General features: G+C 28.6%; 66 protein-coding genes (2 of these 66 cut by a window edge). 48 read left to right on the forward strand and 18 right to left on the reverse strand.

Going from position 1 to position 57,376, the window contains the following annotated elements:
• The 5 genes from L8U98_RS02225 to purU form a co-directional block, all read left to right on the forward strand.
• Positions 1-526: the end of an MFS transporter gene (locus tag L8U98_RS02225; RefSeq protein ID WP_263724879.1), read on the forward strand. 611 nt of this gene lie to the left of the window's left edge; the window shows 526 of its 1,137 coding nt (coding positions 612-1,137); its start codon lies beyond the left edge, outside the window; it ends in the stop codon at positions 524-526.
• Positions 527-587: 61 nt separating this feature from the next.
• Entirely contained in the window at positions 588-836 is a 249-nt protein-coding gene (locus L8U98_RS02230; RefSeq protein WP_087691144.1) for a hypothetical protein, read from the forward strand.
• A complete protein-coding gene (ciaD, locus tag L8U98_RS02235) occupies positions 833-1,273 on the forward strand; it encodes an effector protein CiaD (protein ID WP_263724800.1) in 441 nt (146 codons plus the stop codon). The genes L8U98_RS02230 and ciaD overlap by 4 nt, the downstream gene beginning before the upstream one ends.
• A complete protein-coding gene (locus tag L8U98_RS02240; RefSeq protein ID WP_263724801.1) occupies positions 1,242-2,351 on the forward strand; it encodes a CCA tRNA nucleotidyltransferase in 1,110 nt (369 codons plus the stop codon). The genes ciaD and L8U98_RS02240 overlap by 32 nt, the downstream gene beginning before the upstream one ends.
• Positions 2,348-3,175, forward strand: coding sequence for a formyltetrahydrofolate deformylase (purU, locus tag L8U98_RS02245; RefSeq protein WP_263724802.1), 828 nt, complete (start codon positions 2,348-2,350; stop codon positions 3,173-3,175). Before L8U98_RS02240 ends, purU begins: the two co-directional genes overlap by 4 nt.
• Before the next feature lie 28 nt (positions 3,176-3,203).
• Here purU and glnA read toward each other — a convergent pair whose 3' ends face one another.
• A complete protein-coding gene (glnA, locus tag L8U98_RS02250) occupies positions 3,204-4,634 on the reverse strand; it encodes a type I glutamate--ammonia ligase (protein WP_263708113.1) in 1,431 nt (476 codons plus the stop codon).
• Positions 4,635-4,835: 201 nt separating this feature from the next.
• Between glnA and L8U98_RS02255 the strand changes: the two genes are divergently transcribed.
• The 18 genes from L8U98_RS02255 to L8U98_RS02340 all read left to right on the forward strand — a co-directional run bounded on the left by L8U98_RS02255 (position 4,836) and on the right by L8U98_RS02340 (position 17,624).
• Positions 4,836-5,543: a protein phosphatase CheZ gene (locus tag L8U98_RS02255; protein ID WP_240379224.1), complete on the forward strand. Its 708-nt coding sequence runs from the start codon at positions 4,836-4,838 to the stop codon at positions 5,541-5,543.
• The gene (locus L8U98_RS02260; RefSeq protein WP_257396754.1) at positions 5,540-6,796 is read left to right on the forward strand and encodes a peptidase U32 family protein; all 1,257 of its coding nucleotides are present in this window, start codon (positions 5,540-5,542) and stop codon (positions 6,794-6,796) included. Before L8U98_RS02255 ends, L8U98_RS02260 begins: the two co-directional genes overlap by 4 nt.
• Positions 6,793-7,287 (forward strand): 5-(carboxyamino)imidazole ribonucleotide mutase, encoded by a 495-nt coding sequence (gene purE / locus L8U98_RS02265; protein WP_263663130.1) that lies wholly within the window; start codon positions 6,793-6,795, stop codon positions 7,285-7,287. Before L8U98_RS02260 ends, purE begins: the two co-directional genes overlap by 4 nt.
• 9 nt (positions 7,288-7,296) lie before the next feature.
• Positions 7,297-7,803, forward strand: coding sequence for a DUF3972 domain-containing protein (locus L8U98_RS02270; protein WP_039668539.1), 507 nt, complete (start codon positions 7,297-7,299; stop codon positions 7,801-7,803).
• A complete protein-coding gene (gene glyQ, locus L8U98_RS02275; RefSeq protein WP_039668538.1) occupies positions 7,800-8,660 on the forward strand; it encodes a glycine--tRNA ligase subunit alpha in 861 nt (286 codons plus the stop codon). Before L8U98_RS02270 ends, glyQ begins: the two co-directional genes overlap by 4 nt.
• A complete protein-coding gene (locus L8U98_RS02280; protein ID WP_263724803.1) occupies positions 8,650-9,375 on the forward strand; it encodes a Nif3-like dinuclear metal center hexameric protein in 726 nt (241 codons plus the stop codon). Before glyQ ends, L8U98_RS02280 begins: the two co-directional genes overlap by 11 nt.
• Before the next feature lie 11 nt (positions 9,376-9,386).
• A complete protein-coding gene (locus L8U98_RS02285) occupies positions 9,387-10,106 on the forward strand; it encodes a zinc ribbon domain-containing protein (RefSeq protein ID WP_149062431.1) in 720 nt (239 codons plus the stop codon).
• Positions 10,103-11,287 carry a lipid IV(A) 3-deoxy-D-manno-octulosonic acid transferase gene (gene waaA / locus L8U98_RS02290; protein ID WP_263724804.1) on the forward strand — a complete coding sequence of 395 codons (1,185 nt, stop codon included), beginning with the start codon at positions 10,103-10,105 and terminating at the stop codon, positions 11,285-11,287. Before L8U98_RS02285 ends, waaA begins: the two co-directional genes overlap by 4 nt.
• The gene (locus L8U98_RS02295) at positions 11,268-12,020 is read left to right on the forward strand and encodes a pseudouridine synthase family protein (RefSeq protein WP_263724805.1); all 753 of its coding nucleotides are present in this window, start codon (positions 11,268-11,270) and stop codon (positions 12,018-12,020) included. The genes waaA and L8U98_RS02295 overlap by 20 nt, the downstream gene beginning before the upstream one ends.
• A gap of 64 nt (positions 12,021-12,084) precedes the next feature.
• Positions 12,085-13,422 (forward strand): signal recognition particle protein, encoded by a 1,338-nt coding sequence (gene ffh, locus L8U98_RS02300; RefSeq protein ID WP_263724806.1) that lies wholly within the window; start codon positions 12,085-12,087, stop codon positions 13,420-13,422.
• Between the two features lie 71 nt (positions 13,423-13,493).
• Complete coding sequence (gene rpsP / locus L8U98_RS02305; protein ID WP_012661702.1) at positions 13,494-13,721, forward strand: 30S ribosomal protein S16; 228 nt, start codon at positions 13,494-13,496, stop codon at positions 13,719-13,721.
• Between the two features lie 2 nt (positions 13,722-13,723).
• A complete protein-coding gene (locus tag L8U98_RS02310) occupies positions 13,724-13,969 on the forward strand; it encodes a KH domain-containing protein (RefSeq protein ID WP_012661701.1) in 246 nt (81 codons plus the stop codon).
• Positions 13,959-14,483, forward strand: a complete 525-nt coding sequence (gene rimM / locus L8U98_RS02315) for a ribosome maturation factor RimM (protein WP_263724807.1) — start codon at positions 13,959-13,961, stop codon at positions 14,481-14,483. The genes L8U98_RS02310 and rimM overlap by 11 nt, the downstream gene beginning before the upstream one ends.
• Positions 14,480-15,184 (forward strand): tRNA (guanosine(37)-N1)-methyltransferase TrmD, encoded by a 705-nt coding sequence (trmD, locus tag L8U98_RS02320; RefSeq protein WP_263724808.1) that lies wholly within the window; start codon positions 14,480-14,482, stop codon positions 15,182-15,184. The genes rimM and trmD overlap by 4 nt, the downstream gene beginning before the upstream one ends.
• Positions 15,185-15,195: 11 nt before the next feature.
• Positions 15,196-15,552 carry a 50S ribosomal protein L19 gene (rplS, locus tag L8U98_RS02325; protein WP_012661698.1) on the forward strand — a complete coding sequence of 119 codons (357 nt, stop codon included), beginning with the start codon at positions 15,196-15,198 and terminating at the stop codon, positions 15,550-15,552.
• A 2-nt stretch (positions 15,553-15,554) separates the two neighbouring features.
• A complete protein-coding gene (locus L8U98_RS02330) occupies positions 15,555-15,908 on the forward strand; it encodes a cupin domain-containing protein (protein ID WP_263706337.1) in 354 nt (117 codons plus the stop codon).
• Positions 15,909-15,960: 52 nt separating this feature from the next.
• Complete coding sequence (locus L8U98_RS02335; RefSeq protein WP_263724809.1) at positions 15,961-17,301, forward strand: class II 3-deoxy-7-phosphoheptulonate synthase; 1,341 nt, start codon at positions 15,961-15,963, stop codon at positions 17,299-17,301.
• On the forward strand, positions 17,295-17,624 hold the full coding sequence (locus L8U98_RS02340; protein ID WP_263668432.1) for a Spx/MgsR family RNA polymerase-binding regulatory protein: 330 nt from the start codon (positions 17,295-17,297) through the stop codon (positions 17,622-17,624). The genes L8U98_RS02335 and L8U98_RS02340 overlap by 7 nt, the downstream gene beginning before the upstream one ends.
• Here the strand turns inward: L8U98_RS02340 and L8U98_RS02345 are convergent, their stop codons facing one another.
• From L8U98_RS02345 to fliP, 7 genes are read right to left on the reverse strand one after another with little or no spacing between them, the layout of a single operon-like run.
• Positions 17,625-20,639: an efflux RND transporter permease subunit gene (locus L8U98_RS02345; RefSeq protein ID WP_263724810.1), complete on the reverse strand. Its 3,015-nt coding sequence runs from the start codon at positions 20,637-20,639 to the stop codon at positions 17,625-17,627.
• Between the two features lie 2 nt (positions 20,640-20,641).
• On the reverse strand, positions 20,642-21,382 hold the full coding sequence (locus L8U98_RS02350) for an efflux RND transporter periplasmic adaptor subunit (RefSeq protein ID WP_263668434.1): 741 nt from the start codon (positions 21,380-21,382) through the stop codon (positions 20,642-20,644).
• On the reverse strand, positions 21,379-22,635 hold the full coding sequence (locus L8U98_RS02355; RefSeq protein ID WP_263724811.1) for a TolC family protein: 1,257 nt from the start codon (positions 22,633-22,635) through the stop codon (positions 21,379-21,381). Before L8U98_RS02355 ends, L8U98_RS02350 begins: the two co-directional genes overlap by 4 nt.
• 44 nt (positions 22,636-22,679) lie before the next feature.
• Positions 22,680-23,243 (reverse strand): anthranilate synthase component II, encoded by a 564-nt coding sequence (locus L8U98_RS02360; RefSeq protein ID WP_263724812.1) that lies wholly within the window; start codon positions 23,241-23,243, stop codon positions 22,680-22,682.
• Complete coding sequence (locus L8U98_RS02365; protein ID WP_263724813.1) at positions 23,240-24,988, reverse strand: bifunctional chorismate-binding protein/class IV aminotransferase; 1,749 nt, start codon at positions 24,986-24,988, stop codon at positions 23,240-23,242. Before L8U98_RS02365 ends, L8U98_RS02360 begins: the two co-directional genes overlap by 4 nt.
• 8 nt (positions 24,989-24,996) lie before the next feature.
• Positions 24,997-25,908, reverse strand: coding sequence for an AEC family transporter (locus L8U98_RS02370; RefSeq protein WP_263724814.1), 912 nt, complete (start codon positions 25,906-25,908; stop codon positions 24,997-24,999).
• 9 nt (positions 25,909-25,917) lie between these two features.
• The gene (fliP, locus tag L8U98_RS02375; RefSeq protein ID WP_012661688.1) at positions 25,918-26,652 is read right to left on the reverse strand and encodes a flagellar type III secretion system pore protein FliP; all 735 of its coding nucleotides are present in this window, start codon (positions 26,650-26,652) and stop codon (positions 25,918-25,920) included.
• A 136-nt stretch (positions 26,653-26,788) separates the two neighbouring features.
• Between fliP and glmU the strand changes: the two genes are divergently transcribed.
• From glmU to truA, 7 genes are read left to right on the forward strand one after another with little or no spacing between them, the layout of a single operon-like run.
• On the forward strand, positions 26,789-28,081 hold the full coding sequence (gene glmU, locus L8U98_RS02380) for a bifunctional UDP-N-acetylglucosamine diphosphorylase/glucosamine-1-phosphate N-acetyltransferase GlmU (protein WP_263724815.1): 1,293 nt from the start codon (positions 26,789-26,791) through the stop codon (positions 28,079-28,081).
• Positions 28,078-29,241: a bifunctional phosphopantothenoylcysteine decarboxylase/phosphopantothenate--cysteine ligase CoaBC gene (gene coaBC / locus L8U98_RS02385; RefSeq protein WP_263724816.1), complete on the forward strand. Its 1,164-nt coding sequence runs from the start codon at positions 28,078-28,080 to the stop codon at positions 29,239-29,241. The genes glmU and coaBC overlap by 4 nt, the downstream gene beginning before the upstream one ends.
• Positions 29,238-29,858, forward strand: a complete 621-nt coding sequence (locus tag L8U98_RS02390) for a hypothetical protein (RefSeq protein ID WP_263724817.1) — start codon at positions 29,238-29,240, stop codon at positions 29,856-29,858. The genes coaBC and L8U98_RS02390 overlap by 4 nt, the downstream gene beginning before the upstream one ends.
• A gap of 1 nt (position 29,859) precedes the next feature.
• Positions 29,860-30,528, forward strand: a complete 669-nt coding sequence (uppS, locus tag L8U98_RS02395) for a polyprenyl diphosphate synthase (RefSeq protein WP_214125459.1) — start codon at positions 29,860-29,862, stop codon at positions 30,526-30,528.
• The gene (locus L8U98_RS02400) at positions 30,525-31,274 is read left to right on the forward strand and encodes a prepilin peptidase (RefSeq protein WP_263724818.1); all 750 of its coding nucleotides are present in this window, start codon (positions 30,525-30,527) and stop codon (positions 31,272-31,274) included. Before uppS ends, L8U98_RS02400 begins: the two co-directional genes overlap by 4 nt.
• Entirely contained in the window at positions 31,271-32,296 is a 1,026-nt protein-coding gene (locus L8U98_RS02405; RefSeq protein ID WP_214100351.1) for an LptF/LptG family permease, read from the forward strand. The genes L8U98_RS02400 and L8U98_RS02405 overlap by 4 nt, the downstream gene beginning before the upstream one ends.
• The gene (gene truA / locus L8U98_RS02410; protein ID WP_263724819.1) at positions 32,296-33,030 is read left to right on the forward strand and encodes a tRNA pseudouridine(38-40) synthase TruA; all 735 of its coding nucleotides are present in this window, start codon (positions 32,296-32,298) and stop codon (positions 33,028-33,030) included. The genes L8U98_RS02405 and truA overlap by 1 nt, the downstream gene beginning before the upstream one ends.
• Here truA and L8U98_RS02415 read toward each other — a convergent pair.
• Both L8U98_RS02415 and L8U98_RS02420 read right to left on the reverse strand, forming a co-directional pair.
• Positions 32,984-33,862, reverse strand: a complete 879-nt coding sequence (locus L8U98_RS02415) for an EamA family transporter (protein ID WP_263724820.1) — start codon at positions 33,860-33,862, stop codon at positions 32,984-32,986. The two genes, truA and L8U98_RS02415, sit on opposite strands and share 47 nt — an antisense overlap.
• Position 33,863: 1 nt before the next feature.
• Positions 33,864-34,316, reverse strand: coding sequence for a methylated-DNA--[protein]-cysteine S-methyltransferase (locus tag L8U98_RS02420; protein ID WP_263682129.1), 453 nt, complete (start codon positions 34,314-34,316; stop codon positions 33,864-33,866).
• 109 nt (positions 34,317-34,425) lie between these two features.
• Between L8U98_RS02420 and L8U98_RS02425 the strand changes: the two genes are divergently transcribed.
• From L8U98_RS02425 to L8U98_RS08260, 11 genes are all read left to right on the forward strand, one after another.
• Positions 34,426-35,673, forward strand: coding sequence for an ankyrin repeat domain-containing protein (locus tag L8U98_RS02425; RefSeq protein WP_263724821.1), 1,248 nt, complete (start codon positions 34,426-34,428; stop codon positions 35,671-35,673).
• Positions 35,670-36,416 (forward strand): short-chain dehydrogenase/reductase, subgroup 5, encoded by a 747-nt coding sequence (locus L8U98_RS02430; RefSeq protein ID WP_039618550.1) that lies wholly within the window; start codon positions 35,670-35,672, stop codon positions 36,414-36,416. The genes L8U98_RS02425 and L8U98_RS02430 overlap by 4 nt, the downstream gene beginning before the upstream one ends.
• A 16-nt stretch (positions 36,417-36,432) precedes the next feature.
• Positions 36,433-38,145 carry a Na+/H+ antiporter NhaC family protein gene (locus tag L8U98_RS02435; protein WP_263724822.1) on the forward strand — a complete coding sequence of 571 codons (1,713 nt, stop codon included), beginning with the start codon at positions 36,433-36,435 and terminating at the stop codon, positions 38,143-38,145.
• Entirely contained in the window at positions 38,146-39,186 is a 1,041-nt protein-coding gene (gene trmA / locus L8U98_RS02440; RefSeq protein WP_263678715.1) for a tRNA (uridine(54)-C5)-methyltransferase TrmA, read from the forward strand. It abuts the gene before it with no gap.
• A 135-nt stretch (positions 39,187-39,321) separates the two neighbouring features.
• Positions 39,322-39,663 (forward strand): MarR family winged helix-turn-helix transcriptional regulator, encoded by a 342-nt coding sequence (locus tag L8U98_RS02445; RefSeq protein WP_263695414.1) that lies wholly within the window; start codon positions 39,322-39,324, stop codon positions 39,661-39,663.
• 10 nt (positions 39,664-39,673) lie between these two features.
• A complete protein-coding gene (locus L8U98_RS02450; protein WP_263724823.1) occupies positions 39,674-40,846 on the forward strand; it encodes an MFS transporter in 1,173 nt (390 codons plus the stop codon).
• Positions 40,847-40,915: 69 nt separating this feature from the next.
• Entirely contained in the window at positions 40,916-41,275 is a 360-nt protein-coding gene (locus L8U98_RS02455) for a CoA-binding protein (RefSeq protein ID WP_263682313.1), read from the forward strand.
• A 2-nt stretch (positions 41,276-41,277) separates the two neighbouring features.
• Entirely contained in the window at positions 41,278-42,489 is a 1,212-nt protein-coding gene (gene ilvA, locus L8U98_RS02460; RefSeq protein ID WP_263663163.1) for a threonine ammonia-lyase, read from the forward strand.
• A gap of 47 nt (positions 42,490-42,536) precedes the next feature.
• On the forward strand, positions 42,537-43,028 hold the full coding sequence (locus L8U98_RS02465; protein ID WP_263678712.1) for a PAS domain-containing protein: 492 nt from the start codon (positions 42,537-42,539) through the stop codon (positions 43,026-43,028).
• An 80-nt stretch (positions 43,029-43,108) separates the two neighbouring features.
• Positions 43,109-43,600: a PAS domain-containing protein gene (locus L8U98_RS02470; RefSeq protein ID WP_263678711.1), complete on the forward strand. Its 492-nt coding sequence runs from the start codon at positions 43,109-43,111 to the stop codon at positions 43,598-43,600.
• 652 nt (positions 43,601-44,252) lie between these two features.
• The gene (locus L8U98_RS08260) at positions 44,253-44,984 is read left to right on the forward strand and encodes a methyl-accepting chemotaxis protein (protein ID WP_263678818.1); all 732 of its coding nucleotides are present in this window, start codon (positions 44,253-44,255) and stop codon (positions 44,982-44,984) included.
• Positions 44,985-44,998: 14 nt separating this feature from the next.
• On the opposite strand, the gene lon is transcribed toward L8U98_RS08260, so the two are convergent.
• A complete protein-coding gene (gene lon, locus L8U98_RS02480; protein WP_263724824.1) occupies positions 44,999-47,377 on the reverse strand; it encodes an endopeptidase La in 2,379 nt (792 codons plus the stop codon).
• Positions 47,377-48,033 (reverse strand): outer membrane protein assembly factor BamD, encoded by a 657-nt coding sequence (bamD, locus tag L8U98_RS02485; protein WP_263663167.1) that lies wholly within the window; start codon positions 48,031-48,033, stop codon positions 47,377-47,379. The genes lon and bamD overlap by 1 nt, the downstream gene beginning before the upstream one ends.
• A 176-nt stretch (positions 48,034-48,209) precedes the next feature.
• Here bamD and fliW point away from each other — a divergent pair, with 176 nt between their 5' ends.
• Genes fliW through L8U98_RS02510 form a run of 5 tightly spaced genes read left to right on the forward strand, consistent with a single transcriptional unit; the run spans position 48,210 to position 50,757 of the window.
• Positions 48,210-48,605 carry a flagellar assembly protein FliW gene (gene fliW / locus L8U98_RS02490; protein ID WP_263663168.1) on the forward strand — a complete coding sequence of 132 codons (396 nt, stop codon included), beginning with the start codon at positions 48,210-48,212 and terminating at the stop codon, positions 48,603-48,605.
• Positions 48,605-49,333 (forward strand): pyrroline-5-carboxylate reductase, encoded by a 729-nt coding sequence (locus L8U98_RS02495; RefSeq protein ID WP_263678707.1) that lies wholly within the window; start codon positions 48,605-48,607, stop codon positions 49,331-49,333. The genes fliW and L8U98_RS02495 overlap by 1 nt, the downstream gene beginning before the upstream one ends.
• Complete coding sequence (locus L8U98_RS02500) at positions 49,330-49,626, forward strand: hypothetical protein (protein ID WP_039618527.1); 297 nt, start codon at positions 49,330-49,332, stop codon at positions 49,624-49,626. Before L8U98_RS02495 ends, L8U98_RS02500 begins: the two co-directional genes overlap by 4 nt.
• Complete coding sequence (locus L8U98_RS02505) at positions 49,610-50,338, forward strand: type II secretion system protein (protein WP_263724825.1); 729 nt, start codon at positions 49,610-49,612, stop codon at positions 50,336-50,338. The genes L8U98_RS02500 and L8U98_RS02505 overlap by 17 nt, the downstream gene beginning before the upstream one ends.
• The gene (locus L8U98_RS02510; protein WP_263724826.1) at positions 50,335-50,757 is read left to right on the forward strand and encodes a hypothetical protein; all 423 of its coding nucleotides are present in this window, start codon (positions 50,335-50,337) and stop codon (positions 50,755-50,757) included. The genes L8U98_RS02505 and L8U98_RS02510 overlap by 4 nt, the downstream gene beginning before the upstream one ends.
• On the opposite strand, the gene L8U98_RS02515 is transcribed toward L8U98_RS02510, so the two are convergent.
• The 6 genes from L8U98_RS02515 to L8U98_RS02540 all read right to left on the reverse strand — a co-directional run bounded on the left by L8U98_RS02515 (position 50,739) and on the right by L8U98_RS02540 (position 55,598).
• Entirely contained in the window at positions 50,739-51,380 is a 642-nt protein-coding gene (locus L8U98_RS02515; protein WP_257396648.1) for a MarC family protein, read from the reverse strand. The two genes, L8U98_RS02510 and L8U98_RS02515, sit on opposite strands and share 19 nt — an antisense overlap.
• Positions 51,381-51,431: 51 nt before the next feature.
• Entirely contained in the window at positions 51,432-51,692 is a 261-nt protein-coding gene (rpsR, locus tag L8U98_RS02520) for a 30S ribosomal protein S18 (RefSeq protein WP_039618521.1), read from the reverse strand.
• Positions 51,693-51,702: 10 nt separating this feature from the next.
• Positions 51,703-52,230 carry a single-stranded DNA-binding protein gene (locus tag L8U98_RS02525; RefSeq protein ID WP_263724827.1) on the reverse strand — a complete coding sequence of 176 codons (528 nt, stop codon included), beginning with the start codon at positions 52,228-52,230 and terminating at the stop codon, positions 51,703-51,705.
• 3 nt (positions 52,231-52,233) lie between these two features.
• Positions 52,234-52,608, reverse strand: coding sequence for a 30S ribosomal protein S6 (rpsF, locus tag L8U98_RS02530; protein ID WP_012661658.1), 375 nt, complete (start codon positions 52,606-52,608; stop codon positions 52,234-52,236).
• A 91-nt stretch (positions 52,609-52,699) separates the two neighbouring features.
• Positions 52,700-53,665: a DNA polymerase III subunit delta gene (gene holA / locus L8U98_RS02535; RefSeq protein ID WP_263724828.1), complete on the reverse strand. Its 966-nt coding sequence runs from the start codon at positions 53,663-53,665 to the stop codon at positions 52,700-52,702.
• Positions 53,658-55,598 (reverse strand): VacB/RNase II family 3'-5' exoribonuclease, encoded by a 1,941-nt coding sequence (locus L8U98_RS02540; RefSeq protein ID WP_263724829.1) that lies wholly within the window; start codon positions 55,596-55,598, stop codon positions 53,658-53,660. The genes holA and L8U98_RS02540 overlap by 8 nt, the downstream gene beginning before the upstream one ends.
• 107 nt (positions 55,599-55,705) lie before the next feature.
• On the opposite strand from L8U98_RS02540, the gene ilvC reads away from it, so the two are divergent.
• Both ilvC and L8U98_RS02550 read left to right on the forward strand, forming a co-directional pair.
• Entirely contained in the window at positions 55,706-56,728 is a 1,023-nt protein-coding gene (ilvC, locus tag L8U98_RS02545) for a ketol-acid reductoisomerase (RefSeq protein WP_263678698.1), read from the forward strand.
• Between the two features lie 10 nt (positions 56,729-56,738).
• Positions 56,739-57,376: the 5' portion of a divergent polysaccharide deacetylase family protein gene (locus tag L8U98_RS02550; protein ID WP_318529459.1), read on the forward strand. The gene runs 421 nt beyond the window's last position; the window shows 638 of its 1,059 coding nt (coding positions 1-638); its start codon is at positions 56,739-56,741; its stop codon lies off the right edge, out of view.

A 57,376-nucleotide genomic window follows, 5' to 3' on the forward strand; every position in this document is an offset into this window, starting at 1 on the left:
AAGTTTTTTATCTTATAGTCTTTTTGCTTGGCTTAGTGTGATGATAAGTGAAAAAGGTTTTGGAGTTGATTTTGGTTCTAATGTTTTATTGCTTTCTCAAATCATAGGTATGCCTGTGGCGTTTTTATTGCCTATTGTTTTAGGAAAACTAAGAGCTCATGCTAAGGGTTTTGTTATTATAACATTGGGTTTTTTATATGTTTTAAGTTTTATTTTGGTGTTTTTTTGTGATGTAAAATTAGTATTGTTGTTAGCAGCTATTTTCTTAGGTTTTGCATCTAGTGGGGTTTTTACAATTTCATTATTGTTTATTGCTATAAAAAGTTCAACTTCTTTTATAGCAGCTAAACTTTCTGCCATGTCACAAGGCATAGGGTATTTAATAGCAGCTCAAGCACCTTGGATTATAGGTATGCTCCATGATAGTTTTGGAAATTTTACTTTAGGCTTTATCATGCTTATTACGGTAGCTATAATACTTAATATTTTTGTATTTTTAGCATATAAAGCTCCTGTGATTAAGTAAAAATTAAAATAAATTAAAGTCTTTTTTGTTAGAATTTTGACATTTTATTTTTTGTGAGTTGATAATGCGATATACAGTAACAGAAGCCTCTATTTATGAAGCACAAGGTTTAAAAGATGAAGCTTTGGAGATTTATAAAAATATATTAAAGCAAGATCCGCAAAATAAAAATGCTATTGATGCTATAAGGCGTTTAAGTGGTTTGCGCTCTAATCATGAAGATTTAAATTATGACATGCTTGATTTTTTTGTTAATATGAAAAGCGAAGAAGAAATTAATGAATTTAAAAGGTGGTTAATAAAACTATGAATATAGAAGATTTAGCAAAAATGGCCATAAGTGAAGTTAATTCAGAGTTAGATAATAAAAAAAGTAAAAATGATGAATTTGCTCCTATGGTAGAGGAAATTACTCAAGAAAAAAGTGTTAATACTCAAGAGAAAAAAATCAAAGAAGAAATTAGTAAGGTTGCACAAGAATTGATCCAAGAATTAGATGATTTAGAAGTAAAAGTTAAAGAAGATGATAAGCAAGCTATGACTATTAAGGTTGAAGCTTTAGAGGAAAAAGAAGAAAGTATTATAAATAATGAAGAATTTTTCTTAAAAAATATCAGAGAGCGTATTTTGGTTTTATTTGAAGGATTAAAAAATACTAAAGATGAGCATATAGAAAAAAGACTAGATATAACAATTACTTTTTTAGAGTTTTTACTTGCAAAGATTGAAGATAGACTTAAAAAATGATCATGATTTTTTAAGAATTAAAAATATACTTAAACCTTACACACAAAGAGCTTATTTGGTAGGTGGTTGTGTAAGGAATTCTTTTTTAGATTTATCTAGTGATGATTATGATATAGAAATTTATGATATTGAGCCTAAGCTTTTTGATGAGCTTATGCAAAAACTTGGTGCAAATGGAGTAGGAAAAAGTTTTTTTGTATATAAATACAAAAAATTTGATTTAGCTCTAGCGCGTTATGAAAATAAAATTTCTACAGGCCATAGAGGTTTTGAGGTTAAAGTTTGTAATGATGAACAAGAAGGAGCTAAAAGAAGGGATTTTACCATTAATGCATTGATGGTAAATATTTTTGATTTTAAGTTTTTAGATTTTTTTAATGGTTTGCAAGATTTACAAGCAAAGATTATAAGACATATTGATGATATAAGTTTTGTTGAAGATAGCTTAAGAGTGCTTCGTGGAATTTCTTTTGCATGCAGGTTTGATTTAACAATTGCAAAAGAAAGTTTAAAATTAATGCAAACTATGGATATAAGTGATTTATCTAAAGAGCGTATTAATAGTGAACTTTATAAAATTTTTAAAACTTCAAGACTAAATAAAGCTTATGAGTATTTCAAAATTTTAAAGTTAGAAGAAAAAATATTTTTTTATCAAAGCTGTAATGAAGAATTTGAAAAACTTTTAGAGCATAGTCAAAAATTAATTTATGATGAGGCTTTGTATTTATATTTGTATTTGAATTTTTTTCATATAAATAAAGAGGAATTTTTCAATAAAACAAAATTAAAAAAAGAACTATTAAAAAAATGTGAACAAGAATTTATTTTAGGTAAAATTGATGATTTTAATTTAGCTAAAATTGCTTTAAAAATACCACTTTGCAAATGGCTTGGACTTTGGGATAATGAGCGTATGGCACAAGCAAAGAAATTAAATTTATATTATCATGCTTTTAAAAGTAAAATTAGTGCAAATGATTTACTAAAGGAAGGATTTAGTGGGAAAGAGCTTGGAATTGAGCTTGAAAAAAGAAGATTACAAGAATTAAAAAACTATATAAAGGAGCAAAAATGAATGAATATATTTTAAAAATTTCAAGTAGTGATAAAAAAGGATTGATTTATAGAATTTCAGATGTTATTTTTAAATATAGAATCAACATTATAAAAAATGATGAATTTGTTGGAGAAAATCGTTTTTTCTTTAGAGCGCATTTAGAAGGTGAGCTTGATATAAAAGCTTTTAAAGGAACGCTTGAAGCCATGCTTCCTGATAATGCACAAATTGAAATTACACCAAAGAGAAAAAAAGATATTATTGTTTTAGCTACCAAAGAAACTCATTGTTTGGGTGAATTACTTATTCGCCAATTTAGTGGGGAATTTAACGCAAATATTAAAGCAGTTATTGCAAATTATGAGATATTAAAACCTTTAGTGGATAAATTTAACATACCTTTTCATACTATTTTAGCGCAGGATTTAAGTAGGCAAGAGCATGAAGAAAAACTACTAGAGTGTTTAAAACAATATGAGTTTGATTATATTGTTTTAGCAAAATATATGAGAATATTGTCTCCATCTTTTGTGGAGCATTTTGAAGGAAAGATTATTAATATCCACCATTCTTTTTTACCTGCATTTATAGGAGCTAATCCTTATAAGCAAGCTTATGAAAGAGGAGTGAAGATTATAGGCGCAACAGCACATTTTGTAAATAATAACTTAGATGAGGGACCAATTATCACTCAAGATGTTATACCAGTTACTCATGAATATTCTTGGCAGGCTATGCAACAAGCAGGACGTAATGTGGAAAAAAATGTTTTTTCTAAGGCTTTGGATTTGGTCTTTGATGATAGGATTTTTATACACGAAAATAAAACGATAGTGTTTTAAATTTTTGATGCCAAAAAGGCATCAAAAATTAGCAAGAATAACAAGTTTTAAACTCATATGCAGTTGGTCTAGCTTCTACAGGCCATACTTGGGTTTCAAATTTCATATGTTGATAATCATCAATAAACACATCACTCATAACAGGTTTTAAGAAAGCATTTTTTCTAATGAGTGCTTCTAAAGATCCTCTTAAAGTGTGAGGTAATTGCTCTATACCTTTTTCTCTAATCTCATCTAGGGTTAGTGCAAATAAATTTTCATCCATAGGGCCAACCGGTATGGTTTTGTTTTTAATACCATCAAGTCCTGCCATAAGTAAGCTTGTAAAAGCTAGGTAAGGATTAGAAGTGCTATCAGGAAATCTAATTTCTACTCTTGCGCTTTTTTCGTTAATACCATAAGGAACGCGACAACTTGCAGAGCGATTTTGACAAGAATAAGTTAAAATGCAAGGTGCTTCAAAACCTGGAACTATTCTTTTATAGGAATTTGAGCTAGGATTGGTAAATGCGGCAACACTTCTTGCATTAGCTAAAATTCCACCGATGTAATTAATCGCACATTCGCTTAATTTTCCATAGCCTTCTTTATCATAGAATAAATTTACTCCATCTTTCCAAAGACTCATATGTACATGCATACCACTTCCATTATCTCCATAGAGTGGTTTTGGCATAAAAGTTGCTGTTTTTCCATTTAAATGTGCTACCATTTTTACTACATATTTGTAAATTTGTATATTATCAGCAGCTTCAACTAAATTTCCAAATTCTACACCAATCTCAGCTTGTCCTTGTGCTACTTCATGGTGATGTACGAAAGTTTTTAAACCGACTCTTTCTAAAACTTGCATCATTTCAGCTCTAATATCTACACTAGAATCAATAGGGCTTACAGGAAAATACCCACCTTTATTTCTTGGGCGATGTCCGCTATTGTAACTATCTGTGAAATCTTTATTATCATTCCATTCACCTTCTTCAGTATCTACTTCATATTTTGCACAATGAGAAGAATCAACTATTTTTACATTATCAAAAATAAAAAATTCATTTTCAGGACCAAAATAAGCTGTATCGGCGATATTGCTTGTACTTAAGTGTTGCATTGCTTTTTTGGCAATACTTCTTGGACATTTTTCATACATTTGATCTTTATAAATATCATATACATCACAAATTACTATGATAGTAGGATCTGCTGTAAATGGATCTAAAAATGCACTTTCTACATCAGGTTTTAAAATCATATCTGATTTTTCTATAGGTTGCCAACCGTGTAAAGAGCTTGCATCAAAAGGAATTCCATTTTCAAAAGTTTTATCATCAATTGCTTTTATATTGTAAGTAATATGGTGCCAAGTACCTATCATATCAGTAAATCTAAAATCAACAAATAAAACCTCATGTTCTTGACAATAACTAAAAAACTCACCAATGTTATTTACAAACTTACCCATTTTCTCTCCTTTTTAATAGGTATTAATTTATTTTTTAAGATTGTAGTATATTTTTATTAAATTAAGTTTAAATTAATATTTTTTTTATGGTCAAATACAAAAAAATATTAATTTATATAATTAATTAACAAAATTAATATTGGTTTATATTTTTTTATAATATAATTTCACATTAGTTTTTTATATTAAAAAGGTGTAAAAATGACCCAAGAAGAATTAGATGCTTTAATGAATAGCACTGAAGATTTAGATCTTGATTCTGTAGAAGAAACAGAAACAAAGCCTGAAACAGAGTATGAAGATGAGGAAAAAAATAAACAAATTGTTGATGCAATGATTAATGGTGATTATAAAGCAAGAGCAGATATGGCATGGCCACCACCACCACCTAGCAAAGAACATAAAGTTGTGCATCAGCTTGATGATGTTACAAGAGATAGTGAAATCAAAGCTACTGAAATGATGGAAAAGTTAGAAATTATTAATGATTTCTTTGCAAATTCAGAAAATGAGCTTTGTGTAATTAGTGATGCTCTGAATAAAAATATAGAAATTTTTGAAAAGCTAAATGCAAAATTTCCTAATGTTGTAAGCTTTAAAGAAGCCATAGAAACTAACAATAATGCTAAAAATATTATAGATGAAATCACGGGTTGTTTACAAACTGGACAAGATGAGGTTATGATGGCAATGGATGCTATGCAATACCAAGATATTCACCGTCAAAAAATCGAACGTGTTATTAATGTTATGAGAGCTTTAAGTAGATATATGAGTAGTTTATTTGAAGGTAAAATTGATGATGAAAAACGCGTAGGATCGGCTGTGCATATTGAAGGTGATACAACTACAGATGTTGTAAGCAATGATGATATTGAGGCATTAATCGCAAGTTTAGGCAAAAAATGATTATTCCTGAAATAGTAGCTCCTGCGGGAAATTTTACAAAATTAAAAATAGCGTTAGCTTATGGAGCTGATGCTGTTTATGCGGGAGTGAGTAATTTTTCATTAAGAGCAAGAACTGCTAGAGATTTCAATTATGAAACTTTTAAAGAGGCTATTGATTATACTCATACAAGAGGAAAAAAAATTTATGTAACCATTAATGGTTTTCATTTTAGTTCACAAATTGAGGGTTTAAAAAGGCATATTTTAAAATTAAAAGAAATGAAACCTGATGCTTTTATAGTAGCTTCTGTAGGTGCTATGCGTTTAGTTAAAGAACTTGCACCTGAAATCAATCTTCATGTATCCACTCAAGCTAATATTTTAAACTATTTAGACGCTCAAGTCTATAAAGACATGGGAGCTAAGCGTGTTGTTATAGCAAGGGAGCTTGGTTTAAAAGATGCAAAAGATTTGAAAAACAATTGTGATATCGAGCTTGAAAGTTTTGTGCATGGCTCTATGTGCTTTGCATATTCTGGTAGATGTTTAATAAGCTCAGTACAAAGTGGACGCATGAGCAATCGTGGTTCTTGCGCAAATGATTGTAGATTTAATTATGAGCTTTATGCGAAAAATCCAGAGACAAATACACTTTTTAGATTAGAAGAAGATGAAAATGGCACACATGTATTTAATTCTAAAGATTTAAATTTAAGCTCATATATTCAAAAGATCATGCAAGAAAATTGTATTCATGCTTTTAAAATAGAAGGAAGAACAAAAAGTGAGTATTATGTAGCTTTAACTACAAGAACATATAAAATGGCAGTGCAAGATGTATTGGAAGACACTTTTGATGCTGCTAAATATGAAAAAGAAATCCATACTTTAAAACACAGAGGTTTTACGGATGGATATTTAGTCTCAAGAGCCTATGAAAAAACCGATTCTATTAATCACAATACAAGCATAGAAGAAGGAACTCATCAAGTGCATGCTATTAGTGAAGATGGTGAGTTTTTTAAATGTAAAGGCAAGATAGAATTAAACAAAGAATATGAAATTTTAGCTCCGGTTAATTCTAATATAGAATTAGGAGAAAATAAACTAGGTTTAATCTATGAAAATGATGGTAAGAAATTTATAGTTTTTAAGCAATTATTGGCCAAAAATAATAAAGAATTTAGTGAAATTCATAGTGGTAATGAAAATGAAATTACTTTACCGTTTAAGCTTCCAGAATTTAGCTTTTTAAGAAGGAGTGTTGAATGAAATTTGTTTCTATATTGATGGGAAGTAAGAGTGATTATGATGTAGTGAAAGAAGCTTTGGGAATTTTGGAAAAATTTGATGTTAAATATGAAATTTTAATCACTTCAGCACACAGAAGTCCTCAAAGAACCCAAGAATACATCAAAAATGCCGAAGAAAAAGGTGCAAAAGTATTTATTGCAGCAGCAGGTATGGCGGCGCATTTAGCAGGAGCTGTTGCAGCACATACAACAAAACCTGTTTTAGGCATACCTATGCCAGGAAGTAATTTAGCAAGTATGGACTCTTTATTTTCTACTGTGCAAATGCCAAGTGGAATTCCTGTAGCAACTTTGGCTATAGGCAAAGCAGGGGCTATTAATGCAGCTTATTTAGCTGTACAAATTTTAGCTATAGAGGATGAATCCTTAGCGCAAAAATTATTAGAAGATAGAAAAAAACAACAAGAAAAATTAATTCAAGATTCTAGTACAATTGAAGTTTTTCTTTAAGGAGTATTTATGCAAACTTACTTGAAGTTAAAAGAATTTTGTCAATTAGTGCATTTATCTGAAGATGTTGTAAAAGGAATGATGGCAAATGGTGCTTTAAATTTCAAAGAAGAAGAGGGTGAAATTTATATTGAGGCTAATCAAGGAACATTTAGTGTGGTTCCAACAAGCTCAAAGCAACCTGCTATGGTAAATTCTATGACTTTAGCAGGAGAAAGTTTTGTAGAAAAAACCATAGGAACTATTTTAAACTTACACGAAAAAGTTCTTGATGCTAAAGATGAGACCTTAGAAGCTTTAAAGGGTGAGAATAAATTTTTAAAAGATGCTCTTTATTCTATGCAAGAACTTTATGATGAAGATAGAAAAACCATAGAAAATCTTAACGAGCAACTCAAATATGCGCGCAATGAAGTGGAATTTCTAAAAAGAAAATACAAAATGATGTGGAATAAAACAGTAGAGTTATATGCAAATTCACCTGAAAAGCCAGAAGAAATAAAGGAAGAAAAATGACTTTTTCTCAAATGATATTAAACTTACAAGAATTTTGGCAAAAACAAGGTTGTGCCATTATGCAACCTTATGATTTTCCAGCAGGTGCAGGGACTTTTCATCCTGCAACTTTTTTAAGAAGTTTGGGTAAAAAACCTTGGGCAGCTGCTTATGTAGCACCAAGTAGAAGACCAACTGATGGAAGATATGGTGAAAATCCTAATAGACTAGGTGCTTATTATCAATTTCAAGTTTTGATTAAACCAAGCCCTGATAACATCCAAGAATTATATTTAAAAAGTTTAGAAAATTTAGGTTTTGATTTAAAATCACATGATATTCGTTTTGTTGAGGATAACTGGGAGAGTCCAAGTTTAGGTGCTTGGGGTCTGGGTTGGGAAGTTTGGCTTGATGGCATGGAAGTAACACAATTTACTTATTTTCAACAAGTTGGCGGTATAAGCGTAGATTTAGTAAGTGCTGAAATTACCTATGGCTTAGAAAGACTCGCAATGTATTTGCAAGATGTAGATAATGTATATGACATAGTTTGGAATGAATTTAACGGTGAAAAAATTACTTATAAAGATGTTCATAAGCAAGGTGAGTTTGAATTTAGTAAATATAATTTTGAAGTAAGTGATGTTAAAACTTTAAATGTGCAATTTGAAAATGCCTATAATGAGTGTAAGAATGCATTAGAAGCAAAGCTTGCTTTACCCGCATATGATTATTGTATGTTAGCAGCGCACACTTTTAATTTGCTTGATGCAAGAGGAGCTATTTCAGTAACTCAAAGACAAGACTTTATGCTTAAAATTAGAGAATTATCTAAAAATTGTGCTTTGGTGTATAAAGAAAGTTTAGATGAAAATTAAAGAAATTTATGATTATTTGGATACTATTAGCCCATTTAGTACGCAAAGTTCATGGGATAATAGCGGCCTATTACTTGGAACTTTAGATCAAGAAATAAATCAAATTTATCTTGCTCTTGATGTGGATATGCATTTAATTGAAAACGCACGCGAAAATTCACTTTTTATAGTTCATCATCCTTTGATTTTTAAAGGTTTAAAAAACTTAAGCGGGGTGTTTTATCCGCAAAATATTCTTACTAAAATGATACAAAAAAACATAGCTTTAATTGCTATGCATACGAATTTTGACTTAAGTCATTTAAATGCTTATTTTGCTCGTGAAATTTTAGGTTTTAAGATTAAAGAACAAAATGAGTTTTTAATTTATTGTGATGTTGATTTTAAATTTAGCGATTTAATTAATCATGTAAAAAAAAGTTTGAAGCTTGATTACATAAGAGTTGTAAATGCAGGTAATGAGAAAATTAAAACTTTAGCAATATGCACAGGTAGTGGAGGAGATTTAATTTCTAGTATTAAGGCAGATTGCTTTTTAAGTGGAGATTTTAAATATCATCAAGCTTTGGAAAGTTATCATAATAAACTTAGTTTGATTGATATAGGACACTATGAAAGCGAATCTTGTTTTGGTAAAATTTTAGCAAAAGATTTGCAAAAATTTCATTTAGAAGTTATAATATCAGTTTCAAAAAATCCATTTCAATATTTTTAAGGAAAATTTCAATGAGTAAATATTTAGAACAACTTATAGCTTTATCGCAAATTGATAAAGAACTTGATGGTTTTGCAAATAAAGTAGAAGATGCTACAAAAGATTTAAAAGAAAAACGCAATTTACTTGATAAAACAGAAGAAGAAATTGCAGGTTTTGAGAAAGATATTAAAGATATAGAAAATCAAAAAATTCAAAACAACAATCATATTGCAGAATTTGGTGTAAAAATAAAAGAAATAGCCAAAAAAAGTGCAGCAGTAAAAACTGAAAAAGAAGCAAATGCTTTAAAAATTGAAGAGGATATAGCCAAAGAACAACTTGATGCAGCAAATGAAGAAATTGAAAGATTGGATAAAATTTTAGAAAATAAAGAAAAGTTTATACAAGAATTGCAAGCTAAAAGAAGCGAACTTGAAAATGAAGTGGATCAAATTGATGCTCAAACTAAAACTGTTTTAGTGGATATTGAAAAAGAAAGATTACAAATTTATGATAAAAAGGTAAAATTAGTAGGTGAAATAAATCAAAAAGTTTTAACTTTTTATGAAAAAATTAGAAAATGGGCGGGAAATACTGCAGTAGTTCCTGTAAAAAAACATGCTTGTTATGGCTGTTTTATGAGAATTTATGATAAAACTTATTTGGCTGTTTTAAAAGGTGATGAAATCATAACTTGCCCACATTGTGGAAGAATTTTATACAAAGAAAAAGAAGAAAATCAAAATTGATTTTTTTTTATTATATTTTTGCTGTGATTATATATATAATTGCAGCTCCTTTTTTATTGATTTTAAGTTTTTGTAAGGAAAAGTATAAAATATCATTAAAATCAAGATTCTTTCTTTACAAAAATTTAAGGCAAAAACAAGGTGACGTGTATTTTCATGCATGTTCTTTTGGTGAAATTAAAAGCCTTATTCCTTTAATAAAACTTTTTCCAGCTTGTAAAATTTCAACCATAACTCAAACTGGTTTTGGTGAAGCTTTAAAATATTCTAAAAAAGTAAATTTTTTCCCTTTTGAGATTTTTGTACCTTTTTGGATGAGACCTTGTAAAGTTTTGGTTATTTTTGAAGCAGAGCTTTGGCTTATGCTTGTGTTTATGGCTAAATTTTATAATGCAAAAGTTGTTTTATTAAATGCTAGAATTAGCGATAGATCTTTAAAAAATTACAAGCGTTTTAGCTTTTTTTATCGTTTGATTTTTAAATATATTGATGTTGTGTTTGCACAAAGTCAAAAAGACAAAGAAAGATTAGAATGCTTGGGCGCTAAAAATGTTATAGCATATAAAAATATCAAAGCTAATATAAAACAAGAACAAGTGAAAAACTATTCCAAGCCCAAAGCTAGGATTATTATATTTGCTAGTACACATGAAAATGAAGAACGATTATTACTTAATGAAATTAATTTAGAAGAAAACGATAAATTGATTATCGCCCCAAGGCATCCAGAGCGTTTTGGTGAAGTTGAGAAAATTTTAAAAGATTTTTGTCAAAAAAACCACTATAATATGCAAAAATTTTCAGACTTTACTTTAAGCGAAAATAATTTTGCAAATTTTTTTAATGCCAAATGTTTATTGCTAGATACTTTAGGTGAGCTAGAAAGTTTTTATAAGATTAGTGATGTGGTTTTTTTATGCGGCTCTTTTGTAGATAATATAGGTGGGCATAATCCTATAGAGGCAGCTAGATGGAATAATGTTATTATCTCAGGGAAATATTATTTTAATCAAGAAAGTTTATATCAAGAAGTTGATGATTTGTATATTTGTGAGAGTGCAAAAGATATAAATGTTTTTTTAAAGCAAAAATTACCACAAGCACAACTTAAAGAACAAAGTGATTTAAATGAAATTATATTAAGCATAAAAGAAGGTTTAGATGCAAGAAAAAGCTTATAAATTGCTTGCAATGCAAGAAAAAATTTCTAATAACACAGCAAAGGATTTGATTGACAAAGGCTGTGTTTTTGCTATGGGTAAAAAGGTTGTTATAGCTAGGGCTTTAATGAGTTCTAAAACAAGATTTGTTGTGCAAAAAATAAAAAAAGCAAAAATACTTTTTGAAGATGATAAAATCATAGCTTTAAATAAGCCTTATGGTGAGATTAGTGAGAATTTAGAAGGTATTTATAATGCTAAATTAATCAATAGACTTGATAAGGAAACAAGTGGAGTTTTACTTTTAAGTAAAGATGAGGAATTTAGACTAAAATGTATTCAAGAATATAAAAAGCAAAATGTTTATAAAAGTTATTTGGCTATTGTTGATGGAGTGATTGCTGAAGAACTTGAAATTTGTGAAAAAATAACTACTATAAAAAATAAATCCGGAGCTTTTAGTAAAATCGATAAATTTGGCTTAGAAGCTCATACTCAGGTTATACCTTTAATGGTAAATGCTAAAAAAACCTTAATAAAAGCAGTCATTAAAACAGGTAGAACACATCAAATCAGAGTACATTTAAATCATATAAAACATGGTATTATAGGTGATGAAAAATATGCAAAAATTAGCTCTTCTAGAATGTATTTGCATTCATATGAAACGCATATTTTTGATTATCAATTTAAAGCCTTACTTGATGAGAGCTTCAATGCTTATGGTTTTGAAATAAAAAATTTAAATTTTTAAAGGCGTTTAAAGCTAAAAGGGTTTATAATTTAGCTTTTTAAAATTTTAATAAAGGGAAAATAAAGTGTTTGAAATAGTTAGTGAGTCATTTAAATCCGCAGTTAATAAACTTCGTTTTGTTGATGATGAAAAAGCTTTAAAAAATGCTCTTGACACTTTAAAAAAAGCCCTTTTAAAAGCAGATGTACATCATAAAGTTACTAAAGAATTACTTACTTTAGTAGAAAATGATGTAAAAACTAATGGCATAGGTCAAAAACAATTTTTAGACTCAATTAAGAAAAATTTAGAAGAAATTCTTAGTGTTAAAGGTAAAAATCAAGGTTTTGTATTTGCTAGTAAGCCGCCTACGGTTGTTTTGATGTGCGGTTTACAAGGTGGTGGTAAAACTACTACTACGGTAAAAATTGCTAATTATTTAAAATTAAGAAATAAAAAAGTACTAATTGCTGCATGTGATTTGCAAAGATTAGCTGCAGTAGAACAGCTAAGACAACTTACTCAAGCTAATGAGCTTGATTTATTTTTCATAGAAAATGAAAGTAATCCTTTAAATGTAGCTAAACAAGCTTTGGAAAAAGCAAGAAATTCTATGTATGATGTTTTGCTTGTAGATACTGCCGGCCGTTTAGCAATCGATACAGCTTTGATGAGTGAGCTTAAAGATGTAAAAGCTATTTTAAATCCTGATGAAGTATTTTATGTAGCTGATGCTATGAGTGGTCAAGATGGAGTTAAAACAGCAAGTAGCTTTAATGAGGCTTTAGAAATTACAGGGGTTATTTTAAGTAAATTTGATGCAGATACTAAAGGTGGTGTTGCGCTAGGCATAGCAAAACAAATTGGTGTGCCTTTAAGATTTATTGGTGTTGGTGAGAAAGTAGCTGATTTAGAAGTATTTATCCCTGATAGAATTGTTAATCGTATCATGGGCGAGGGTGATTTAGCGACTTTGGCTGAAAAAACCGCAGCTATTATAGATGAAAAAGAAGCAAAAAAACTTAATAAGAAAATTAAAAAAGGTGAATTTAATTTTAATGACTTTTTAAATCAAATGGAAAGCGTTAAAAAACTTGGTAGTATGAAATCAATCATTGGCATGATACCTGGTTTATCATCTATGGCAGCAAATATTAAAGATATTGATTTGGATAATTCCAAAGAAATTATTCATATTAAGGCAATGATTTCATCAATGACACCAAAAGAAAGAGAAAATCCTGATTTGTTAAATAACGCAAGAAAGCGTCGTATTGCAGAGGGTGCTGGTTTATCTCAAATGGAAGTAAATCGCTTTTTAAAACAATTTAGTAATGCAGCTAAGTTGGCAAAGAAATTTTCAAACAAAAAAGGAATGGAAAACTTTATGAATATGTTGCAGCAAGCTAAAAGACCGCAATAATTAAAGCTTTTTTATGGATATATGAGTTAAAATATCTATAACAAAATTTTAATTTTTTTAGGAGTATTAAAATGACAGTAATCAGACTTACAAAAATGGGGCGTAAAAAAAGACCATTTTATCGTATAGTTGTAACTGATAGTAGAAAAAGACGCGATGGTAGCTGGATAGAAAGCATTGGATATTACAATCCTATGGTTGAACCTGAAGTGGTAAAATTTGATGCTGAGCGTTTAGCTTATTGGAAAAGCGTAGGTGCTAAATTAAGCGATAGAGTAGCAGCTATTACAAGCAAATAAAAATGGTTGAAAATTTTTTAAGAGAATACGCAAAATTAATTGTTGATTTTCCTGAAAAAGTTGATATACAAAGACAAAATTTAGAAAATAATTTTGCTGAAATTATCATTTATGTCGATCCATCTGATACTGGTAAGTTGATCGGAAAAAATGGAAAATTAATCAACGCAATAAAAACAGTCATTATGGCTTATAAAGTTAAAGATGCAACTTCATATCGTATAACGGTAAAAGCCATTGAAGAATGATTTAGTCCAAGTTGCTAAACTTGGGAAAAGTGTTGGTTTAAAAGGTTATGTAAGATTACATAATCTTAGTGATTTTTATGAGCAGTTTAAAATAGGTGCTAAATTTTTTGATATTAATCAAAAAATTTACACCATAAAGGCTTTTGATAAAACTAGATCTTTAGTTTTATTTGAAGGTTTTGAGAGTGTTGAGACTGCTAAAACCTTAACTAATATTACTCTTTTTCAAACTATTGAAGCCACAAAAGAAACTTGTAAATTAAAAAAAGATGAATATTTTTATTTTGATATAATTGGATGTGATATTATTGAAAATGAGCAAAAATTAGGTGCAGTTGAAGACATTTTAGAAAATGGAGCGGGATTTTTATTTTGTATAAAATGTGATGAAAAACTACAGACAAAGGTTAAAAACTTTTATATTCCTTATGTTGATAAATATATTCAAAAAGTTGATGTAGAAAATAAAAAAATATTCACACGATCTGCTTTAGATATTTTAGAAAATTCATGAAATATACTTTTGTAAGTTTATTCCCAGAGCTTATTGAACCTTATTTTCAAACTTCTATTTTAGCAAGGGCAAAAGAAAAGGGAATATTAGAATTTGCTTTTGTTAATCCTAGAAATTTTACCGCAAATAAGCACTTTAAAGTAGATGATTATAAAATAGGAGGAGGTGCAGGGCTTTTATTACAAGCTCAGCCTTTGTATGATTGCTTAAGACATATTAAAAAGCAAGATAAAAATGTTCATTTTGTTTTTCTTTTGCCTTGCGCTAAGACTTTTAAACAAACTGATGCTAAAAGATTAAGTAAGAAAGATCATATTTGCTTTGTAAGTAGTAGATATGAGGGTTTGGATGAGCGCATTGTGGAAGAATTTGCTAATGAGGTATTTTCTATAGGTGATTTTATACTTACAGGTGGAGAGTTAGCGTCTTTGGTGATGTGTGATGCTATTAGCAGAAATATTCAAGATGTTCTTGGAAATAGCGAAAGCTTAAGTGAAGAAAGTTTTGAAAATGACTTATTGGAAGCCCCATCGTTTTCCAAACCTTTTATTTTTGAAAAGGAAAATAAAAAATTTTATGTGCCTTCAGAGTTTTTAAAGGGAAATCACGCTAAAATCACAGCTTTAAAAACTACTTTGGCGTCTTGCAAAACGAAATATTTTCGTCCTGATTTGTATCAAAAGCATGAACGCAAATTTTAAGGAATATCGTTATGAAAAATAAATACATTGAGCAATTTGAGCAAAAACAAATTGAAGGTAAAAATGTTCCAGAATTTCGTGCTGGAGATACTTTAAGACTTGCTATTCGCATTAAAGAAGGCGATAAAACAAGAATTCAAAATTTTGAAGGTATTTGTATAGCACGTAGAGGAAATGGTGTAGATGAAACTTTCATCGTACGTAAAATCGGTGCTAACAATGTAGGCGTTGAAAGAATTTTCCCTATTTATAGTGAAAGTTTAGAAAGTATTACAGTATTAAGAAGAGGTCGTGTGCGCCGTGCTAGATTATTCTACCTAAGAGATAGAAGAGGTAAGGCTGCTCGTATTAAAGAACTTAAAAAATAAAAGTGAAATTTAGAACTCAAATATATGAAGTAATTTCCTGGGAACAAGAAATTCAAAACGGCATAAATATATCTAAGAAAATAGAAAATGCTTATGCTAAAGAAATCTGCATAACTATGTCAAAAGATAGCTTTATGAAAGATCATAAAGCGCCTTTTGATATTACCATACAAGTATTAAAAGGCTCCATTGATTTTGGAGTTTTAAACCAAAAAATTCTACTTAAAACACTGGATAGTGTAAGTTTAAAAGCTCATGAAATCCATAATCTTTTAGCGTTAGAAGATTCTATAGTGCGCTTAACTTTATATAAGCAAGATAGTCTTGAGCGTGTTGAAAGTGTTTTAAAATCTTAATTTAAGCCTCATTTTGTATAATTTTAGCTTACTAAAATGAGGAAGTTAAGCTATGAAATGGACTAAAGATTCTTGGAAAAATTATAAAATTCAGCAACAACCACAATATCCTGATGAAAATGAATTACAAGATGTTGTTAAAAAATTAGCAAAATTACCACCGCTTGTTTTTGCAGGTGAGGTGGATAAATTAAAAAAATCCCTTGCTAATGTTGTAAATTCACAAGCATTTTTACTTCAAGGAGGAGATTGTGCTGAGAGTTTTGTAAATTTTGGCGCAGATAATATAAGAGATATGTTCAAAGTTATGCTTCAAATGGCTATAGTGCTTACTTTTGCAGGATCTTGTCCCATCGTTAAAGTAGGGCGCGTTGCAGGACAATTTGCAAAGCCAAGAAGTAGTGATTTTGAAAAAATTGAAGGAGTAAAGCTTCCAAGTTATCGCGGGGATATTATTAATGGTTTTGAATTTAATGAAAAATCAAGAATAGCCGATCCTAAAAGAATGCTAGAAGCGTATTATCAAAGTGCTACGACTTTAAATTTGTTAAGAGCTTTTTCAAGAGGTGGTTTAGCGGATTTAAGAGTAGTGCATAAGTGGAATTTGGGTTTTTTAAAAAAAGCAGAGCTTGGGAGAAAATATGATGAACTTAGCGAAAAAATCACTCAAGCTTTAGCTTTTATGCAAGCTTGTGGTATCACCGATACTCCAAATCTTTCTCAAACAGCCTTTTATACTTCTCATGAAGCATTGCTTTTACCTTATGAAGAGGCTTTAACTAGGGTAGATAGTTTAAGCGGGGAAATTTATGATTGTTCAGCACATATGCTTTGGATAGGTGAGCGTACTAGAAAAGCAGATGAAGCACATGTGCATTTTTTAAGTGGAGTGAAAAATCCACTTGGTGTTAAACTTAGTGCTAATTATGATTTAGATGAGATTAAAAAGCTAGTAAGTATTTTAAATCCGCATAATGAAGCAGGAAGATTAAATTTCATTATTCGTATGGGATGTGATAAGATAGAAAATGCCTTGCCAAAATTATTTAAAGAGTTAAAACAAGAAGGATTTAATATACTTTATAGCATAGATCCTATGCATGCAAACACAGTTAAGTCAGGTAATTTTAAAACAAGAGAATTTGATAAAATCATTCAAGAAGTGCGTGCGTTTTTTGAAATAGCTATGAGTGAGGGAGTATATCCTGGTGGGGTACATTTGGAAATGACAGGGCAAAATGTAACAGAATGTGTAGGAGGTTCTTTAAATATCACTCAAGAAGAACTTTCTAAACGTTATGAAACACAATGTGATCCAAGATTAAATGCTGACCAAGCTTTAGAATTAGCATTTATCATAGCAGACTTAGTTAAAAAGGCAAGAAAATGTTAAAATTTTATGGTATTAAAAATTGCAATAGTGTTAAAAAAGCTATGGATTATTTAAATTCTAAGCAAATTGAATTTGAATTTTTAGATATTAAAAAGCTAGATGAGGAAACTTTAGATTTTTGGCTTAGCAAAAGGAGTGTTTTAGAGCTTGTAAATACAGCGGGTATGAGTGCTAGAAAATTAGGCTTAAATAAAGAAAAACTTCAAAATTTAAACCAAGATGAAATTAAAGCAATGATTTTAGAAAGTCCAACACTCATAAAACGCCCATTGATTGTAAAAGATGATGAAGTTTTTATAGCTAAAGAATATGAGAGTTTTTAATTAAATTTTCTCTCTTTGGTAGATTTTTTTAATTTTCACATCTAAATTATGAGCAAATTTAAATAAAGCTGGCACTACTAAAAGTGTAAGTAAGGTTGAGCTAATAAGACCAAATATAATAGCAATGGCCATAGGAGAATTTCCTTCAAAACCAGAACCCCTTGAAAGTGCTAGTGGAAGCATGGAAAAAATCATCGCAAAAGTTGTCATTAAAATGGCTCTTAAACGACTTTTTCCTGCATAAATTAGTGCTTTTTCTACTTCCATACCTTCATCGCATTTTTTATTAGCTACATCTACTAATAATATAGCATTTTTTCCTACCATTCCAAAAAGCAAAATAATAGCCACAAGCACAAATAAAGAAAAGTGATTTCCTGTGATAAAAATTCCAAAACAAGCTCCACCAAAAGCCAAAGGCATGCTTATCATGATGATTAAAGGAAGTATTAAACTTGAATACAAAGAAGCAAGAATTAAATAAATCAAAATCATCCCCAAAGATATAGAAAACAAAAATCCACTAATGGTATCATCTAAAAAGTCCAAAAAACCAGAATAAGCAAAAGATAGGTTATTTTTTCCTAAAATATAAGCTAAATTGGACTCAAAAATTTTTCTTACTTCACCCAAAGAAATGTTTTCTATGCTTGAAGTGAGTTTTATACTAGTAGTTTTATTGTGTCTGTTAATTAAAGAAAGATCTTTTTTATAAGAAAAGCTAGCAATACTAGCAAGTTTTATACTTTCATTGTTATGATTTTTAAGTTCTATTAGCTCTAAACTAGTTGGATTTTGCTTAAAAGCTTCATCAAAGCTAAGGATAATTTCATCTTTAAAATTTTTATAATCCATATTTCCAACGCTTAAATTTCCAAAGGAATAAGCCAAGACATAAGCAAGTTCTTGAGGGTTAATACCAAGTTTGGCAGCTTTTTCTCTATTGATATTAATAGCAATTTCTTCTTTTAAATCCCCTTCATTATCATCTATAGCAACAAAGCCTTCGTGTTTTGAAAACACTTCTTTCATTCTATTAATAGCTTCTTTTATTAGCTTTAAATCATCACCTAAAATTTGAATTTGAACTGGATCTTCAATGCCTGCTCCTTCTATTTTAGGGAGTTCTAAAACTTTTATCTTTAAGTCTTCATAGGAGTTTAATTTTTCTTGAAAAAGGCTAATAAGCTTAGGTTGTCTGAATTTTCTTTCATTTAAAGGTTTTAATTTTACATAAATTTTTGCTTTTTTAATTTCTTTTGCGTCATTATATCCTATAAGTAAATATGCATAAGCAACACTTGGATCTTGCTTTATATTTTCATATACTTTTAAACTTTTTTCTTTCATAGCTTCTAAAGATAAGTCGTTTTTGCTTTCTAATAAAATTTGTATTTCACTATCTTCTTCTATAGGTAGAAAATCCAAGCCTATTTTAGGAGCTAAAGAAAAACATAAAATAATTACAACAAGCGTTGATAGGATAAATTTAATTTTATTAGCTAAAACTTTATAAAGTAGCTTTTCATAAAATAAGTCAAGTTTTATAAATAAAAATTCACTTTTTTTATAAAATGTACTTTCGCTAGTATTTAAAAATCTAGCACTTAAGGTAGGTATTAAAAATACACTTACAAGATAGCTTATAATCACACCAGAAGCAACGCTAGTAGCTAATACATTAAAAAATAAACCAGGAACTGAATTCATATAAGCAATAGGTATAAACACACACAATAAAACCGCACTAATGCTTAAAACGCTAAAGCCTATTTCTTTGATTCCTTCAAATGAAGCTTGTAAAGGAGGGAGTGTTTTTGCTTTTTTGGCTATACTTTCAATAATAACTATAGCATCATCTATAAAAATTCCTATACTTAAAGTAAGAGCTATGATGGTTAAGCGATTAATATCATAACCTAAAAGATTAATGAGAAAAAAACTAGAAATAATTGAAGTTGGTAAAACAATAAAAGCTAAAATAGTCGCACTGATATTTCTTAAAAATACATACACTATTAAAAGTGTCAAAATCACGCCAAAAACCATATCAAAAATAACTTGATTGATATGTTTTAAGATATTTTGGCTTTTATCATAAACTATTTTAATTTCTATCTCATTGCCTACTATTGTTTGTAATGTTTTTAAAGAATTTTTGATATTTTCTATAACTTTTAAGGAGTTATAACCAGAAATTTTATTAAGCTCAAGTAATACCCCATCTTTTGTATCAAGCATTGCAAACTGCTTTTGATCTTCTAAGCCATAGCTAATATTTGCTATGTCTTTTAAAAATATTCCACTAAAAATGCGTATATTTTCTAACTCTTTTAAATTTTGTGCTTCAAAATATCCTTTGATGGTGAAATTATCTTTTGAATTTTCAAACTCACCTAGATATTGTTTAAAATTATGACTTTGGATGATTTTAGCTACATCAAGTGCATTAATGTGGTATTTTTGCAAGGCATTAGGCAGGAGTTTGATTTGAACTTGTGGTTTTAAAAAGGCTATATCATTGATCGTTCCAACTCCTGAAATTTTTTGTAAAAATGGTTTTATATCATTGTCAATCTTACGCATAAGTTTTAAATGATCTTTGGAACTTAAAAATAATGATACAACAGATCCTGTATCAGGGGATATTTTTTCTAAGGTTGGCTTTACTGGAAGATTAATAGTATTAAGTTTATCTCTAATATCATTTGCAGCTACTTCTAAGTTTTTGCCTAATTCAAATTCAACAACAGAAATAGAAAAATTATTATAACTTGTAGAATTGATATTTTTTATCCCCTGTACATCTGAAATTGCATTTTCTATTTCTTTGGTTATTTTAGATTCTATGAATTTTAAATCCCCATTAGCGGTTGTGGTGATTTTAATCAAAGGAATATCTACTTTTGGATAAAGATTAATGGGCATACTAAAAATAGAAAAAGTACCAAAAATCACTAAAGCGATAAAAAACATCAAAACAGCAATAGGATTATTAATAGCAAAACGATACAAGATTAATCCTTGGTGATGATTTTTCCTTCTCCAAAAGAACCTGGAGTAAAGTTTAAGGCCTCAACTTCTGCATAAATTTTTCGTGTTTTTATGTCTATACTTGGATAAATAAGTGTGATTTTGCCTTGGTATTCTTTTTCATTTGAGTCTATTTTATAAATAAAAATATCATCAATTTTTACCTTATCTTTAAATTTCTCATCAAAACTTAAAAGCAATTTTACTTTTGGATAAGAAAAAAAATCAAATAAAACATGAGAAATTCCCCTAGCTCCATCGCCTATGTCGATATATTTGTTAGAAATAATCCCATCATAAGGTGCTTTTAGAGTTTTTTTATCAATTAAGTCTTTGTAATGTTGTATATTTAAAAAGGCTTTTTGTTGCAAGCTTTGTGCTTTTTGAAACTCAAATAAAACATTTTCATAACTTTGCTTATCTATAACTTCTTGTACCTTTTTAAATTTTTCTAAAGAACTTTTAGCATGTTCTAGCGCAAGAGTGGCAAGTTTGTATTCATTTTGTGCTAATTTTAAGGCTATTTGCTCGCTAGAATCTTCAAGTTTAAGTAAAACTTGATCTTTTTTTACCTTATCATTAACATTCACATAAATTGCCTTAATTATACCAGCACTTTGCAAGGATAATTTTGATTGATTTTGTGCAAGCACATCAAAACTAGCATAAATTTCTTCAGCTTTTAAAGTGAGTAGAGAAAATAAAATTAAAAATACTAATTTCATTCTAAAACCTTTGTTTTTATATCAATTCCAGCTGTAAAATAATACCTTGCTTTCGTGATTTCATATTCATTTTTAGCTAGTTCAAGCTGACTTTGACTTTTGTATTTTAATTCTAATGCATTTAGGTATTCTACATATGAGCAAAGTCCTGCAATGTATTTTTTCTCAATGGCCTCAAAAGCTAAATTAGCTGCTTTGAAGCTCGCATTTAATGCTTTTATTTTAACTTTAGAAATTTCAATTTCTTGTAAAAGATTATCTAGTTCTATATCTACTTTTCTTTTAGTTTTTTCAAGCTCTAATTGAGTGATTTTGCTTGTATATTTTTGAGCTTCTAGAGCTTTTTGATTAGCACCAAAATCAAAAATTTTCCACTCAAAAGCCAAAATAAAACGATTGCTTTGTCCATGTTCTTTTAAAAAGCTTTCGCTTGTTGATTTTAGCTCATGCGGTAATTTAGGATTGTAGTTCATATCATAAAAACTAAAACTATTTTGTAAAAATATTTTTGGAAACAACTCAGCTCTAACAGAGTCTATTTTTAAATTTTCTAAATTTAATTTTTCTTGCATAAGGGCTATTTCATAGCTTTTGTTTTTTTCTGCACTTGGTTCTTGTAAAATATTTTGAAAAGAAGGCGTAAAATGCGTTTTACTAAGATTATAAATTTCATTTTTTAATTCATATAGTTTTAATTCATTTTGAGCCAATTCATAAGAGCTTAACTCAAATTTTGCTTTTATGCTCTCAAGTTCACTTTGGCTAGCAAGTCCAGCTTGGTAAAAATTTTCTAAGCGCTTGAGTTGATTTTGCAGAGTGATTTCTTTTTGTTTATCACTTGCTATAATACTTTCTAAACTAAGATAATTAAAATACAAAACACTAGCACTAAGTGCCATATAATTTGCCATGTTTTCTTTTTCAAGATGAGCAAGTTGTTTTAGACTTTGCATGCTAGCGATTTTTGCTTCTCTATTACCCCCATCAAAAAGTAAAAATTTAAGTGAAAGAGTACTCATTAGACTTTCTTGGGGTTCTATGATAAAGCGATCTTTGTTTGAGCCAAGATAAGAAACACCTAAATGTAAACTTGGCAAATAAGCATTTTGCACGCTTTCTTGTTCTAAAATACTTTTTGAAAATTGGAGTTGCTTTTGTAAGTAATTTTCATTGTTTAAACTTAAATCTATAAATTCTTTAAGATTATTAGCTAGCAAAAATAAAGGCAAGAAAAGTAAATATAAAATTTTCATTTTTAAACTTTTTGTTTTATTATAGAAAATATAACTTAAAGTAATTATAAAGCAAGAAAATTTTTAAGTAGCTTTTTACCATTTTGACTTAGTATGGCTTCTGGGTGAAATTGGATTCCATAAATGTCGTATTTTTTATGTTTTAAAGCCATGGTGATATTATCTTCACTTTGGGCTAAAATTTCACATTTTTTACCTATATGGCTAACATAAAGAGAGTGATATAAACAAATTTTAAAATTTTGTTCAAGATTTTTAAAAAGTGGGTTTGGTTTAAATTTTATAGTTTTTACCTTACCATGAGTTGGATTTGGAAGTTTAGAAATTTTACCACCAAAAACATGTGCTATGCATTGGTGTCCTAGACAAATTCCAAGAATTTTTTTATCTTTTTTAAAATATTTTATAGCTTTTAAGCTTAGCTTTGATTCTTTTGGAGAATTTGGTCCAGGGGAGATTAAAAGATGAGTAAAATTATATTTTTTAAGCTTTTTTGGGTTTTTAAATTTATCGTTTTTAATGATTTTATAAGTAATATTTAATTCTTTTAAATAAAAGGCTATAGTGTAGGTAAAAGAATCATAATTATCTATAATCAAAACTTTCACAGAAATACCCTTTTTAAACCTCTTAAAGAATTAATAGCATAAATTTCTTTAGCATTTAAAAGCTTATCTTTAGTGATATCTTTTTCTTTGATGAGCTTGTGTTTTAAGAGTGCTTGTCTATAAATGCCATTGAGGCAGTTTTTAGCATAAGGAGTAAAATACTCATCATTTAAATTTATGATGATATTAGTTCTTGAACCCTCACAAAGTATGCCTTTTTCATCAAAAAAAACTATGTCATAGCAAATATTTTCTTTCCATAGATGAGAATTTGCTTCATATAAACTACGCAGAGAAGTTTTATGGTGTGTTAAAAGATTTACTTTTACGATGTTTTTACTTATGAGTAGTTTTTTGCTTGAATTTTCTTGTATATTGCTAAAATCAAACTCATAAAGACCATTTTTGAAAAGTTTTAATTTAATAGCTTTTGAGCCTTTTTGAGTAAAATTACTTTTTGTAAAAAAATGATGATGGTTGAAAACAAAATTATTGAAATTTTGTAAAGATTTAAAATGGAATTTTTTATCTTTACTCTCTAGTATATTTTTAAAATCATGCATTAATCTTTGAGTATCAAAGCCAAAAAATTTAGCTGAGTTTAAAATTCTTTGTAAATGTTCTTTGAAAAATAAAATAGAATGATTTTTATAATACATTGTTTCAAACAAGTAAAAGTTAGGTTCTAAAATTTTGCTTTTTAGTTTTAATTCTTCAAATTCATCTTGCTTTTGTGAGTCCCACACAAGCCCACTTCCCACACCATATCTTAAAAAATCATCATTATTTTTTTTCTCTAAAGTGCGTATGGCTACGCTAAATTTTGCTTTGTTTTTATGGATTAAACCTATCGCTCCACAATAAACCCCGCGTTTTCTTTGCTCTAAATTTTCTATGAGTTTGATGGTTTCTATTTTGGGTGCTCCTGTGATGGATCCACATGGAAAAAGGGCTTTGAAAATTTTAAAATAATCATTTTTTGGCTTTAATTTTCCTCTTATTTTTGAAATAAGTTGGTGTAAGGTAGGGTAGGTTTTAACCTTAAAAAGTTCGCATTTTAAAGAATGTTTTTTGATGAGTTTTGAAATATCATTGCGTAATAAATCAACTATCATTACATTTTCGCTAATGGTTTTTTCATCGCATTTTAAAAAATTTTTTAGATTTTCATCTTCTTTTGGATCATTTGAGCGTTTGATTGTGCCTTTCATGGGTTTTGTGATAATTTTTTTATTTTTGATTTTAAAAAAAAGCTCAGGTGAAAATGAAGCTAGCTCTAAAAATTCATTTTTCATATAAGCTTTATAAGGGGTATTTTGCTTGGGATAAAGGCTTAAAAAACTCTCATACATATTAAGATTTGATTGCAAATGTAATTCTTGAGTAAAATTAACTTGATAACTTTGACCTTTAGCTATAGCATCTTTAACTTTGTTAAAGTTTTCAAAATACTTTTCTTGGTTTAAATTGGATGAAAAGTTTGGATAAAAGTTTAAATTTTTTTCTTCGCTTGTGAAGATTTTTTTTGATTTAAAAGCAAAAAAATACAAAAAAGGTTCTTTGCTTTTATAATTTTTATCTTCTAGATATTTATAAAATTCATATTGAATATAACCTAAAAAATAATATTGATTTTTATATTTTTCTATAGCTTTAAAAGCTTTTTTGCTTTCTTTTTGAGTGTGAGCTTTAAGAGTGAAGACAAGATTATCATAAAGATATTTTCCAAAGATAGCAAATGCCATTTATATCCTTAGCTTAGAAAATATACCCAAATAGGTAAAGAAATAAAGGCAAAAACTATACCAAAAGCTACAGAACTAACCGCTAAATTCGTATCAAGTTTTGCTTTCATAATCATAGCTGCAACCATTGTCATAGTAGGCATAGCTGATTCAAGTAAAGCGATGATAGAGCTAGGATTTAATTTGAAATTTAAAAGCTTTAAAAGCACTAAAAAGATTAAAGGTGTGAGTATCATTTTACCAAAAATGACTATTATAGTTGTTTTATAAGAAGTTTTTATACTTAAAAAGCCTAAATTTAAACCTATGGCAAAAAGTGCTATAGGTGTGGCACTAGCTCCAAGCATACGCAAAGGTTCAAAGATAAAATCAGGAAGTGTAGCAAACTTAAAACAAAGTCCTAAAATCAAAGCAACAAAAGGTGGAAAAGTAAAAACTTTTTTAAGATTTTGCAAAAAGCTTACCTTTTGCTCGCTAGCTAAAGAGATGATAAAGGGAGCAAGTAAAGCTACGGGCAAAGAAGTAGCAAGCGCATCATAAAGGATAATCTCGCCCAAAAAATGAGGATCTTGATAAATTCCACTAATAATAGGTATACCTACAAATAAAGTATTTCCAAAGCTAGAAAGTAAAAAAATACTTACAAGAGTGCTTTTGCTAAATTTAAAGCAAAGAGCTAAAAATACACAACATAATGCTGAAACAATAGCACAACCCAACCCAAGCAATATAATAACAATCAAAGAAAAATCAAAATTTAAATGATAAGCACGCTCAAAAATCAAGCAAGGCAAGGCAAAAATAATAGCAAAATCTAAAAAAGCGCGCGCTTGTTTTTGTTTTAAAATTTTGATTTTTTTAGCAAAATATCCACCAAAAAGCAAACAAAATATACTAAATAAGGAAGAAAAAATATACATTTTATTCTGCTAAGTTAAAAAGCTTTTGACTAAATTTTGTATAAGTAAATTCCATCCATCTACAAGCACAAATATCAAAAGTTTAAAAGGCATAGAAATCATAACAGGAGGTAGCATCATCATACCCATAGCCATTAATACCGAGCTTACCACCATATCAATAACCAAAAATGGCAAGAAAAGTAAAAAGCCTATTTCAAAAGCAGTTTTAAGCTCGCTTATCATAAAGGCTGGCACTAAAACTGTTAAAGGCACATCATCTATGGTTTTCGGATTTTCTAAATTTCTAATCCTATAAAAAAGCGCTAAGTCTTTTTCCCTAGTGTTTTTTAGCATAAAATCTTTAAAAGGCTTAACGCCTTTAGCAAAAGCTTCTTCATAACCTATTTGTTCAGCGATATAGGGCTTTATACCTTCATTATATGATTTTGTAGCCACAGGCTCCATAATGAAAAAAGTTAAAATCAAAGCTAAGGTAACCAAGATAGTATTTGGTGGCATAGTTTGAGTACCAAGGGCTGTTCTTAAAAAAGAAAATACTACAACAAGTCTTAAAAATGAAGTCATTACAAAAACAATGGTAGGCGCAAGAGCTAGTATGGTTAAAACTATAACTATATTTAGGGTTGTTACGAGTTGTTGTGGGCTATTTGGAGCACTAAGGCTTAAATTTACAGTTGGTATAGTTGCTTCAGCGCCTAAAAGAGCCAAGCTTGATAAAAATAAAGCTAGTAAAACCCTCAAAATATTTCCTTGGTTAAAATTAAAAGCGTTATTTTAGCAATTTTACTCTTAAAAGAATAAAAATGATTTTATAAAAATAAGAATTTTTACTTTAGCTTGTTAAAATAAGCAATAATTTTTAAAACAAAGGTAAATTATGAAAATTTCTGTGCTTATTTTGGCTGCTGGACTTGGCACGCGTATGAAATCACAAAATCCAAAAGTGCTTCAAAAAATTTGCTCAAAAGCAATGATTTTACATATTTTAAAACAAGCATATAAGATTAGTGATGATGTGTGTGTGGTGCTTTCTCATCAAAAAGAAAAGGTTGAACAAGTTGTTTTAGAGTATTTTCCAAATACACGCTTTTTAGAGCAAGACTTGCAAAATTTTCCAGGTACTGCAGGGGCTTTAAGGGGTTATGAGAGTAAGCATGAAAAAGTTTTGATTTTATGTGGTGATATGCCTTTAGTTAAAGCAGATGATTTAGAAAAAATAGCTTTAAATGAAAGTGATTTTAATGTAGCAGTTTTTGAGGCAAAAGATCCAAAAAGTTATGGAAGAATAGTATTAAAAGAAAATAAAATTCAAAAAATAGTAGAAACAAAAGATGCAAGCAAAGAAGAACTTGCTATAAACATTTGTAATAGTGGTGTTTATGCTATAAAAGCACAAATTTTAAAAGAAGTATTGCCTTTGATAAAAAATGATAATAAAGCTAAAGAGTATTATTTAACTGATGCGGTTTATTTAGCAAAAGAAAAGGGCTATGAAATCGATGCGGTATTTGTAAATGAGCAAGATTTTATGGGGGTAAATGATAAAATTGAGCTTTGCCTAGCTCAAGATCTTATGCAAGAAGCGATTAAAAAGGAATGGATGAGGCAAGGAGTGATTTTTCACATGCCTGCGACGACTTTTATTTCAGATGAAGTTGAGTTTGTAGGCGAGTGTGAAGTGTATGAAAATGTGCGCATAGAAGGAAAATCAAAAATCATTAATTCTATCATTAAAAGTTCAAGTGTGATTGAAGATAGTATAGTGGAAAATAGCGATGTAGGGCCTTTGGCGCATTTGCGTCCAAAATGTCAGCTTAAAAATACCCATATAGGAAATTTCGTAGAATGTAAAAATGCTTTATTAAATGGAGTTAAGGCAGGACATTTGAGTTATTTAGGAGATTGTGAGATAGATGAGGGAACTAATATAGGTTGTGGTACTATCACTTGTAATTATGATGGGGTTAAAAAACATAAAACTAAAATAGGTAAAAATGTTTTTGTAGGTTCAGATACGCAATTTATCGCTCCGGTTGAAATAAAAGATGAGGTAATCATCGCAGCAGGAAGTACTGTGTGTAAGGATGTAGAAAAAGGCTCTTTACATATCAATAGGGCAAAAGTGCAAATCATAGAAGATTTTTACTATAAAAAATTAGGTAAAAAATGAAAACAATCTTACTAGCAGTAAGTGGAAGTATAGCCTTTTATAAAGCTTATGAGCTTATTTCTTTATTAAAAAAAGAAGGCTTTAGGGTTAAAGTTTTGCTAAGCTTGGGGGTTTTAAAATTTGGCACTAAGCTTAGCTTTGAAGCTTTAGCAGATGAAATTTTATGTGAAGATAATGAAAGTTGGCAAAATACTAATAATCATATAGCCTTTAGCAAGACTTGTGATTGTGTGCTTTTTGCGCCTGCTAGTATAAATTCTATCAATAAATTAAACCATGGTATAGCAGATAATTTATTTATTCAAACTTTAATAGCAGTAGATAAAAATAAACCATTTTTAATCGCACCCGCTGCAAATACAAATATGTATTTACATTTTAGTACTCAAAATTCTTTAAAAAATTTAAAAGAACAAGGCTATATTATCATTGATCCTATAGTTAAAACTCTAGCTTGCAAAGATGAGGGTTTGGGGGCTTTGGCTGAGCTTGATAGCATTATAAATGCTTTAAAAAAAAGTCTAATGCAAGAAGATTTTTTTAAAGATAAAAGTTTTATTGTAAGCGGTGGTGGGACTAAAGAAAAAATTGATGATGTAAGATGTATTAGTAATTTTTCAAGTGGAAAAATGGCAAAAGCAATTGCTGATGCTTTATATTTTTTAGGTGCTAAGGTGGTGTTAGTTAGCTCAATAGAGTTTAAAACACCTTATAAATTAGAAAAATTTAAATCTTCTTTAGAATTAAAAGAAAAATTGCAAAAATACAAAGATTTTGATGCTTTAATTATGGCTGCTGCTGTGAGTGATTTTACTCTTGAGGCTTATAAGGGTAAGATTAAGAAAAATGAGCATTTAAATGGACTTGATTTAAAATTAAAGCTGAATGAAGACATCTTAAAAAATTTAGATTTTAAAGGCAAAAAAATAGGCTTTAAAATGGAATTTGATGAGCAAAATGCTTTAGAAAATGCTAAAAAAACTTTAGTTAGTAAAAATTTAGATATGGTGTGTTTGAATGTCTTAAATGAGCAAATGAACTTTGGAAGTGATGAAAATAGCATTTGTTTTATCACTAAAGATAGTATCTCTCAAAGTTCTAAACAAAGCAAAGAAAAACTTGGCTTTATTTTAGCACAAGAATTAAGGAAGCTTTGGTGAATATCATCAACTCAACCTTACCTGTAAGAATGCAAATTTTAGAAAAACGCGCATATAATCGCTATGTATTGCTTTTGAACACTAAAAAGCTTGAAACAAAAAGTTTGATAGAGCTTGAAGTAGGGGAGGAGTATTTAGCTGAAGTTTATGAAAATAAAGGCGTGATTTCTTTTAAAAATCTTTTGAAAAAGCCTAAAATTAGACTTTTTGAAGAAGGGGCTGAACTTATAGAAAAGCTTTTGCAAGAAGGTGATGAAAAAGCTTGGTATAAAAAATTCATTATTCAAAGACTTATGGAAAGTAAAAGCGCATATGAGTTTGAAATTTATAAGGAAATGTTTTTTGCATTTTTTGAAGGAATTTATCATATACCTTTTGTTTATGAGGGAAATAGGGCTTTATTTGAAGCTAAGAAAAATGGAAATATTTTAGAGGTGTATTTGTATTTTGAAATTTTTGGTGCTTTAAAAATTATAATTGATAATGGTAAAATCACACGCATACAAACACCTTTTGCCAAAGTAGCGCATTTTTTAAATGAGTATTTTAAATTTGAAGTAGTTAATACGCTTAATCCTATGTTTGTTTTTAAAAGATTGATGGATATAAAGGGGTAGAATGAATGAGTTAAAACATCTTGCTGTGGTAATGGATGGCAATAGAAGATGGGCTAGAAAAAATGGACTTTTAGAAAAAATTGGCTATAGTCAAGGAGCTAAAGTTGTTGAAAAAATCATAGAAGTATGTATAGATGAAAAAATTCAAAATCTAACCCTTTATGCTTTTAGTACAGAAAATTGGCAAAGACCAAAAGAAGAAGTGGAGTTTCTTTTTAAGCTGTTAAATAAATATCTTGATGAATCTTTAAATAAATTTATAGCTAATGAAGTGCGTTTTAAAGCCATAGGAAATTTAAGTCTTTTAGATGAATTAACCTTAAAAAAAATACAAAATTTTCAAGAACAAACTAAAAATTACACAAAATTATGCGTAAATTTAGCTATTTCTTACGGAGGCAAGGATGAAATAGTTAGAGCGGTTAAAAAAGTGATTGAAAAAAATCTTGAAATTAACGAAGCAAATATACAAGCAAATCTTGACTTAAGCGAGGATGTGGATTTGTTTTTAAGAGTAGGGAGTGCTAAAAGAATTTCAAATTTTTTATTATGGCAATCAAGTTATGCAGAAATTTATTTTAGTCAAACTTTATTTCCTGCACTTACTAAAAAGGAAATCGCAAATATTATTACTGAGTTTAAAAAACGCAAAAGAACCTTTGGTAAATGATATTTTTCTTTTTATTACTAGGACTTTGTGTTGGTTCTTTTGTCAATGTTTTGATTTTAAGAACGATTAATAAAGAAAGCATAATAAGTCCAAGATCAAAATGTCCTAAGTGTCTTAAAACTTTGAAATTTTATCATCTTTTTCCTTTGTTATCTTTTGTATTTTTAAAAGGTAAATGTGCTTTTTGCAAAGAAAGAATTTCTTTGATTTATCCTTTTAATGAATTTATTTGTGCGTGTTTGTTTGTCTTTGCTTTTTATTTAATTGAAGATGTTTTTCAAATTTTAATTTTTGCTTGTATGCTAGCTATATTATTAGCACTTTCTTGGATGGATTATTATCTAAAAGCAGTGAGTGAGCTTTGGCTTTGGATTTTATTTATTTTGGCTTTTTGTTTTGATTTTTTACAAAATGGCTTAAATTTAGAGGAATTTCAAGATAGCTTTTTATTTCGAGTGTGTTTTGGGGCGGGGTTAATTTTCATACTAAAAAGTGTGATTAATTTTATTAAAAATTTTAAAAAAAGAGATGAAATTTTAGAAAGTTTAGGGGAAGGTGATGTTATAATAATAGCTTTGATTTTTGGAATTTTTGGCTATGAAAAAGGCTTTTTAATTTTATTTATTGCAAGTTTTTTAAGTCTTTTGTTGTTTATAAAAATAGCCAAGAAAGATTATCAAATGCCTATGATTCCTTTTTTATTTTGCGGAATTTTGATTAATCTAAGTGTAGAAAGTATATTATGAAACTAGTTTATAAGTATTTGCTTAATCAGTTTTTAAGCACAATGTTGTCTTTATTTTTTACTTTATTTATTATTGTTTCGATTATATTTTTTATACAACTTGCTAAAATTACTGCTTATATTGAAATTACTTTTTTTGAATTAATCAAATTATATATTTTTCTTTTACCAAAGATATTGATTTTTACTTTACCCATATCTTTTTTCATAGCTTTGACTTTGGCCTTTTATAGACTTTCTAGGGAAAATGAAAGCACGGTGTTGTTTGCTTTGAGTATAGCTCCAAGTATGATAGCAAGTTTTTTTGCAAAAATTGCAGCTTTAGTAAGTGCTTTTATGCTTGTGGTGGTTTTGGTTTTTATACCTATATCTTTTGAACTTTTTGATAATTTTGTAGATTATAAAAAAATTAGCGCTAAAGTAAGCATAAAAACAGGAGAATTTGGACAAAGATATGGGGAATGGCTTGTTTTTATTGATGCTAAAAATTCTGATGAAACTTATAAAAATATCATAATGTATCATCCAAAGAAAAACCCACAAGATAAAGAACAAGTGATTTTAGCCAAAGAAGGAAAGTTAGAAACCAATGATGGGGTTATTACTTTTAAGCTAGATGAAGGAAAAGCTTATGAGATTAAAGAAGAAGATTGGCATATTTCTAGTTTTAAAAATTTATTAATTAAAAGCAAGCTTTCTTCTAAAGAATTAAATACTCAAAGTTTTTATGGGTATTGGTCTGATGTAACAAGCAATAAAGAAAAAGCAAAAGAATTTGTTATTTATATTCTTATAGCTTTATTTCCTTTAGCTAGCGTGCTTTTTGCACTCTCTTTTGGTATAGTAACTTATCGTTATGAAAAAGGTTTTGCTTATTTTGGAATTTTTGTGATTATTTTTGCTTATTTTACGCTTTTGATTAGTTTTTATAATCCTCCTTTTGTAGCTATTGCTGTGATTTTTTCAAGCTTTTTAATTACTTCTTTGTTTTATTTTAAAGCAAAAATTGCAAGTAAGTATTAATGCTTTTAAAATTAACTTTTTCTTATGATGGTTCTAAATTTCAAGGTTCAGCTACCCAGCCACATAAGCTTAGTGTCCAAGATACCTTAGCGCAGGCCTTGTCACATTTGGGTATTTATGAAAAGCCTTTATTTGCTTCAAGAACTGATAAAGGTGTGCATGCATTTAATGCAGTCGCTTGTGTAAAAGCGGGAGAACATTTTAAAGATTTTGTATATTTAAAAAATAAAATCAATCATTTTGCGCACCCATTTATACATATAAAGCATATTCAAAGAATGCAAGAAAATTTCCAAGTGCGTTTTGATGTGCAAAAAAGAGCATATCGCTATATTATAAGTCATGAAAAATACAATCCTTTTTTAGCCTCTTATGTGTATTTTTATCCAAAAATAAATATTAAATTAGCCAATGAAATTGCATTTTTATTTGAAGGAGAGCATGATTTTAAACTCTTTCAAAAAGAAGGCTCTGATAATAAAACAAGCATAAGAAAAATGTATAAAACTAGAGTTTATGCTTATAACAACTACACTGTGTTTTATTTTGAAGCAAATGGTTTTTTAAGATCACAAATTAGAATGATGATGGCAAGTATTTTAAAAGTATTAGAAGGAAAAATGAGCCAAAATGAGCTTTTAGAACAAATTAATGCTAAAAAAGCTCATTGTAGATTTTTAGCTCCTGCTAGTGGTTTATATTTGAGTAAGATTTCTTATTATAATAATGCATGATTTTTTTATGTATAAAAAATGAAAAAAGAATGATTAAAGTCCCCATACAAAAAGGTAGCAGCTCTACATCTACTCCAAAAATACTCATGTTGATAAAAATACTTATAGGTATAATGGCATTATTCATCAAGGCCAAAACTCCACTATCTACTTCAGTAGAGCCTTTATTCCATAAAAAATATCCAAGTCCTGAAGCAATAGTCCCAAGATAAATCAAAGCTATCCAAGAGCTTAAATTGGATGGTAAATTATTATAATCTCCAAAAAATAAAAATGTAGGTAAGGTTATACTGGTTGCGCCTAGATAAAAATAAGCAAAAGCTTCTTTTTGGCTTAAATTTGTATTTTTTTCTAATAAAATTTTATAAAAACTTTGTCCAGCTCCAAATACTAAATTAGCCCCTTGAATAAGTAAAAATCCATATAAAAAATTAGAGTTAATATTATCAAATTTAACTACAAAAGCACCCATAATGCATATAAAAATACTTATAAAATATAAATATCTAAGATTTTTTGAAAAAAGCCCATAAAAAAGCACAACGTAAAAAGGTGTAAAAATCGTAAAAAGCGCTACTTCGCTTACACTTAAATATAAAAAAGAATGATAATAAAATAAATTCATTATGCCAAGTTGCAAAGCCCCAATGCTTATGAGTTTTAGTTTTAAATGCAAATTTAGCTTAAAATTTAAAAAAGGTAAAAATACCAATAAAGATAAAAAAACTTTTGCAAATGCTGCAAAAAAACTATCCATTTCTAAGGTAATAAAATGCCCAATTAATGGAAAAGAAAAAGCCCAAATAAAACTTGCTAGCAATAAGCTTGGCATTTTAAAGTACGCCTTCTAATTTAAGTAAAGCCTCTTTGATAAATAAACCACCATTGTATCCACCTAAGTGATTTTTAGCTACCACTCTATGGCAAGGTATAAAAATTGCAAGTTTATTTTTAGAATTTGCATTGCCTACTGCTCTAAAAGCTTTTGGATGATTGATAAAAGAAGCAATTTCTTGATAAGTTTTAGTTTGTCCATAGGGAATTTTTACCAAAGCTTTATATACCTTTTGTTCAAATTCGCTTCCCTGAAGAGCTAGGGGAGTGCTAAAAGTAAAAAGCTTTTTGTTAAAATAAAGGTCTAGTTCTTCTAAGGCTTGTTCTAAAACAGGGTGTTTATCTTTGGTAAAATCAGGCTTATATATAGCAAAATCAACATTAATAAGCTTATCTTTATCACTTTGTAAAAGAATATAAGCAAAACTAGCTTTATAAAAACTTTGATACATATTTTTCCTTATTTAAAAGCAAGCATTGTATGAATTTTAAATTAATTAATTGTTATTAAAGCAAAAATTTAGTTAAAATAGTGATTTAATTTATATTCAAGGAAAATATTTGAAGATTTTATTATTTAGTTTGATTATAAGTTTAAATGCTTTAGCTTTGGATTATACTTGTGAGTATGTTAAGGAAAATAAGGTTGATTTTTTCAAAGAATTTGAGCCAAAAAATACACAAGATTTTTCTCAAGTGGATTTAAATTGCGCTTTTTCTTTAAAAAATCATCAAATCACAAAAAGATTATATGAACTTGCTAATGAAATTAGAGGAAGCAATAGTGCTTGTATGGGTGGAGAATACTTTAGTGATTTGAGAAAATTTGATTTTAAATTATTAGAAATTGCACTTGATCCACAAGGCTATCAAAAGACTTTACAAGATCCTATAATACTTGAAGAAAAATTTGCAAAATTAAAAGCGTATTTTAGATATTGGGCTTATCAAAGCATTGGAAATTTTAAACTTTTTAAGGAATTTTGGAAAGAATATAATAATGCGATTAACCCTCTAACAAGATATTTTCAAAAGGAATTTAATTTAGATAAAGCAAGTGCAATTTATTTTGCTAGTAATGCTTTGAATGAATTTTTAAACTGGGCGGTTGGCGAGACTAAAATCTTTAAAGATATTTCAGATTTTGAAAAATTTGTAGCTAATAAAAATAATTCTTTAGAGCAGATTAAAGAGTATATTTATACTAAAAAAATTAGTAATTTAGAATTAAACAATGGTTTTAAATCAGCCTTGTTAAATAATAGAGAAAGTGAGATTATAAGAGAATTTATTAAATTAGGTGTAAAAATAAATGAAGGTTATGAGTCTGCTTTATTTTTTGCACTAGATAATGCAGAAAATGTTAAGCTTTTGCTTGAAAATGAAGCGGTGGTTGATTATAAAAATTCTTTTGGAAAAACACCTTTGTTTTATGCTGTTGAATATAACAACTATAAGGTTGCCAAGCTTTTGCTTGAAAATGGTGCAAATGTAAATCAAAAATACATTAATGATAATGAAAAACTTTCTATTGCCAGTATGGGAAGCAATACGCCATATTTTATCACCTTATGCGCGCTTGAGCACACTTCTAAAAATATCTTTATGCATGGAGCAAATTATGCTGATGTAAAAATGCTTAAGTTACTTATAGATTATAAAGCTAATTATAAAGAAATAGATGATTTAGGATTTAATGCTCTTGATTTTGCCATAATTGCAAAAAAAGAACAAAATATTAAATATCTAAAAAAACTTGGTTTAAAAGAAAATGAAAATTTGATGTTATATGAAGAGGCGCAACCATGAAAATTGCTTTAATAACAGGGGTAAGTTCAGGTTTTGGATTAGAAAGTTTAAAAGCTTTGATAGAGCTTGATTATAAGGTTATAGCCATAGCAAGACGCAAAGAAAGGTTAGAAAAACTACAAGAGCTTTATGGGGATAAAATTTATCCTATCGTGCTTGATGTTAGGGATAAACAAGCGGTTTTTACAGCAATTGAAAATTTACCTCAAGATTTACAAAATATTTCTTTACTTGTTAATAACGCAGGTCTTGCTTTGGGTTTAAATGAGTTTGATTCTTTGGATATTGAAGATATTGAAGCCATGGTAGACACTAATATCAAAGGCTTTTTATATATAGCAAGAGCTACTTTACCTTTACTTAGAAAGGCAAAAAATGCTCATGTGATTAATCTTGGTTCAATTGCGGCAAATGTGCCTTATTATGGAGGTAATGTTTATTGTGGAACTAAGGCTTTTGTGGCACAATTTTCTAAAGCTTTAAGAACGGATTTGCGCGGAAGTAATATAAAGGTAACAAATATAGCTCCAGGGCTTTGTAAAACTGAATTTAGTGAAGTGAGATTTAAAGGTGATATTAAAAAGGCTGATGAGGTTTATGAAAATACTAAATATATTAAAGCTGAAGATATAGCAAAAATTATTACTTTTATTATTAGCTTGCCTGAGCATATTAATATTAACGAAATTGAACTTATGCCTGTGACTCAAACATGGGCAGGAACTTTTAGCGAGAAAATATAAAAACTTAAGGAAAAATATGAAAATTTTTTATTTATTATTAGCTCCTTTATTGTTATTTGCTGATGTACAAGCAAATGCAGAACTTTTTGGAGTTTGGACGCTTTTACCACCAGTGATAGCTATTATTTTAGCTTTTATCACTAAAGATGTAGTGCTTTCGTTGTTTATTGGTGCATTAAGTGGTACTTTTATGCTAGGACTTATTGAAAATAGTATTTATCATGCTATTATTGCTTCTTTTACGGGCTTTATTTCTAAAGTGGTAAATGCTATGGCAAGTCCGGGTAATGCAGGAATTTTATTGCAAGTTTTAACTATAGGTGGGGTTGTAGCTCTTATTACTAAAACAGGTGGTACTAAAGCTGTGGCTGTTTGGCTTTCTACTAAAGCTAAGCAGGCAAAAAGCTCACAATTTGCTACTTGGTGTATGGGGATTTTTATTTTCTTTGATGATTATGCTAATTCATTAATTGTAGGTCCTATCATGCGTCCAGTGACAGATAAATTTAGAGTAAGTCGTGAAAAACTTGCTTTTATTATGGATGCAACCGCAGCGCCAATTACTGGTCTTGCTATCATTTCTACTTGGATAGGACTTGAAATTTCTTTAATTCGTAGCGGATATGATTTAATCGATAATGCAACTTTTGCGCATTTAGGTATTGTAAAAGAAGAAATCAATGCTTTTGAAATCTTTGTACAAACCTTACCTTATAGATTTTATAATCTTTTTATGCTGATTTTTGTTGTTTTAACTATTTATACAGGTAGAGAATTTGGACCTATGTTAAAAGCTGAGCTTAGAGCTAGAGCGGGTAAATTTTCTCATGGTCATGAGCAAATTGATAATATAGAAGATAAGGTTTTAGAGCCAAAAGAGCATGTGAAATTACAAGCTTCTAATGCTATTATACCTTTAGCTGTTTTGATTGTATTTTCATTTATAGGTTTTTATTTTAGTGGTTATAATGCTCTAGATGATGCGAGTATTAAAGCACAAATTGATGCAGCACCATTTAGTTTATTTGCTTTTAGAGAAACTTTTGGCGCAGCTGATGCTTCGGTTGTATTATTTCAAGCAGCACTTTTAGCTACCATAGTAGCTATTATTTTAGGAATGTATAGAAAAATATTTACTTTAAAAGAAGCTATTGCGGTTTGGACTCATGGTTGGAGAACTATGATTATGACTGTGATTATTTTACTTTGTGCATGGTCATTAGCTTCTGTGATTAAGGATTTAGGAACTTCTAAATATTTAATTGATTTATTTTCAGATAAAACACCTATTTATTTGCTTCCTACAGCAATTTTTATTTTTGCTTCTATTATTTCTTTTTCAACAGGGACTAGTTATGGGACTATGGGTATTTTAATGCCTTTAGCTATTCCTTTAGCTATGGCTGTTGGGGTTCATAATGAATTAAGCGGAGCAGAGTTGCACCAATATATGATTATTAATATTTCAGGGGTTTTAACAGGAGCTATTTTTGGAGATCATTGCTCGCCAATTTCTGATACAACTATACTTTCATCTATGGGAAGTAAGTGTGATCTTTTAGCTCATGTTAGCACGCAAATGCCTTATGCTTTGAGTGTTTGTGCTATTAGTATACTTTGTGGTTATTTACCGGTAGCATTAGGACTTAATGTATGGCTAGGGCTTGTTTTTGGAATCTTAGCTATGATAGCTTTACTTTTTGTAGTTGGCAAAAAGGTAGATGCATAGATGCATTTTGAAGAAAAAATTGCTTTAAATAAAGCATTGTTTTCTTCTTTATATGATAAAGAAATTCAGTGCTTTAAATCACCTTTAAAAGCTTATAGAACTAGGGCAGAATTTTCTATATATCATCATGAAAATGGGGAAATTTCTTATGCAATGTTTGAAAATAAGAAAAAAAATCCTATTGAAAAATTTGATATAGCAGATGAAAAAATTCAAGACTGTATGCCTATTTTATTAAATAATCTAAATGAAAATTTAAAACATAAGCTTTTTGGAGTAGAGTTTTTAGCTACAAAATTAGATTTAAGTATTACTTTGCTTTTCCATAAAAATATAGAGTTAATTGTACAAGATTTACAAGAATTAGCAGAAAAATTAAATCTCAAACTCATAGCAAGAAGCAGGGGTAAAAAACTTGTATTTAATGGAGAAAATTTAAGACAAGCTTTAAAAATCAATACAAATGAATTTTTATATGAGTTTAATAATGATTGTTTTATCCAGCCTAATACTTTTATCAATGAAAAGATGATTGAATGGGTTGTATCTTGCATTGGAAGTGATTTTAAACAAGATTTATTAGAGCTTTATTGTGGTTATGGAAATTTTACCATAGCTTTAGCAAGAAATTTTAACAAAGTTTTGGCAACTGAAATTTCTAAAAAAAATATCGAATTTGCTTTAAAAAATTGTGTTTTAAATTCTATTGAAAATATAACTTTTACAAGACTTTCTAGTGAAGAGTTGAGTCAAGCTTTGAAAAAAGAAAGAGAATTTAACCGTTTAAAAAACATAGATTTAGATAGCTTTAAAATATCTCATGTCTTGGTTGATCCTCCAAGAGCAGGGCTTGATCTAAGCGTGATTGAACTTATTAAAAATTATGAAAATATCATTTATATTTCGTGTAATCCTATCACTTTAAAAGAAAATCTTGAAATCTTGTGTCAAAGTCATGAAATTTTAAATTTAGCCTTTTTTGATCAATTTGCTAATACTCCTCATCTTGAATGTGGGGTGCATTTAAAAATAAAAGCTTAGTATAAGTTAGAATTTATACAAGCTTTGTTATTATAAAAATAGTTGATTTAATCAATTAATTTTTATAAAGGATTTCTTATTTTATTTCAAAAAATTACTTATACAAATAGAAAAATACTCTATAAAGTCAATGAAATTTTAAAACCCTTTGGACTAAAATCAAGTGATTGGAGGGTTTTTGTATATTTAAATCAGCATGGTTGTAGCACTTTAGCTCCAATATGTGAGTTTTATCAGATGGATAAAGCTATACTTTCTAGAGTTGTTTCTAAATTAGCAAAACTTGAATATATAGAGTTTTTAAAGGCAGATGATAAAAGAGAAAAAATCATTACTTTAAGCGCTAAAGGTAAAGAAGTTTTTTTAGATGCAAATGCTTATATAAGAAAATATGAAAGAAATATTTTAGATATCTTAGATGTAAAAGATCAAGAAAGACTTTTAAAATTACTTGATTATATCAATGAGAAAATTTAAAAGGTTTTTCATGGGATTAAGTAAAAAATATAATTTATTTAATGTAAATTTTTTCTGTATTTTTGGGATAAATTTTGCTATTTGTCTTGTTTTTTATATGAGTACTATTTCTAGTACAGATTATGTTTTAGGTGTTTTAAACCTTCAAACTAGTACCGCAGGTCTTATCATGGGAGCTTTTGTTATAGGTGCTTTGCTTTCTAGACTTTATTTTGGTTCTATAATCGATGATGTTAATATAAAAAAGGTTATAGTATTTTCGCTTTTGTTTTATCTTTTTATTAATTTACTGTATTTGAAATTTTATAATGTATATTTTTTAATTTTAATACGCTTTTTAGCAGGGGTTTGTTATGGAATTTGCTCTTGTGCTTGTGGGGCAGCTATTGCTAGGATAATACCTAGCAATAAAAGAGGAGTTGGAATAGGATATTATGCTACAAGCGTTGTTTTAACTTCAGCCTTAGGCCCTTTTTTGGCTATAAAACTTGACTCTATCAATCAATTTTGGCTTAGTTTTTTAATAGCTTGTTTGAGTATTGTTTTTGCATTGGTTTTATCTATTTTTTTAAAAGTAAGAAGATTTAAAAAACATCATCATATAAAAAGAAAATTCAGTATTTATAATTATTTTGAAAAATCAGTTTTAAATTTAGCCTTAGTGACTTTTTTACTCGCATGTCCTTTTGGTGCTATTATAGCTTATATGAGTGCTTATACCCAAAGTTTAAATTTAGCTTTTGCTGGATCTATGTTTTTTGTAATATATGCTGGATTTTCTATGGTTTTTAGACCACTTGCTGGCAAAGTGTTTGATAAATATGGTGCTAATATTGTGATGATTTTTTCCTTTTTGAGTTTTATAGTATGTTTGCTTTTACTCGCTTTTGCATTAAATTTTTATATGATTATTTTAGCTGGAGTTTTTTGTGCGTTAGGTTATGCTAATGCTACTTCAAGTGCTCAAGCTTTAGCTATAAAACTTGCACCTAAAGAAAAAATGGGCTTGGCTAATTCTACGTTTTTTATAGCCTTAGATTTTGGTATAGGAGTAAGTCCTTATTTGCTAGGCATTATAGAGCCAAGTATAGGTTTTGCTAATGTTTATGCTTTTTGTGCTTTATTGGTTGCAATGGCTTTGATTTTGTATTGTTTATTGGTTGTAAAAAAAGCTTCTTATTAATATGATTTTAGATACAATGCTTTAAAAAGGAAAAAAGCATTGTGTGATAGTTATAAAATACTAAGTACTATGAAAAATATAGCCATCATAGGACTTAGCCCTAATCAAGATAAACCTTCTCATTTTGTAAGCAAATATTTACAAGATTTAGGTTATAAAATTTATCCCATCTACCCTAAAGAAGATTTTATTTTAAATGAAAGAGTTTATAGAAACTTAAAAGAAATCCCTTTTGAAGTTGATACGGTTGTAATGTTTAGAAAAGCAAGTTTTGCAAATGAAATTTTTGAGGATCTTTTGAGTAAAAAGATTAAAAATTTTTGGATGCAACTTGGCATTGCCAATGAAGAAATAATGCAAAAATGTAAAAAATATGGTATAAATTGCGTTCAAGATCGTTGCATTAAAATGGAACTACAAAAAGGATAATCATGGTTGAATTAAATAAAATTTATCAAGCAAAACAAAAAATCGCAGATTTTGTATTAAAAACCCCTTTTGTACACTCTTCTTTTTTGAGTGAGTTTTTAGAAACTGATGTTTTTTTAAAATGTGAAAATTTGCAAAAAACAGGTGCTTATAAAATTAGAGGAGCTTATAATACAATAGCTAATTTAACTAAAGAACAAAAACAAGCAGGTGTAATAGCTGCAAGCGCAGGAAATCATGCGCAAGGAGTAGCAATTAGTGCTAAAAAATTTGGCATAGAAGCTGTGATTGTTATGCCTGAAGCCACGCCTTTATTAAAAGTAAGTGCGACTAAAAATTTAGGCGCAAAAGTGATCTTAAAAGGAGATAATTTTGATGAGGCTTATGCTTATGCACTAAATTATGCCAAAGAACATCATTTAAATTTCATTCATCCTTTTGAAAATGAAAGTATTATAGCAGGACAAGGCACTTTAATGCTTGAAATGCTTGATGAAATAAGTGATTTGGATATGATTTTAGCTCCAGTTGGTGGGGGAGGTTTGATTAGTGGTGTTGCAAGTGCTGCTAAGCAAATTAATCCTGCTATAAAAGTTATCGGAGTGAGTGCTAAGGGAGCTCCTGCGATGTATGAGAGTTTTAAAAGTAAAAAAATGATTAATTCAAAAGCTGTTAGAACTATAGCTGATGGTATAGCAGTGCGTGATGTGAATAAAATTAATTTTGATATTATTCTTGAATGTGTTGATGATTTTATTCAAGTTGATGATGAAGAAATAGCTAATGCGGTATTGTATTTACTTGAAAAACACAAAATAACAGTTGAAGGAGCAGGAGCATCAGCAGTAGCTGCACTTTTGCATAAAAAAATAGATTTAAAAAATCATAAGAAAATCGGTGTGGTTTTAAGTGGTGGAAATATTGATGTACAAATGTTAAATATTATTATAGAAAAAGGCTTATTTAAAGCTTTTAGAAAAATGCTTATTAATGTTACTTTAGTTGATAAACCAGGGGCTTTAAGTGCTTTAAGTGATGCAATTAAGGAAGCTCAGGCTAATATAGTTAAAATTGACTATGATAGATTTTCAACCAAGCTTGAATATGGTGATGCAATGATTTCAATTACCTTAGAAACTAAAGGAAAAGAGCATCAAGAATTAGTTAGAAAGATACTTTATGATAAAGGTTTTAATTTTAATGAAATTTTATGATATATTAAATATAATATTTTTTAAATAAAACCAAAAAAAGGGTAAAAGTGTCACAAGAGAAAATTTTAGAACCAGATACACTAATAACTTCTAAAACAGATTTAAAAGGAGATATCATTTATGCTAATGATGATTTTTTAAAATATGCTGGTTATAAAATGAATGAGATTTTGTATAAACCACATAATATTGTGCGTCATCCTGACATGCCAAAAACGGTTTTTAAATGTTTGTGGAATTATATACAAGATGGAAAAGAAATTTTTGCCTTTGTAAAAAATAAAACCAAGCAAAATGATTATTATTGGGTTTTTACTAATGTTACAGCTTCATTTGATAATCAAGGAAATATTATAAATTATTATTCAGTAAGAAGAAAACCTAAAAGAGAGGCCATACCGGTTATAGAGCAAGTTTACAAGGTTTTACTAGAAGCTGAAAAAACTGGAGGTATAAAAGCTGGAGTGAATGAACTTATGAAGATAGTTAATTCTTATGGTATGAGTTATAATCAGCTAATTTTAGAGCTTCAAAAATAATTTTATAAAAATATTTAAAAAATGTTTTTACAAAAAAAGGTATAATCGGTCTGATTAATTTAAATTTAAGGAATTTATCTATGTCTTTGGAAAAAGTTCTAACTTCAGATGTTTTAATAACATCAAAAACCAATTTAAAAGGTGAAATTATTTATGCCAATGAGGATTTTTTAAAATACTCTGATTATAAAATTGATGAAATTTTATATAAACCTCATAGTATTATGCGTCATCCTGATATGCCAAGAACTGTTTTTAAATATTTATGGGATAATATTCAAATGAAAAGAGAGGTTTTTGCTTTTGTAAAAAATAAAACAAAATTTAATGATTATTATTGGGTTTTTGCAAACATAACAGCTTCTTGTGATTCTAATGAAAATATTTTAAATTATTATTCAGTAAGAAGAAAGCCTAAAGCAGAGGCTGTTAAAACAATAGAAGAAATTTATAAAGTTCTTATAAGAAAAGAAAAGGAAGGCGGTATAAAAGCAGGACTTGAAGAACTAAATGCTGTAGTAAAATCTTATGGGATGAGCTACAATGAATTAATAATGCAAATTCAAAAATAAAAGGATGTTGATGAAAAATATAGTATTAGTTGGTATTGGTCTGGGTATTTTATCTTGTGCAAATTCTATATATTTTATGGATTTTATTTCTTTTGGGTTTTCTTTGGCTTTGTTATTATTGTTTGCTTTTGCTTTTGTTGTTTTAAAAAAAGAAGATCAATTTAGTGATAAAATCTTAGATCTTAGCAGAGAATTAAAAAATGGTAATTTTGATTCAAGAATTGTATATATTAAATGTAGCAATAAAAAACTTAAAGAAATTGCGGATAATCTTAATAATACTATAGATGGTTTAGAAGCTTATTTGAGAGAAATTAATACTTCTATTGCTTGTTCTCAAAAGGGTGAGTATTTTAGAAGAGCTATTCCTGAAGGTTTAAAAGGAATTTTTGTTCATAATATTAACTTTATCAATAAAGCCTTAGATGATATAGAAAAAACAGGAAAATCTGTTTTTAAAAATGCTTTATCAAGAGAATTGATGGATTTGAGTTTAAATAGTCAAAATAAAAATTTAAATGACTTATCTTCTGCTTTAAATGGTATTATTAAGTTGATGAGAGAAGTTTTTGGTGATATTAAAATAATATCAGATACTGCTCAAAAGAATGGTTTAGAAGTGGGTAATTTGCAAGATTCGATTTCTTCTATGATGCAAGTAGCCGATGAGAGTAAAAAAGCTGTTGATACTTTTGCCTCAAATGCCCAAAGTATTAATGCAATTGTAGAAGTTATTAGAGATATAGCAGATCAAACTAATCTTCTTGCACTAAATGCAGCTATTGAGGCTGCTCGTGCGGGTGAACATGGAAGAGGCTTTGCTGTGGTTGCAGATGAGGTAAGACAACTTGCTGAAAAAACACAAAAAGCAACTGGCGAGATTACCTTGGCAATTCAAGTAATGAATCAAGAAATTGGCTCAATACAAGAAAATAGTGAAAAGGTATTTGATATCGCAAATTCTTCTAATAGCAAAATCGCTGATTTTAGTGAAGCATTTAGAGAATTAGAGGATAAAAGTTCTCATTTAGGAAAAGAATTTGTAAATTTTGCTTCTGATTTGACTTTATCGGCTATGAAAATAGATCATATTTTATATAAATCAGATGTTTATCTAACTCTTAATGGTTCTCAGCAAAATCTACAAAATCTTGATCCAATCTCTAGTCTATGTAAAGATGAAGATGCAAAAAGTATTTTCTGTCCTTTAATCTCTCAAAATGAAATGGATTCTAAGAGTGAAAAAATACAATACTCTGCAAATAAAGCTATAGAAATAGCTAAAAAAGAAAATATTTCAAAAGAAGATTATGATTCAATTATTAGTGACATAAGAGAGTTGGAAAAAGATAGTAAATTAATTATGGATAAACTAGAAGCTTAATAAGCTTCTAGTTTTTACACAAGAGCTATTTTTAATACTTCATTTAAAGTTTTTACCCCAATTATTTTCATATTTTTTATTACTTCCTCTGGGATATCTTTTAAATCTCTTTCGTAGTTTTTATGTGGAATAATAGCTGTTTTAATATCAGCTTTATAAGCAGCAATTAATTTTTCTTTTAAACCACCTATTGGTAAAACATTACCCATTAGGTCAATCTCTCCTGTCATTGCAACATCAGATCTTACTTTTTTGTCACTAAAAATAGAGGCAATAGCTGTGGTGATTGTTATACCTGCACTTGGCCCATCTTTTGGTGTTGCACCATCTGGAACATGAATATGAAGATTGTATTGATTGTAAATACTTTCATCTTTTTTATAAAAAAGATTTTTTGGTGTTTTGATTTGTTCTTCATCAATTAAATTTTTAATAAGACTTTGAGCAATTTTTGCTGATTCTTTCATCACATCACCCAAACTTCCTGTAAGAGTTAACTCGCCTTTGCCTTTGATTTTAATAGCTTCTATTTTTAAAACATCACCACCCACTGCAGTCCATGCAAGTCCATTTACTTGACCGATTTTATTTTCTTTTTCATGTTTTTCTATTTCAAAGACTTTTTTGTTTAAAAAATCTTTTAAATTTTTAGTATTAATATGAATGTTTTTAATATTTTCTTCCAAAAGAAGTTTTTTAACACATTTTCTACAAACTTCAGCAATCTTTCTTCTTAAATTTCTTACACCTGATTCTCTGGTATATTCACTGACTATTAATTCTATAGCTTCATCATCAAAGTTAATTTCTTTTTCTTTTAGTCCATGTTTTTTTATTTCATCAGGTATGAGATAGTTTTTAGCTATTTGGAATTTTTCTTGAGGAGTGTAAGAGCTAAGTTCTATAAATTCCATTCTATCTTTTAAAGCAGGTGGGATTAAACTTGCATCATTTGCAGTAGCTATGAAAATAATTTTACTTAAATCAATGTTGAAATTTAGGTAATAATCTCTAAATTTAGTATTTTGTTCAGGATCTAAGATTTCAAGTAAAACTGCACTTGGATCTCCTCTATGATTGCGACTTAGTTTATCAATCTCATCAAGCACTACTACAGGATTGCTTTGTTTAGCTTCTATAAGTCCTTGTATAATGCGTCCTGGCATAGCTCCTATATAGGTTCTTCTATGCCCTCTTAATTCATTTACATCTTCTAAACCGCCTAAAGCTATGCGTACTAATTCTCTTTTTAATGCTTTTGCGACTGAATTTGCCAAAGAAGTCTTACCAACACCTGGAGGTCCAACTAAACACAAGATAACTTTTGCACCATCTCTATCTTTAATTTTGCGTTTTTCTAAAAGCTCTTTTACTGCAAAATATTCTTCAATACGTTCTTTTGGTTTTTCTAATGCATAATGATCACTGTTAAGCTGTAAAGACACATCTTTTAAATTTAGTTTTTTCTTTGAAGAGTGTTCAAAAGGTATGTCTAAAACCGTTTCTATGTAAGTTTGCACCATAGAGGCTTCTGAGTTATCTTGATGAATTCTTTCGTATTTTTGAATTTGTTTTTTGATTTCTTTATAAGCTTCTTCATACATAAAAGCTTTTTTCTTTTCTAATTTTTTATTATATTCTTCTACTTCGCTTTCTTTTTGTATGTCACTTCCAAGCTCTCTTTGAATTTGCTTGAGCTGTTCTTTTAGGAAATATTCTTTATTGACTTTATCTATTTTAGAATGAACTTTGTTTTTGATTTCTTTTTGAATTTTATTTGCTTCAATTTCTTTAGCTAAATAATCAATTAAATTTAAAAGCTTGGTTTCTAAATTAGTTTCGATGAAAAATTCATACGCTTGTTGTTTTTTGATTTTAATGGAATTTAGTATTAAATCACAAATTCTACCAGGCTCGACATCTTCTTCTATGGTTCTTAAAAGATCGGGTGGAAAATAATGACTCACAGTAGATAAAGCTTTAGCTTTTTCTCTTACTACTTCGATGATTGCTTCTTTTTTTGTGCTGCATAATGGTTCTTGGTGGATTAAATCAACTAGAGCAAGTAAGGGGTCATCTGAAATTTTTTCAACTATCTTAGCTTTGGCATAACCTTGAAATAAAATTTTAATTCTACCATCAGGCAATGGAACTTTTCTCATAATGGTTCCAATAACCCCACAATCATAAATTTCATCAAAACCACGTCCGCCTTCAATCTTAGATGGTGCTACAAAAATCATGCTTTCATTTTGTAAAGCAGTATCTAAGGCTTTGATATTTTGCATATCATTTAAAAAAATTGGTGTTATCATAAAAGGGTATAAAAAAAGCTCATCTTCCACAAGAACAGGAAGTTTTGTTGGATAGTTTTGAGTATTTTCTAATTTCATTACATTATACCTTCTTCAAATATTTTTCTATACCATGGAAGTTCTGGTTTAATCATATCGATTTTATTAAAATCGGAATTTTCTATTTTTTGCTTATAAATCTCATAGCTTTGCTCTCTATTTTTTTTATGATATAACTCTGCTATGCTGGTATCAAGATAAAAAACCGCAAGATTAAATTTAGTAAGCATGGTGTCAATTAAATCATTATATTGCACATTAGGATAGCTTTGATTGTATTCCTTGATTTCTTCTATTGTTTTTAACATTAGTGCTTGATTACGATTTGGAACAGCAAAAGAGTCAAATTTGGCTTTGATTTTTAAATATCTTATATAAGCTACATTTTGTGAATCACCAAATTTATTTAAGTATTCATCAAGATAAAAATTTGCCATTTCATACTCTTCTTCACTAATGTGAGCTTGAGCCAATATAAGCAAAGTCTGTTCTAATAATGGATCAGCTATATGTTCAGCTGCCATTGAAGTATAATGTTTATCAGCTGCTTCAAGATTTTTTTCTTGTAAATCTTTTATAATTTGTTGATACCATTCCATCGAACTTAGATTATACAAATCTTCGGCTTTTTTTGAGCTGCATGCCCCTAAAAATAAACCTGCAATAATAAGCGAAAAAATAAAAAGTTTTTTCATGATGTTACCTTGTAAATTTATATAGTTTATAATTATAGTGTTTTTATGTTTATGAAAATGTTAATTTTTGAATTAAAATTATAATCAAAAAGTTTTAATTAGCATAATTTAAAAAGTTGGAACTAAAATTGCTTTATGAGTTGTAATTTCTTAGTCAATAGATTTTAGGAGGCAAAATGAACTTAGAGGTTAAATGTCCTATTTTGGGTTTTGAAGATACCAAAAATATGAACTTTTATAAAATAGATGAGGTTTTTTATAGACTTAAAAGCCTTGATGGTAAAGATTTTTCTTTTGTGATGATTGATCCTTATATGATCCGTCCTGATTATGATTTTGAAGTACCTGATTATTATCAAGAATTATTAGCTTTAAATGAACAAACTAATTTTGGTGTATTTGTTATTGTCGCTATTAATGAGCCATTAGAAGAATCTACAGTTAATTTTTTAGCGCCTGTTGTGATGAATTATGATAATAATTCTTTAGTACAAGTGATTTTAGATACAAGCAAATATCCTAATTATTTTCAATCTGAAAAGATTTCAGCTTTTATTAAACAAGCAAAATAATGTCTGAAATTTATATTTTAGGAAATGGCGCTATGGCAAGTGCTATAGCTAAAGGTTTAAAAGATACTTATAAAGTAGTTATTGTTGCTAGGGATTTAAAAAAAGCTAGTAGCTTAAATTTAGAAGTTTTATCTTATGAAGAATTTGATTTAGAAGATAAAAATGTTATTTTAGCATTTAAACCTTATGCTTTAGAAGAAGTAGCTGTTAAATTAAAAGGCAAGGCAAGATGGCTTATTTCAGTTTTAGCAAATACTACTTTTGAGCAACTTCATTGTGTTAATGCGCAAAATTATATAAAAATCATGCCAAATACAGCAGCTGAATTTAAAGCCTCAGCGACTGCGTATTTGATGGAAAATGATTTATATAAAGATGAAATTTTATCTTTGTTAAATACTTTTGGTAAAGCCATAGGTTTGCAAAATGAAAAAGAATTTGATGTGGCTATGGTTTTAAGTGGCTGTGCTCCTGCGTTTTTGGCTTTGGTAGCAGAAAGTTTAGCAAATGCAGGTGTGAAAAATGGTCTAAAAAATGAGCTTAGTTATGAGCTTACTCGTGCTTGTTTTGAAAGCTTTAGTGCTTTATTTAATCATACACATCCTGCTATTATTAAAGAAAAAATTTGTTCTCCAGCAGGAGTGACTATAAGAGGAGTTGAGGCTTTAGAAAAAAGAGCTTTGCGCGGTGCTTTTTTTGAAGCTTTTAATGTAAGTTTAAACAAATGAAGCAAGCTTTTAGTCTCCTAGAGCTTGCTTTTTGTATTGTAATTTTATCTTTTGTTTTTGGATCTTATTATCTTATATTTGCAAATAAATCTTTAAATATTATATGGCAAAATCAAATCCTTTTTAATGAAGAAAAAGAATTATTTATGCAAAATCCTTCATATAAAGCAAAAGAAGTAAATATAAATACTTATAACTTTTTAGAATACACTAGTGATGAGTTTAAGCTCAAATCTTTAAAAATAAAAGATTTATCCTATAAAGAAGCCTTTATAGATGAAAAAAGCTTTTAGTTTATTAGAGCTTGCGCTAAGCCTTGTTATCTTGGGTGTATTGATTGTTATCTTAAGCAATCCGGCCATACATCTTTATAATCATAGTTACAAAATTAAAAATTCCAACACAGTATTTTTAAATTTAAATCAAACTTTGCTTAGTATGGAAAAAATTTATCATTCTTGTTTAAATGCGACATTGACAAGTAGTTCTTTTGAGTGCTATATGAGTGCAAATGATGATATTTTTTATGATGTATCATTGAAAAAATTAAACTTTAGTGGCATTATTTTAGAAAACAATGAAAGTTTTTTTAGTCCAAAAAGTAATTTACATTTTATAGAAAATGGAAGTTCTAAAGGAATTTTAAGTAATTATAAAGATATGCATAGTGAAAAAAAGTTAAAAATATATGCTAATGATTATATGTATTTTTATGATATAAAAAATTCAAAAATTTATAAAGCATTAGTGAATGATAGAGAGAAAATCCATTTTAATAATGAGAAATTTAGTGGATTTTATACTATTTTATATGCTTATGTTAGAGTATATTTAGAAAATGAAAATATTTATATGCAAATAGATGATTTAAATCATAACAAACGATCTTTTTTACTAGCTCAAAATATTTCAAAGCTTATTTTCAAGCAAGATGATAAGGCGCTAAAAGTTTTAATATGCGATAAAAGTCAAAATGAATGTTTATTTAAGTGGATGTTTTTATGAAAAAATCGTTTGCTATGGTTTATACAATATCTTTTATTTTATTTATCTCTTTTGTTATGGTATTTATAATAAAAATTTCTTCATATTCTCCAAGAATTATGAAAAATTTAACTCTTTATACTCAAGGAAAGATTTTGCTTTATGATGCAAAAGAGCTTTCTAAATATTTTTTATATCAAGCCTATTTAGAGGGTAAAGAATGTTTAAATGAATATAATTTTGAATATAATAATATAAAAATACGAATTGATTATGCTTATCCTTTGGGTGAGTGTAAAGGATATAAATTGATAGCAAATGATGCTAATGCAAAAAGCATTATAGCTGTAAATATTAGTGTGTTGCTAAATGATAATAAAGCGGTAAATGAAGAAGTGTTTTTACAAAAAAGTTTTTTTGTTTATCCTAAATTAGATTGAATGTAAGTTTGAACTCCAATAGCTATCATTTTTACCCCCATAGCCATAATAAAAACTAAGGCAATACGTGAAAAAACATAAAGTACAAGCTTTCCTATGACTTTTTCAATGGTAGCTGAAAAGTGAAATAAAGCAAAAATAAAAGCAAAGGTAAGTAGTACAGAAGCTATAGCTATAGCTAAATTTTGATCTTCTGAAATAACCACTATCGTTGAAAGTGTTCCAGGTCCTACTAGCATAGGAAATGCCATTGGAACTATACTTTTTTTCAATAATTCTTTATGACTTAATCCTTGATAATGTTGAAATTGAGAACTTGATGGAGTAAAAAGTAAGTTTTTAGTACTCATAATGATTAAAATCAAACCACCCGCAACTCGTAAATCATTAATATCTATTTTAAATAAATATTTCATAATAAACGGTCCAGAAAGTAAAAAAACTAAAACAATACAAAATGCAGTATAAATGATATTTCTAAAAAGTTTTTTTCTCGTATCAGCATCTAAGCCCTCAGTCATTGCGATAAATTGTGGAAGATTTCCAAAAGGATTTAAGACTGCTATAATAGCAACAGAAGCAAGTAAAATAGCATAAATTTCAGATTCTATATCTGAAAACATAAGACAACCTTTTATTTTCCCAAGCTTTTAAGCTTGGGATTGATTTAATAATTATAGTCCTTCAAAAGGATTAGTAACAACTTCTTTTCTATCTACGATATAAGGGATAAGTGCTACATGTCTTGCGCGTTTAATAGCAACTTCAACCATTTCTTGGTGTTTTTTGCTAGTACCTGTTAAACGGCGTGGCATGATTTTAAATCTTTCTGATAAAGCATGTTTTAACAATGCTGTATCTTTATAGTCTATAAAATCAACTTTAGCTTCTGTATATTTGCAATATTTACGTGAATATTTTCTTTTTTCTGCCATGTTTTTTCCTTTAAAATGGTAATTCTGTATCATCATCATATTTATCAATATCAATTTCCTTCATAGGAGCTTCCTTTTGAGGATTTTGATAAGTATTAGATGGGTTTGTTCTAGTTTGTACTTGAGCATAAGGGTCAAAACTTTGTTGTTGGTTAAAATTTTGATTATAGCCATAATTTTGATTGTCAAAATTGTTTTGTTGGTTATTTTGTACAGTTGAACCTAGCATTTCTAAATTCTCAACTTGAACGCTGTGTTTTGATTTATTTTGTCCATTTTGATCGCTCCATTGCTCAAATCTCAAACGACCTTCAATTAAAACTTTACTACCTTTGTTAAGGTATTGATTAGCAATCTCTGCTGTTCTACCAAAAAAACTAATGTCGATAAAGCAGGTTTCTTCTCTTTTTTCTCCTGTATTTGTGCTAAATCTTCTTGTCACAGCTATAGCAGAAGAGCCTATTGCGCTACCCGATGGAGCATAACGCATCTCTATATCCCTTGTAAGATTACCTACTAAAACGACTTTATTAAACATTAATTAGCCTTCTGTACTTTCACTAGCTTTGATTTCTTTTTTATTTTGTTTGATACCTTTGCTTAGTTTTTCCCAAGCTGCAATTTCTTTTTTATTTTCATATTTCACGATTAAAAATCTAATTACTTCTTCAGTGATTCTTAATACCCTTTCAAGCTCTGCTATTAAATTTGTAGGAGCTTTGAAATAAATCACAAAATAAGTTCCTCTTTCGTATTTTTTAATTTTATACGCAAGTTTTCTTGTTCCCATTGGAACTACGCTTTCAATTTCTGCGCCATTTTTTGTAAGGACTTCTTTTACGAATTCCAACTTAGCACTTACTTCTTCTTCTGTAAGTGTCGGTTTTAATATGAATAAAACTTCATAATGTCTCATTTAATTTCTCCTTATGGATATAAAGCCTAAAATTTTTAGGCAAGGATTTTGCATAAAATGCAAATTTTATTTTACCATAAGTTTTCTTAATTTAACTTTTTAATATGGAGCTAAGTTGTAAAAGTGTTGCGATTAAAAACTCTTTTTTTTCTATTTTAGAATTCTTTTTTAATTCATATTCGCAATTACAAAGTGTTAAAAAGATATGTTTATATTGTGATATTTTGATCATAAGAGCTTGTTTTTGAAGATTTTGTGCCACAGAAATAGGCGGGGTATAGCCTAAAATTTCTTTTAAGTCTAAATTTCCATAAATTTTAACATGTAAAGCAATTTTAAAAAGTCTATAAAAATTTGCATATAAGGCGTTAATCAGTGCTATTTCATTATAATTTTCTAAAATATTTTCAAGTTCGTTTCTTAAATCTTGTTTTTGCATTAATTTATCAAAAAAACTTTCAAAGCTAATAGTACTTAAACTATAACAATGCTCTTGAATGATTTTTTCATCGATATTTAAACCACTAAATTTATTTAACTCATTAGCTGCTAAATATAAATTCTCATTAAAATTATAAAAAAGAGCATAAAGGGCATTTTGAGTGATGTTAATATTTAATTCTTTAGCTTTTAAAGCTAGTAATTCCATACCTTCTTTAGCTGAATTTACCTTATAAAATCTACAAAAATTATTAGCAAAAATTTTCTCCGCTTCGCTTTGTTTGGAGCTTTCATCATAAATTTCAAGTAAAAAATAATTATCTTGTGAATTTTGACAAAGCTGTAAAAGTTGTTTGAGTTCTTTACTTGGGATTTTCTTTTGAGTTTTGATTTCTAGCAGTTTTCTCTCACTAAATAAGGAAGCACTAGATAAATAATCATAAGCTTGCTTAAAATCATATTCTTCAAAATAAAATCTTAAACTCTCATCAAAAGAGTATTTGTCTTTAATAAATTTAGCATAAAGCTCTATTTGGAAATTATCCGCTCCATAAAGTAAGAAAAAATTAGGAAAATTATTGCCATTAAGTAAGCTTTGGAGTTGATTTTTATACATTTTGGTTTCTTTCTAAACTAAAATGTTTGGTGATTTTGCCAAAAATTTTGGCACTAACAATATCTACTTCAGTGATTTCTACTTCTACATTTTCTAATAAATTTGCCCTTGAACCTATGATGGTGATCAAAGCTCCTTTAATTTCATCATTTAATTTTACTTGCAATGAACTTTGATTTTCTACTACCAAAGCCTTAAATCTTTTTCCTATATTTTCTTTTGCCCATCTTGCAAATTTTCTATCCATGAAATGCCAAGCAACTTTATCTGCCTCTCTTTCTAGTAAGCTTAATTCCTCACAAGTGCTTTGTATATTTAAAAGCAAATAATTAAACATTTTTTCATCATTGTTGATTTTGGCTTTTAAAAGTCTATGTAAAATAAGATCAGAATACCTTCTAATAGGACTTGTAAAATGGGTATATTTATCAAAACCTAAGCCAAAATGTCCCGCATTTTCACTAGAATATTCTGCCTTTTTTTGTGCTTTGATGATGAGCTTATCTACTTCTTCTCTTATATTTAGCTCATTTGCTAAGACTTGAATGTCTTTAAATAATTCTATGACATTATTTTTAGGATTAATATCTATACTAAGTGTTGAAAGATCAACTAGTAATTGATCTATTTTTTTATAATCAGGACTTAAGTGATTTCTAAAAACTCCTATATCAATGAGTTTTGCTGCAGCTTTATTAGCTAAAAGCATACAATCTTCGATTAAATTATGCGAGGCTGTGTCATTTTCAAGGCGTGTTTTTATGAGTTTATTATTTTCATCTAAAGTCATTCTTAGCTCTTGGGTTTTAAACTCACAAGCATTTTTTAATCGTTTTTTTCGTAAATTTTGAGTGATTTTAAAAATTTCATAAAGCCAATTAATCACACCTAAATCTTCTTGCGTTTGTAAATACTCATCAACTTCATCGTAATCAAAACGGCGTTTTGAGTTAATAATAGCCTCAAAAAGCTCTTCTTTAATCACTTCATTATTTTGATCTAAGCTTATTTTAAAACAAAATGCTAACCTATCTTCATTAGGTTTTAGTGAGCAAATATTTTCACTCAAAGCTCTTGGCAACATAGGTATGGCAATATGAGGAAAATAAATCGAAAAGCCTCTTGATCTTGCTTCTTTATCAATGGCGCTATAAGCATGTACATAAGCGCTTACATCAGCTATGGCTACATAAATGGCATGTTCATTTTTATCATAATAAATTGCATCATCAAAATCTTTTGCATCAATTGGATCAATGGTACAAAAATTTAAATTTCTAAGATCTTTTCTTGATGGATACATACTTGCATCAACTTTATCTCCATAAGCTTTTGCTTCATTTTCGCATAAATTATCAAAAATTGCATTTTTATTAAAAAGTGCTAAGGAAATTTTTTCATCCACAAAATCATCATCAATATGCCCTATCACTTCAGTGATATTATTATCATGATTTTCTATTTTTAAAATAGTTCCTAAAGGCAGAGCTTTTAAAGATTTTTGAGAGGCTTTTAAGGCGCATGTAAGTCCTGTTTGAATATTTACTCCAAGGACTGCTTCGCCGTATTTTTTAGTCATAACCAAAGAAGTTTCGTGGGCTCTTTTAAGTATTAAAATAACTTTAGCACTTGGACGCTTTTTTTTAAGAGGGAGTAATTTTGCCACAACTATATCAGCATAATTTGCTCCTTTTAAATTTTTATTTTCTATGAGCAAATCACGCTTAAAAGCAGGGTCAAAACTTTCTAAAAATCCCGTTCCATTAACAGAAATATCAATTTTACCAAAAGTAAAGCCATCTTTTAAATAGTATTTGTTTTTATAAAATTTAATGATATCACAAGTTAATAATTCTCTAATGATTTGCTTATTTTTATTGGTAATTTCATTAGCATTTAGACCATAACTTAGTTGATTAAATAATTCTTTCATAAGACTCTTTATAGTAATTTTTCAAAACTTAAATTTTATCATAAAAGGATTAAATTTATATTTTTTAGTTATAATCTTTGCTTTAATTTTAATTTTAGGAGTGCATAATGGCTGTATCAATTTATTATGATAAAGATTGTGATATTAATTTAATAAAATCAAAAAAAGTAGCTATTATAGGTTTTGGCTCTCAAGGTCATGCTCATGCTATGAATTTAAGAGATAGTGGTGTAGATGTTATCATAGGCTTAAAAGAGGGTGGGCAAAGTTGGGCAAAAGCTCAAAAAGCAAATTTTATAGTAAAAAGTGTAAAAGAAGCTACTAAAGAAGCAGATTTGATTATGATTTTAGCTCCTGATGAAATTCAAAGTGAAATTTTTAATGAGGAAATTAAACCTGAGTTAAAAGCAGGTAAAACTTTAGCATTTGCACATGGATTTAATATCCATTATGGACAAATTGTTGCTCCAAAAGGTATAGATGTGATTATGATAGCTCCTAAAGCTCCAGGTCATACTGTAAGGCATGAATTTAGTATAGGTGGCGGTACTCCTTGTTTAATTGCTATCCATCAAGATGAGAGTAAAAATGCTAAAAATTTAGCTTTAAGTTATGCTAGTGCTATAGGCGGTGGCAGAACAGGTATTATAGAAACAACTTTTAAAGCTGAAACTGAAACAGATTTATTTGGCGAACAAGCAGTACTTTGTGGAGGACTTAGTGCTTTAATCCAAGCTGGTTTTGAAACCTTAGTTGAAGCAGGGTATGAGCCTGAAATGGCGTATTTTGAATGCTTACATGAAATGAAATTAATTGTGGATTTGATTTATCAAGGTGGTATTGCTGATATGAGATATTCTGTTTCTAATACTGCTGAATATGGAGATTATATCACAGGACCTAAGATTATTACCAAAGAAACTAAAGAGGCTATGAAAGGTGTTTTAAAAGACATACAAAATGGAAGTTTTGCTAAAGATTTTATCTTAGAAAGAAGAGCAAATTTTGCAAGAATGCACGCAGAGCGTAAATTAATGAATGATTCTTTGATAGAAAAAACAGGACGCGAACTTCGTGCTATGATGCCTTGGATTAGTGCTAAAAAATTAGTTGATAAAGATAAAAACTAACTTGAAAACTATAAATAAAAAACACAAAGTGCTTTTAGCACTTTGCTTGGTTGTGTTTGGAATTTTTCTTTTTGCATTTGGAGCTTTGTTTTTAAAAAAAGAAGAAAATAAAACCTTAGACTATAATCAAACCATAGTTAAAAAAGAACCATTGTCACCTACAATAGAGCAAGAAAATAATTTTAGTTTTAATGATATAAATTTGACTTTAGAAAATGAAAAATTAGAATTTTTAGATAAAAATATTAGTGAAATTTTAAATTTAAACCCTGCAAATACAGAGTTAAATCAAACTAAAGAGGATAATCAAACTTTAATTTTAGAAGTAATAGATCAAAATACAAGCAAAGAATTAAACAACAAAGAGCAAAATATATCAGATAAAAACGAGGATAATAAAACTCAAATTCTAGTACAAAAAAATACCAAACCTCGTCTAGCAATTATTATAGATGATATGGCAAGTCACACTCATGTAGATATGCTTAAAAAAACAAATTTAAAATTAATCCCATCTTTTTTTCCACCTGATAAACGCCATCCTTATACAGCTGAGTTCGCAAAGGATTTTGACTTTTTTATGGTGCATTTGCCCCTTGCTGCTATAAAATATGACAAGGCAGAATTAAATACCTTACACCCTAGTGA

This window comes from Campylobacter sp. RKI_CA19_01128 (genome assembly GCF_025771175.1).
In the GTDB taxonomy this organism is placed as follows: Bacteria; Campylobacterota; Campylobacteria; order Campylobacterales; family Campylobacteraceae; genus Campylobacter_D.

Bases quoted from the DNA above. Each gene is read 5' to 3' on its own strand.
- L8U98_RS02340 (WP_263668432.1), top strand. From the start codon at position 17,295: ATGTTAAAATTTTATGGTATTAAAAATTGCAATAGTGTTAAAAAAGCT.
- L8U98_RS02450 (WP_263724823.1), top strand. From the start codon at position 39,674: ATGGGATTAAGTAAAAAATATAATTTATTTAATGTAAATTTTTTCTGT.
- L8U98_RS02400 (WP_263724818.1), top strand. From the start codon at position 30,525: ATGATATTTTTCTTTTTATTACTAGGACTTTGTGTTGGTTCTTTTGTC.
- L8U98_RS02365 (WP_263724813.1), bottom strand. From the start codon at position 24,988: ATGGCATTTGCTATCTTTGGAAAATATCTTTATGATAATCTTGTCTTC.
- uppS (WP_214125459.1), top strand. From the start codon at position 29,860: ATGAATGAGTTAAAACATCTTGCTGTGGTAATGGATGGCAATAGAAGA.
- glnA (WP_263708113.1), bottom strand. From the start codon at position 4,634: ATGGGTAAGTTTGTAAATAACATTGGTGAGTTTTTTAGTTATTGTCAA.
- L8U98_RS02260 (WP_257396754.1), top strand. From the start codon at position 5,540: ATGATTATTCCTGAAATAGTAGCTCCTGCGGGAAATTTTACAAAATTA.
- trmD (WP_263724808.1), top strand. From the start codon at position 14,480: ATGAAATATACTTTTGTAAGTTTATTCCCAGAGCTTATTGAACCTTAT.
- L8U98_RS02470 (WP_263678711.1), top strand. From the start codon at position 43,109: ATGTCTTTGGAAAAAGTTCTAACTTCAGATGTTTTAATAACATCAAAA.
- L8U98_RS02415 (WP_263724820.1), bottom strand. From the start codon at position 33,862: ATGCCAAGCTTATTGCTAGCAAGTTTTATTTGGGCTTTTTCTTTTCCA.
- rplS (WP_012661698.1), top strand. From the start codon at position 15,196: ATGAAAAATAAATACATTGAGCAATTTGAGCAAAAACAAATTGAAGGT.
- L8U98_RS08260 (WP_263678818.1), top strand. From the start codon at position 44,253: ATGCAAGTAGCCGATGAGAGTAAAAAAGCTGTTGATACTTTTGCCTCA.
- holA (WP_263724828.1), bottom strand. From the start codon at position 53,665: ATGTATAAAAATCAACTCCAAAGCTTACTTAATGGCAATAATTTTCCT.
- L8U98_RS02500 (WP_039618527.1), top strand. From the start codon at position 49,330: ATGAAGCAAGCTTTTAGTCTCCTAGAGCTTGCTTTTTGTATTGTAATT.
- L8U98_RS02505 (WP_263724825.1), top strand. From the start codon at position 49,610: ATGAAAAAAGCTTTTAGTTTATTAGAGCTTGCGCTAAGCCTTGTTATC.
- L8U98_RS02525 (WP_263724827.1), bottom strand. From the start codon at position 52,230: ATGTTTAATAAAGTCGTTTTAGTAGGTAATCTTACAAGGGATATAGAG.
- L8U98_RS02420 (WP_263682129.1), bottom strand. From the start codon at position 34,316: ATGTATCAAAGTTTTTATAAAGCTAGTTTTGCTTATATTCTTTTACAA.
- L8U98_RS02455 (WP_263682313.1), top strand. From the start codon at position 40,916: ATGAAAAATATAGCCATCATAGGACTTAGCCCTAATCAAGATAAACCT.
- ilvA (WP_263663163.1), top strand. From the start codon at position 41,278: ATGGTTGAATTAAATAAAATTTATCAAGCAAAACAAAAAATCGCAGAT.
- L8U98_RS02310 (WP_012661701.1), top strand. From the start codon at position 13,724: ATGGTTGAAAATTTTTTAAGAGAATACGCAAAATTAATTGTTGATTTT.
- rpsP (WP_012661702.1), top strand. From the start codon at position 13,494: ATGACAGTAATCAGACTTACAAAAATGGGGCGTAAAAAAAGACCATTT.
- L8U98_RS02510 (WP_263724826.1), top strand. From the start codon at position 50,335: ATGAAAAAATCGTTTGCTATGGTTTATACAATATCTTTTATTTTATTT.
- trmA (WP_263678715.1), top strand. From the start codon at position 38,146: ATGCATTTTGAAGAAAAAATTGCTTTAAATAAAGCATTGTTTTCTTCT.
- glyQ (WP_039668538.1), top strand. From the start codon at position 7,800: ATGACTTTTTCTCAAATGATATTAAACTTACAAGAATTTTGGCAAAAA.
- L8U98_RS02350 (WP_263668434.1), bottom strand. From the start codon at position 21,382: ATGAAATTAGTATTTTTAATTTTATTTTCTCTACTCACTTTAAAAGCT.
- ilvC (WP_263678698.1), top strand. From the start codon at position 55,706: ATGGCTGTATCAATTTATTATGATAAAGATTGTGATATTAATTTAATA.
- L8U98_RS02405 (WP_214100351.1), top strand. From the start codon at position 31,271: ATGAAACTAGTTTATAAGTATTTGCTTAATCAGTTTTTAAGCACAATG.
- coaBC (WP_263724816.1), top strand. From the start codon at position 28,078: ATGAAAACAATCTTACTAGCAGTAAGTGGAAGTATAGCCTTTTATAAA.
- L8U98_RS02270 (WP_039668539.1), top strand. From the start codon at position 7,297: ATGCAAACTTACTTGAAGTTAAAAGAATTTTGTCAATTAGTGCATTTA.
- L8U98_RS02280 (WP_263724803.1), top strand. From the start codon at position 8,650: ATGAAAATTAAAGAAATTTATGATTATTTGGATACTATTAGCCCATTT.
- L8U98_RS02495 (WP_263678707.1), top strand. From the start codon at position 48,605: ATGTCTGAAATTTATATTTTAGGAAATGGCGCTATGGCAAGTGCTATA.
- purE (WP_263663130.1), top strand. From the start codon at position 6,793: ATGAAATTTGTTTCTATATTGATGGGAAGTAAGAGTGATTATGATGTA.
- L8U98_RS02370 (WP_263724814.1), bottom strand. From the start codon at position 25,908: ATGTATATTTTTTCTTCCTTATTTAGTATATTTTGTTTGCTTTTTGGT.
- bamD (WP_263663167.1), bottom strand. From the start codon at position 48,033: ATGAAAAAACTTTTTATTTTTTCGCTTATTATTGCAGGTTTATTTTTA.
- L8U98_RS02435 (WP_263724822.1), top strand. From the start codon at position 36,433: ATGAAAATTTTTTATTTATTATTAGCTCCTTTATTGTTATTTGCTGAT.
- glmU (WP_263724815.1), top strand. From the start codon at position 26,789: ATGAAAATTTCTGTGCTTATTTTGGCTGCTGGACTTGGCACGCGTATG.
- fliW (WP_263663168.1), top strand. From the start codon at position 48,210: ATGAACTTAGAGGTTAAATGTCCTATTTTGGGTTTTGAAGATACCAAA.
- rpsF (WP_012661658.1), bottom strand. From the start codon at position 52,608: ATGAGACATTATGAAGTTTTATTCATATTAAAACCGACACTTACAGAA.
- ciaD (WP_263724800.1), top strand. From the start codon at position 833: ATGAATATAGAAGATTTAGCAAAAATGGCCATAAGTGAAGTTAATTCA.
- rpsR (WP_039618521.1), bottom strand. From the start codon at position 51,692: ATGGCAGAAAAAAGAAAATATTCACGTAAATATTGCAAATATACAGAA.
- lon (WP_263724824.1), bottom strand. From the start codon at position 47,377: ATGAAATTAGAAAATACTCAAAACTATCCAACAAAACTTCCTGTTCTT.
- L8U98_RS02295 (WP_263724805.1), top strand. From the start codon at position 11,268: ATGCAAGAAAAAGCTTATAAATTGCTTGCAATGCAAGAAAAAATTTCT.
- L8U98_RS02515 (WP_257396648.1), bottom strand. From the start codon at position 51,380: ATGTTTTCAGATATAGAATCTGAAATTTATGCTATTTTACTTGCTTCT.
- L8U98_RS02430 (WP_039618550.1), top strand. From the start codon at position 35,670: ATGAAAATTGCTTTAATAACAGGGGTAAGTTCAGGTTTTGGATTAGAA.
- purU (WP_263724802.1), top strand. From the start codon at position 2,348: ATGAATGAATATATTTTAAAAATTTCAAGTAGTGATAAAAAAGGATTG.
- L8U98_RS02355 (WP_263724811.1), bottom strand. From the start codon at position 22,635: ATGAAAATTTTATATTTACTTTTCTTGCCTTTATTTTTGCTAGCTAAT.
- L8U98_RS02255 (WP_240379224.1), top strand. From the start codon at position 4,836: ATGACCCAAGAAGAATTAGATGCTTTAATGAATAGCACTGAAGATTTA.
- L8U98_RS02335 (WP_263724809.1), top strand. From the start codon at position 15,961: ATGAAATGGACTAAAGATTCTTGGAAAAATTATAAAATTCAGCAACAA.
- L8U98_RS02540 (WP_263724829.1), bottom strand. From the start codon at position 55,598: ATGAAAGAATTATTTAATCAACTAAGTTATGGTCTAAATGCTAATGAA.
- L8U98_RS02285 (WP_149062431.1), top strand. From the start codon at position 9,387: ATGAGTAAATATTTAGAACAACTTATAGCTTTATCGCAAATTGATAAA.
- truA (WP_263724819.1), top strand. From the start codon at position 32,296: ATGCTTTTAAAATTAACTTTTTCTTATGATGGTTCTAAATTTCAAGGT.